The sequence below is a fragment of the Syntrophobacterales bacterium genome (assembly GCA_031274925.1).
Classification (GTDB): Bacteria; Desulfobacterota; Syntrophorhabdia; order Syntrophorhabdales; family Syntrophorhabdaceae; genus PNOM01.
Genome location: JAISPL010000028.1, coordinates 1 through 57,084 on the forward strand (window position 1 = coordinate 1; position 57,084 = coordinate 57,084).

Sequence of the window (57,084 nt, forward strand, 5' to 3'; positions counted from 1 at the left end):
GTTCTTGCATCTCATTCAACAAAGTTGAAGCCGCATTCTTTACAACGAAACCGCTGCTTACCCCTTACTATTCCATTTTTTATAGTTCGTTCTGAGTCGTAATTCTTACACTTCGGCATAATACACCTCCAATAAGAGGAGGTGTATTATAAATATATCGCTATGTAAATATTCTCGAAAATATTAGTATGGTTTCGTGTAGCCACTGTTTGAAAAGCCACCCTCCCCCATCTACAAATTCTCTTTTCTCCCGGCTTAAGCAAACCTAAGAGGTCCTCCACCCACCCGCTTAGTGGCATCTCCTGCAACGAGGAGACGATCGGCTTCTCAAGGACACACACAGGCTTCCACCCCCTGCAGGCAAGATTCCAGACTATGTTAAGACAACCCGCCAACGAAAGTGGCCTTCCGTGCATCCGGTTGGATTTTATCAGCGCAATTCGCTATAGTTAGGGCGGAGGTCACATTGGACAAAGAATCGGGGAAAGATTTGACGGTGGGGAGTGTTCCTAGACATCTCCTCCTCTTTTCCGTGCCTATGCTGATAGGCAACGTGATGCAAATCGGATATAGCATGGTCAACACCATATGGGTCGGTCATTTGGTGGGAGAAGATGCCGTTGGGGCCTCTGGAGTCAGCTTATTTATCCTTTTCGTACTCATGGGGCTCGTAATGGGTATGTCAATGGGCTCCACCATACTCGTCGCTCAATATTACGGTGCAAAAGACTACTCCATGGTCGGGAAAGTGGTAAATACGTCGTTTGTCCTCGCCCTCATACTCGGTGGAATCCTTACCATAGCGGCCATACTGTCGGCCGACCCCCTGTTGAAAGCCATGGATACACCCCCTGAGAATTTCGCCATGGCATCAAGTTACCTCAAGATAAGCATGCCCGGGTTTATTCTCATGTATTTGAGCTTTCTCATCAATTCCATTTTACGGGGGACAGGTGATACAGTGACCCCGCTCATATTCATGTCTGTGGGGATAGTGTTAAATGCGGTCCTTGACCCTTTCTTTATCGGCGGCTTCGGTCTTTTCCCGTTCCATGGCCTCGATGGGGCAGCTTATGCTACGCTTGTGTCGCAGACGGTAGCGTTGGGGATAAGTTTTCTGTATCTTAACCGGAGAAATCACCTGGTGGCGCTCCATCCCGGAAGACTAACCATGGACAGGCATGTTACATTTCTACTCTTCAAGATCGGTCTTCCCTCAATCATTCAGCAGTCCCTGGTTTCCATCAGCAGTCTTTTCATCACAACCTTCGTAAATGCCTTCGGCAGCGCTGCGACCAATGCCTTCGGTGCAGTGGTACGCGTCGACATGCTAGCATTTATGCCTTCCATTTCCATGAGCATGGCCGTTTCCGCCCTTACAGGCCAGAATCTCGGCGCCCTCAAGCCCGAAAGGGTAAGGGAAGCGTTCAGATGGGGAATTGTCATGACATCGGCCATAACAATCCTCATATCGTTCGTCGTTGTCTTCCTCGCGAGACCGATACTGACCATCTTCGGCCTTGGTGGCGATCCAAAAGTGATGGATATAGGAGTTACATATCTCCGTATGGTAGGCTCATGCTACCTGTTTTTCGGTATAATGTTCGTATCAACCGGTGTGATTAACGGGGCAGGTCATACTATGATTACCATGGTCTTTTCGCTTTTTTCCCTGTGGGTAGTACGGATACCCGTCTCATGGCTTCTCACGAAAACCATCCTCGGAATAAAAGGGATCTGGATAGCCGTGATGCTCAGCTTCGTGGTAACCATGGCTATAAACCTTGCATATTACCGCTCCGGAAGATGGAAAAGGACAGTAATAACCACACCTGCCGCCATAACTTTTATGGATTGACAAACGCTCAGGAGACAGACGCTAAGTGCGTTCTCATAAATCTCTTTCTGGAGGGCGGGTGAGGAGGTTCTTCAGGCATCCGTTATTGAGGCAATCTTTCAAAGTACAGTATCTTTACACCAAGCCAAAGGTTCGGGTTTTACAAGAGCCCTCTGGAGCACCCCCCGTCATCCCCCACCTTTCTAACTTATCTGCTGCTCTCCTATGTTCCCTCGGTGACTTCATCTTAAGCCCCTTGTGAGGATGATTCTCGTTGTAATCTTCAAACCAGGAAGAGAGTATTTCCATCACTCTTAAACGTCTTGGCTCGAGAAATACCTCCTTCTCTGCACTGACGTAATAACTTCTAGGCTCATCTTTTTTCTCCTGGTTATAGTACAAGTGCTAGGGCTATGACTACAACCTATTTTTGGATTTATGAGTGTCCTGTTAAAAAAAGGGGGGGGACTGCAGTACATGTCCCATAGTTTTTCCCTTCTTAAGTGAGGGTATGGTATACGCCATTACTCATAGGGGGGGGTAGACAGTCCGAGTAAAACAAGTATTTAAAATTACCTTTGGCATCCTTAATCGTAGCATTCCTTTGGATGAGCCTTCTTAAATCTGCGCCTACTCGCGTGCGGCCGGAGAGGAAACCTATTGAGTTACTGACGATATTCCTGTAAGAAATCAGCCATCCGTTTGGCTACGATACTTATTTCCTCTACAGTGGGCAGGAATACGATTCTGAAGTGGTCCGGCGCGTGCCAGTTGAACCCGGTTCCTTGGACCATAAGTACTTTCTTTTCGATAAGGAAATCAAGGAGGAATTTCTGGTCATCATGGATGGAATACATCTTGACATCAATTTTGGGAAATACATAAAGTGCGCCCATAGGTTTCACGCATGTGATCCCCGGAATGGAGGCGAAGCTGTTGCACGCTGCTTTCCTCTGCTCGTACAGTCTGCCGCCAGGTGAAACTAGGCGGTGTAGGCTCTGATACCCGCCCAGGGCTGTTTGAATGACAAGCTGGGCTGCCATATTACCGCACATCCTCATGCTTGACAGTATATCCAGACCGTCGGTCATGTAGTCTTTTGCGGCTGCCTTTTTTCCACTCACAATCATCCAGCCCGCACGCAGGCCGGGAATGCGGTGAGACTTGGACAGGCCGTTGAAAGTCACAAATACTATGTCTTTGGAAAGCGATGCGACCGGGACATGAGTCGCGCCGTCGTAGAGAATCTGATCATATATCTCATCGGCAAATATGATCAGTTCATGCCTTTCGGCTATGTTTACTATATTAAGTAGAGTATCTCTTGAATATACCGCCCCCGTGGGGTTGTTTGGGTTGATGAGAACTATACCTCTCGTTCTGGGAGTGATTTTTGATTCCATATCTTTGAGGTCCGGGTTCCAATCGGATGCCTCATCGCATACGTAATAAACGGGTTTTCCGCCGGACAGAGTTATCGCGGCGGTCCAGAGCGGATAATCAGGCGATGGAACAAGCATTTCGTCGCCATCGTTCAAGAGTCCCTGCATAGCCATCATTATCATCTCTGAAACTCCGTTGCCTACATAAATGTCCTCTATCTCGACCCCTTCGATTCCTTTAAGCTGACATTGTTGCATAATTGCCTTTCGTGCAGGGAAAAGGCCTTTCGAGTCGCCATATGCCTGGGCTGACTTTATATTTGCCGTTAAATCACGGATGATCTCGTCAGGAGCGCTTATTCCGAAAGCAGGTGGATTTCCGCTGTTCAATTTGATAATGGTGTACCCTTCTTCTTCAAGGCGTTTTGCCGCATTCAGAAGAGGGCCTCGAATTTCATAACATATGTTGTTCAATTTTGTGGATTTCGTGATCTTACGCATAGAATTATTCCTGTTTCCTCCAGCTTCTCTTATGTTCGTGAGACATCTCTGAATATTATTCAAGAAACAGTGCTCTTTGTCAATGGGTGCTTGGTCACCTTCAGACAAAAAGGAGCAAGTGTGTTGTTCAGTCTGTTTGTCTTTATAATTTTACAGACTTATTCTCAGGTTTTCTTGAGCAACGATTACACAACTCTTCCGCTTCTTCTCTGCTTGAGGTGTTTTTCTCGTACTACTGATACCGAAATTGGAAGTATTCACAAAAATTCGTGTAGTCACGCTTCTTTAGATAGTCCTCCTGCAGTTCACGGCAGCGATTCAATCTTCCCTTTGTCTCAAAACTCTAGAGTAGGCGCAGATATGAAGATCTTTTTTGCATGAAGGAGAATCGTTCTTGAAGGATACCTTGCAAGGATTGAGGAGAGTCGTGCGCTTGGGACATTTCATCGTAGCCTCTCGAGAAGGACTCTAAGATTGGGGATAACCCGGCTGTCGCCGTTGCCGTCGGCGCAGAGATGATAAGATTCAATGCCGAGCCGTGACGGTGCCTCAAAGTCAAAAATCCGGTGGTCGCCCACGTGGATGATCTCATGGGGGGAGACGCCAAGGTCATTGAGGAGTCTTGTATAGAACGAGTCCCCTTTTTTCACTATCTTGTAATCGCTCGTTGCCGACACGATGGTACTGAAGTGGCGGCCTATATCGGTGTGCGAGACTTCTTTCTCCACGAATATACGAGCCGCGTTTGAGGCGATAACCAGGATGTAGTTCTCCTGAAGTGTCTCAAGAACCTCCCGGACAAACGGAAGAAGGCTGATGTACGGTTCATACCGGTTTAGCAACTCCCCGGAGGATACAGGCAGATCAAAGCGTTCAAGCCAGTAATCTATGTCATACCATTCGAGTTTCCCGTCCCCTACAGTCCCGTACTCCTTCTGGGTAAGAGTCTTAGCCTCTTCAAGGGAGATGTCGTACCTGCGGGCGAAAACTTCGGGAAGCCCGTGATTCCAGACCATATCTCCATAAATACCGTCCACGAGTGTCCCATCAAGATCGAAAGAGAATATTTTTTTCATGGAGTCATTATACCACGACAGCAAATGGTTTTTAAAGAGGCTGCTATCGTTCAACAAGAGCAACGGTCTCCAGATGGCCGGTCTGGGGGAAGGCATCGAAAGGCACAACTTTTCGAAGAACGTAACCGTATTTTGTGAGATTATTAAGGTCACGGGCAAGGGTAGATGGGTTGCACGATACATAGACTATTTTCCCGGGCTCTATCCTAGCTATGAGATCACACCCCTTGTTGCTGATGCCGCCTCTCGGAGGGTCAATCACGAGAATCTCTGGTTTTGCGGGAAGACGACTGCCCACCCGTTCAACCATGCCTTCAATGAAAATGCAGTTTTCTATGCCGTTGATCCTCGCGTTCTCACGAGCATTGGCAATGTTGTCGGGATTAGAATCGACCCCGGTCACTTTGTTTGTTCTCCTTGAAAACATCATTTCGATCGGTCCCATCCCGCAATAGAGTCCCAGAACCCTATCCTGAGGACCGGGCTGGCCAAGTTCCATGGCGGCTTGATAAAGGGTCTCTGCAATCCTTGAATTTGGTTGGAAGAAAGATTGAGGATATATTCTGAACGTGAGACCGCCCAGCGATTCTTCGATGAAGCGCTTGCCAAAAAGGTGCTCCTTCTTTTCGTAGAGGCCTGCATCCGACCTGCGGGTGTTGATGGCCCGCCACAGACTTACAACCTCAGGGGCTTTATTACTCAACATACGCCACAGGTCTTGCATATTCGGCAATATACCTCGCGACGTTTCCAATATGACCATCACCTCATCCGTCGTTTTTGATTCTTTAAGTACCAGACGCCTGAGCAATCCCTTTTTTGTGGCCTGGTCATAAGAAAGAAAACGATGTCCATTGAAGAAGTCCAGAATCGGTGGAAGAATTTTCTCGACGCAATCACTGAAGGCGAGACATTTTCCAAGAGATATTACCTTGCCTTCGTAATCCATTTTCTGCCATGCCCCCTCTCGCAGTCCGGCAATGAGGCCGTATTCATCCTTTCCGAAAGCCATCTCCACTTTGTTTCGGCTGAAATAATGCTGTGGTGAGGGCACAATAGGGAGCATGGCAATTGACGCGGTGTCCATGTGGCCTATCCGGGCAAGTGTTTGTACAAGGTGGCGCTCTTTCACTTCCAGCTGTTTGCGATATGACATGTGCTGGAGAGTACAACCTCCGCAAAGGCCGAAATAAGGGCATGGTGGTTGCCGCCTGTCTGGAGAAGGTTCTTCAATCTCGAATATCTCGCCGTAAGAAAACCTTTTTTTCTGTCCGGTGACCTTGATTTTCAGCCTGTCGCCAGGAACGGCCCCGGGAACGAAGAAAACGAAGCCGTCTTTCCTTCCCACACCGTAACCGTCAGGAAGGGCCATATCGACAATTTCCAATGAGAGTTCCGTGAATTTCATCGGGTCAGGAACAACTACAATCGTCTGTCTTCGTCACTTCCAGACCGTATGTTCGGGCATTGTCATAGAAGGGCGAGATTTTTATATCAAACTCGCTTCCGGACCAGGTCTCAAAGGCCAGGAAGTCCTGATGTTTTTCAATGGGGACACCGTGTTCGTCGAAAATAACCACAGCAATATGGGCCAGTACCTCATAGGATCTGGTGTTGGAAATGTCACCCATAACTCTTGTCCAGAACGTGGAGGCGATCTGAGCGTGGTACGCAGGTAACAGTCTCGGAAAAGCGTGATTTCCCAGCTTCAGGTCTGGGACTGTTTTTACGAAAAAAAGTTCGGGCGGTCTCTGAATACCAGCCGGGCAGTTTTTATTCTTATCATACACTAAAGCGATTTCCTCTGCCAAATTTCTTTCCGAGGGGCAGATCTCGAAGTCCAAGGGTATGCTTCCTTATTTGTTTTGAGGGGAGGCATGGTTTATCTCAAATTAACGATTATCTTCGCTGAGATAATCGCCGAGCATGCCCCTGGTGTGTTCCTCGTCGTGGCAATATACGCAGAGGTTCTCCCAGTTGGAACCGTCGGAAGGGTTGTAGTTATGGTTCCCGTCTTTATGGTGGACAGTCAGGAGGTGCCTGTCTTTGTAATCAAACTCCCTCGCGCACTTCGCGCAGATGAGGCCATGAATTTTGAGAGACTGTTCCCTGTAATCATTTTTTGAAGCGCTCATGGCTTTAAGTTCTCGCACAATTTCGTCGACGGATTTACCGCCTTCCTTTCCAGGCTGCCCTGATTTGCATCTCACTGTGTATCGTTTATTCCTCATCTCTCAATCCCTTAAAGATCAGCCTTATTCCACAAGTATAACCCATAGCGAAGAAGATTGCCATACCGGGATAGAGGCATGGAAGGGCTTTTTTCCTTTAAAACAGTGGGTATTTATGTTAATAATGAGTTATCTTAGATTAGTTGTTACAGAGGAAGAAGATGGCAAAGATACAGACGTTAAGAGGGTTTAGGGATATATCGGGCGAAGAGATTGAGAGGTTTCGCATTATTGAACAGGTTTCGAGAAAATACTTTGATCTCCTGGGCTTGGCGGAAATAGAGGTTCCTGTCTTGGAGAGAACTGAACTCTTCGTTCGAAGCATAGGGGATACCACAGATATTGTGGAAAAAGAAATGTTCACCTTTACCGACTTAGGTGGAGACTCAGTGACGCTGAGGCCTGAGGCCACTGCGGGGGTGGTGAGGGCTTATCTGCAAGCTGGTTTGTATGCAAAGGAACGGGTCAGCAAGCTATTCACCATGGGACCTATGTTCAGACATGAAAAGCCTCAGAAAGGGAGATTTAGACAGTTCCGTCAGATTGATGTTGAAGTCTTCGGCAGCAGCGATTCGCTGATTGATGCGGACCTTCTCTGGATGATTTCTCTCATACTGGGAGATTTGAAAATAGCCAACTACAGCATTGAGGTGAACAGTGTGGGATGTCCCCGGTGCAGAGAGGACTTCAGAGGAAAAGTTATAAGCTACTTTGAGACAAAGAAAGATGAGTTGTGCGGCGATTGTTTGAGGCGTCTCTATCGGAACCCGCTCAGGATTTTTGACTGCAAACATGAACATTGCATTGAGGTAAGCCGGCAGTCCCCGTTTCTTTTCGACAGTCTCTGCGATTCGTGTAAAGACCATTTCGATGCTTTTCTCACGCACCTCAATGAGTTCGGTGTTGTGGTTACAGTAAACAAACGTCTTGTGAGGGGACTTGATTACTACACGAAAACCGTGTTCGAGTTTACTTCCGGTGATCTGGGCGCTCAGCGGGCTTTCATTGCAGGAGGCAGATACGACAATCTCGTTGAGGAAATGGGAGGGCCAAAGACGCCAGGTACAGGGTTTGCCATAGGAATGGAAAGACTGGCCATGCTTTCAGGGGCCACGATAGCGATGAGAGATCCTGTCTATTATTTTGCGTATGTCGGAGAGAAGGCGAAGAAGTTTGTGATCCCCGTACTCAGGGCCTTTGCGGACAATGGATTATCGCTCCGGTATGACTACGAGGGAAAATCACTTAAGTCTCAAATGAGATACGCAGACAGTCTGAAGGCTGATTTTGTTCTGATCCTCGGGGATGATGAGATTAACCGCGGAGTGGTGACACTGAGAAACATGAAGACTAAGGCCCAGCGGGAGATTCCTCTTGATCCTTCAAGAATGCCCGTCGAAGTTACGAAACTGGTTTGATCGTATACTTTGCCTCATGGAGTGTTCCGACCATCTTGTCCTACTTCTCCACCCAATCTATCATTTCCCCTCATACACACAATGCTATAGAGGAGGAATGATATTCAAAACCTGTAAGGCGTTTGCGCCCCTGCGCTGGTCTTTCCGGATACTATCCCCATAGGCAAGGAAAAGATAATCAGATACGAGAAGACGACGAAATTGTTGTAAATTATAACTCACATGCGACATTTTCTACACAAAGAAAAGATTTTGGTTAATTTTTGTGTAGCCATTTTACATTATATTTACTAAAATAATTCAGAACTCATGATATATACAAGTCCGTGCAATCCTTTGATTGATAACGCTATGTATGTTGAGGAACTGATTTATGACGATGTGAACCGAATTGCGATGGAAAAGTCAGAGCGGGCGATAAAGGCATGGATTATTTCCCGGGGATAAAAAATCTCTGAGACAGAAGTATTGAGTTGGATTCATGCAGGCATTGATGGATTGGAACTGGAGGGTGAGTTGATTAATGAAGATATGGTATACGATTTCGTGCCTATTGATGATCCCACTAAGGATGAACCTCATTTTATATCAAAAAAGATTCTAGGCGCTATTCAGCACCTTGACCCCGGAGGTGCGCTTGAAATTATGGTCTTGCCCAAGAAGATGAAAGAGATTCCTGACAACAGTTTTGTGGTGATGAACGGTAGCGCACTTACGGGCGTAAAGGACAATTTCTATGTCAAAGTCATGACGATCATGAAGGATAAGAGCGTGAAGGGCATGATCAACGCTGACGGGGACATGCCGAGAAATGAGTGTCGAGGCTGCCTGACTTTACCTAATAAAGCCCAACATTTACGGATTTGACAGGCTTACGGAAAAGAGCGTGATTGGAATTGAGGAAATAATCGAATATGCGAAACCGTATCAGGCGTACATTGAGTGCATAATTATCAATGAATCCCAGAAGGACTGCTTGGTTTTCCTGGAGGGTGTTTTTCCCCAAAGTGAAAGTACGTAAGTGTCGTGGGCCGGGAAATGCCCTTCTCGCGGATGCCATATCTAGATTGAGTTCCGACGGAGCTTCTTCTGGGGTGTCCTGTCTTGGCGTCACGTACGGATAGCATGAGTCGAGGTACCAGTTGTGTGTGCAGGAGGTGTAAAATATGAATAAAATTATGATTGTTAAAAAAATTTAATTTACTTATTTGAAATGATATATTATGTTTATCTAAATAAAGAAAGGAGGTGAAAGTAGATGAAGAAATTAGTGGTGTTATTTATAGCAATTTCCTTTTTTGCAAGTTTTTCTTTGATCGGGTGCGGCCAGTCATCGGAGCCTGCGAAGCCAGCTCCGCAAGAAGAGGCGAAACCGGCAGAACCAGCGGCAGAACCAGCGAAAGAAGCAGCACCGGCAACTCCGGCCCAGGACACAACAGCAACACCTGCCCCGGAAAAAGCAGAACCAGAATCGGCGAAAAAATAGTTATCAAATATCAGGGTATATCCTTGAGGGTATACCCTGAATGATGAAAGAAGGGGAGGACCATGAAAATTAGATCGTTTGGCATTATTGTGTTAGCTCTTGTTCTTGGTACGGTCTTGACCGGCTGTGGTTGTTTTATGCAGGCCCAGAAAGGTGAGGAAGCGCCTCCACCTCCTCCAGAGGTACAAGCGGTTGCGCCTGAGGAGGCAAAGGTGGAAACCCCGGTAGCATCAGAACCAGCCCCTGCACCGGAGGCTGTAATGTTGAAAAGTATAAATTTTGATTTCGATAGATATAATATCAGACCCGGTGACGAAGCAATACTAAAAGAAAACGAGGGTTGGTTTAAGGCAAATCCCGGGAAGAATGTGAAAATCGAAGGGCACTGCGATGAGCGGGGCACTGTAGAGTACAACTTGGTTCTCGGACAGAAGAGAGCCGATGCGACCAAGAATTACCTTGTGAATCTCGGTATAGACGATAAAATTCTTGAGACTGTGAGTTATGGCAAGGAAAGGCCCATTGATCCAAGACACAAAGAAGAAGCATGGGCAAAGAATAGAAGGGCCAATATCGTCCCAGTTCAGTAAGTTGTCGAGAAATGAGGAGGGTAATTCCGTTACCCTCCCCTTTATCGATAGTGGTGAAAAATTATCGGAACATCTATCGTTAGACCAATCGGTTAAAGCCGATATCAGTAGAGTCTCCAAATTATACCCTTTTAGAATTTCTAGGCATTATTTATCGCTTATAAAGAAAGAAGCGCCCCTGTCGTGTCCGATCGGGCGTCAGGCTATACCCTGCGTTGACGAACTTACCGGGGAAGGGGAAGTGGATCCCCTTAACGAAAAAGGCAGTCTTATTACGCCGGTCTTTATAAAACGATATCCCGGGAGAGGAGTATTTCTGGTGAGCGCCGAATGTGCCATGTATTGCAGGTATTGCAACAGGCGGCGTCTGGTCGGGAAGGAATGGAACCCGGTACTGTTCCGTGAGGAGACTCTCGATTATCTTGAAAAGGACAAGGAGATCAGGGAGGTAATCCTTTCGGGAGGAGATCCTTTGATGCTGGCGTCTGAAGAGTTGTCTTATATCCTTTCTAGACTGAAACGGATGGGTAAGGCGATTATACGCGTAAGCACGCGCCTCCCGGTAGTATGCCCCGAAAGGGTAACCGAAGCATACTATGATCTAATCAGAGATAACTCACCTTTATGGGTAGTCATCCATATAAACCATCCGAACGAGATATCTCCAGAGTTTACGGCTGTAGTACGACGATTGTTGAGGTCAGGAGCGGTTCTCGTGAGTCAAACCGTGCTGTTAAGGGGGGTGAACGATTGTCCTCACATCCTTGCCCGGCTTTTTGAAGAGCTTGTGAGTAACGGGATCAAGCCATATTATCTCTTCCAACTGGATGAAGTTGCAGGTGCGTACCATTTCAAGGTGAGGCTGGATAGAGGGATGGAGATAATGAGGACGCTCAGGAAAAATATTTCAGGCCTTGCCATGCCGTATTATGCCCTTGACATATCCGGAGGCTTTGGAAAGGTCCCACTGGATCACCAATATATAAAGGGAAAAAGACATGGTGTTGTCACAATAGAAAGTCCTTTGAGTGGATTTGGCATCTATGATGACAATGGAACGGAGAGCCATTGCATGAGTTGTCATATCTGTCGCCCTGTGGAACCGAAAATTTAGAAGAGAAAGCGTTCGACTACAGGAAGATATGCAGAAAGCATTGATGGAAACATCAATTTTTGGACTTTATGTCCTGTCTTTCTTATTGTCATGCGGCAGAGGCTTGAAAATTGCTTTCGTGTAGTTCACTGCTGAAAGTATGCTGAAAAAGAGAGCGATGTATATAATGATCAAACCTATTTGACGGATGGAACTGTTGAAGTCGACACATGAGATACCGATGTACTGGAGGTAGTCACACATGCTGTAATTGCTTTTTTCCGGAACATTAAATAATATACACGAGATCCCGATGATCTGAAAGGTTGTTTTTAGTTTCCCGGAAAAAGACGGATAAATGGCGATGCCCTCCATGGCGTAAAACGATCGGAGGCCGTTTATAAGGAATTCTCTACCAACGAGAATAATGGTGACCCACAGAGGTACGAGTCTGTAAAACGTCAAAGTAATAAGAACTGATGAGACAAGGAGCTTATCGGCAATAGGATCAAGGTAAAGACCGAGTTTGGTAGTGAGCCTCATTTTCCGAGCCATAAACCCGTCAAGGCCGTCTGTTATTCCCGCTACAATAAAGAGAAGGCATGCAGCGAAAAAAAATCTTTCATCCTCGGTAGAAATAAATACGATTATTACGGGGATGAAAAGGATTCGAACTACACTCAATCTGTTTGGCAGTGTCCAGACAGATGTCTTTTCATCCTTATCCTTCATATGGGTTTTTCAGCTTGTTATAATAGTATTTTACTCGCTTGATGAAATTCCGTGTCTCTTCTATGGGCGGAATGTTCATCTTGTGCTCTATAACTTTTTGAGGGCCTGCATTATATGCTGCGAGTGTGAGCTCCAAGTCTCCGAAAGTATCTTCCAAGTATCGCAGGTAGCGGGCACCGCCCTTTATATTCTCGTCCGGATCGAAAGGGTTACCTACCTTCATCAGTTTCGCAGTATTGGGCATAAGCTGCATCAAGCCCTGAGCTCCTTTTTGTGAGATGGCGTTGGGATTAAAATTGGACTCCGCCTTTACTACCGCTTTTACGAGCGACGGATCGACGCCATGAGTCTCGGAATGCCGGGCGATAAGAGAGTCGTAAAGACTATTATTGATCTTGCCGCCCTTGAAGTCGCCGGTCGACACCATCACCCCTTTTTTATCTGAAATTACTGTATGGTATTTTTTCCCGATCGGGGTTATATTGGTGAAATGAGAGACACCTTCTTCATCCACGTAACCATACACGGCACAATAGGCGGAGAAAGGGGAAAAAAGGATCATACCCAATATGAGCAGCTTCAATAACATCACCATGTATTTTCATCATTTTTTACCTTTTTGTCAAGTTTTTTAGAGACATTTGATGAATCGAAACAATAATTATGATGGGAGATCTGGTTGATAGTTCGCAATGAAGCCTTTGTAGTCTCGAAAGATGTGACAAGAGAGATAAAGATTAGGTCATCAAATTCATAAGGAGCTGAGATTGAGCGGAACGCTCTATGTAGTTGCCACACCGATAGGCAATCTGAAAGATATCACTCTGAGAGCCATTGAGGTTCTTGGGGCTGTGGATTTTATCGTAGCGGAAGATCGGGATCGCGCCCTTAAGCTTCTGAGTCATCTTGATATAAGAAAGCAGATTATTTCCATCAACAGTTACTCAGAAGAGAGAAAAGCAAAAGAAGTGTGTGAAAGGATCGAGGACGACAAATCGGCTGCACTCATAACAGCCGCCGGTACCCCATGCGTATCAGACCCTGGAAGGGCTGTGGTAAACCGGTGCCGCGAAGCAGGAATCGAAGTGACGGCTGTGCCCGGACCTTCAGCTGCAGTCGGGGCTCTCTCTATATCTGGCCTCTATACTGACAGATTCTTGTTCTACGGATTTCTTCCTTTGAAGAAAGGGAAGAAGAAGAAGGTTCTTAGAGAGATGGCTCAATTGCCTTATGCGATTATTCTTTACGAATCTCCCCGGAGGGTGAGAGAGACTCTTCTGGTTGCTTACGAGGAAATGGGAGATCGGGAGGCGGCAGTCTTCAAAGAACTCACCAAAGTCCACGAGGAGGTTTGGAGAGGCACGTTGGGAAACCTCCTCGTGGACTTTGGTGAAGCCGAGCTGAAAGGGGAGTATGTTCTTATTGTCGGCGGAGCTGCTACTGGGAATGGGAGATACAGTAAAGACGAGAATCGACATCCGTAAAGCTGGCCCAGGACATAAAGACGGTCGTTGCCTCTGAAGGAGAGGAAAAAGGCGGGGAAGATCGGGGCTTCCATCGCAATAAAATGGTGTAATCCAGGCAACTTTAAGTTAAGTTAAGTTTCCCGCACCAGCATGTGATTGGCAACGGTAAGAAGCGCTTTCTTGTAAGGGGAGTCTTCGAAAATTTTCAGGTGGTCTCTTGCGGTTGTAATATGTTTTATGATCATATCGGAGGTATATCCAATACCGCTGTGTTTCTCTATGATTCTGCGAACTACGTCGAAATCTCGTTGCGTCATGGTTGGTTTTTCGAGAACCTTCCTGGCATAGGCTTTGTCCTGGTCTCGTGCGGATTTCAAGGCATGAATGAGAGGGAGAGTGACCTTACCTTCTTTCAGGTCCGTGCCCACATTTTTCCCCAGTATGGCATCGTAAGAGGTATAATCAAGAATATCGTCCTTCAGTTGAAAGGCTATGCCCAGATTATAACCAAAACCTCTCAGGGCCGTCCTTTGAAGTTCCCCGGTACCGGCCAAGAGAGCCCCTATTTCACACGCCGCTGAAAACAGGACGGCAGTCTTGTTGCCCACAACCTCGAAATACTCTTCTTCCGTGGTTTCCACATCTGATGTCTTCAGCAATTCAAGAATCTCACCTTCGGAAAGGGCAGTGGTAGCCTTCGAGATCGTTTTCAGGATATCGTGGTTGCCGTCTTCGGCCATAAGTTCAAAAGACTTGGAATAGAGAAAATCACCGACGAGCACGCTCGACTCATTTCCCCATACGGTATTTACGGTTGAGTTGCCGCGCCTCGTCTTTGCATTGTCCACCACGTCGTCATGAAGGAGGGTAGCCGTATGGATGAATTCAACGATGGCGGCGTATGGGATATGGCGATTGCCCTCGTAACCCGAGAGTCTTGATGACAGGATGAGGAGGATCGGACGGATCCTCTTGCCACCGGAGCTGATTATATATGTCACGATCTGTTTGATAAAACTTACCCGTGTGGTTACCAGTTTCTGGATTGACTGCTCAAGTGTTTTGAGATCGCTTTCTATTAGTCTTGCAACGCTTTCCATGCCGGGCCCTTTAAAGAATAATAGGATTTAACCTCTTCCGTATAATTGCCATTATCATATATGCATAAAGGTTTTTCAACAATTGTGCCTACTCCTCCTTCTTTAAGCAGCTCCGCAAGAAAGAGGTTTGGTTTTTCTCCGCGCCTCGGCTGAACGAACCTCACGCGCTTCAGCTCAAGTCTCTGCGATTTTGCGCTGTATATTAGCTCGGCAAGCCTTTTCACGGGATATATTACGTAGAGTCTCCCCTTACGCTGAAGAAGCGACGAGGAGAACGAAAGGAGAAGGGGCAGATCAAGCTCGGTCTCATAGCGGGCAACATATCTTGAATCATCAGGGCTCTTTCTTCCGGAACCACGCTTTGTATACGGAGGGTTAGATACTATCACGTCAATACGGGCATCCCGAAGCACCTGTGCTTCCGTTCTGATGTCTCCCTGCAGAAACTGAATATTTCCACAGTTATTTATTTCTCTATTCTTGACGGCCGCCTGAAACAGCCCGAGCTGCAATTCAATGCCGATCATGCTGTTTTGGAGACCCATCCTCGTCATATAGACAGGTATAATACCACAACCAGTACCAATATCCAACAACCTTTCATTTTTTTTGAGAATAACGAAGTTTGCCAGAAGGATGGCATCAATGGAAAAACGGTACCCTCGTTTTTTTTGAACGATCCTCAGATCCTCACCGCACAAAAAATCCAGTGTTTCATCGGCCCATGCGGTTTCAGGCATATTTATAGTAGATCAGTCCTGTGGATATTTTGGGGTAAAAAAAGGTTGACTTTGGCGGCATGTACAAGCCATTGTCAGCTACTTCTTTTACTTCTTTCGTGGTAGTGGGGGGGAGAAGGAAAGCCAGATCAACTTTCTTTTCCCGCACGGACTGCAGTAATTCGTCAGCATCCTGCGTAAACGATATTTCTTCTTCCTTGAAACCGAGCACCCCCTTCAGCAAACCTGAATGAAGAATGTTGACTTTAAGGCGTTCGAGAGGACCTCCATCGCGTGGAAGTCTTGCGGAAAAAATATAGACATTGCCGGTATCCTCTGTCGAGTACAGTCCGAAAGCAGACTCGTAGGACGAGGCGATGATATGCAGAACGCGCTTAGCCGATTGGGGACCATCAAGAGGAATTCTCTGCACCTCCACATGGGCCTGCAAGAGATTTAAGGTCTGCTCCAAGGCTCTCGGAGTTTCAAAAGTGATCATGCGGTGATAAGGGAGAATTACCACTCCCTCCGAATACATGTTAGTCAGATATACTGGAATATCGGGAATATTGAGCCTGTAAGAGACATCCAGTCTGTGATGTCCATCGGCCACATAAATTTTTCTCTCATCCATCAGGGAGGTGAGCCGCCCGATTTCTTTCTGGTCCGACATCCGATAAAATCGGTTTTTTATGTGTTGTTCATCAATAAAATCGTAAAGCGTCTCTTTCTTGGACTTTTGAAGTACCTCTTCAATCTCAAAATTTCTGTCTTCGTAGAGCCCAAAAACAAGGCTGGTGAAGGTTTTTAATGATGCAATGAGTTTCTCTCGATCCTCCTTCGCTTTGCTTCTTGTTTGCTCATGGGTCAGAATACGTTCTTTATCCAGTTTATTGAGAGCGATGAATCCCCTTCTTAGATGTGGAACCCCGCCGATTACAAATTCCTGTTCATATATGTAGATTGTCTCCGTTGGGTCCGTCAGCAGCACCTTGCTTTGAAGCCATTCATCGAACGTAAGACGTGCATTGATATACTTATCAATTCCAGCCTCTGGGTCGGGGAGTTCCAGTCTGATGGCATTAAAGAGGTTTCTCTTGTAATAGACTTGGCTATCGGATATGACATCGTAAGGCGGGCATACGCAAGAAGCTATATCGCCTATTTTTTCTTTATTATAGAATATTCCTTTGAACGGTTTTGTATATGAGGATGCCATAATAGATACGTGTTAACATAGGAGGCTGCTTAATGTCAAAGTTTTTTGAACGTATATTGTAGTAAGACGCGAGAACGCGAAATTTCGAAATGGAGCCATGAATATCTTGACATACCATGAGAACTTATGGTTAAAATAAAGCGTTGCCGAGGTAGCTCAGTCGGTAGAGCAGGGGACTGAAAATCCCCGTGTCAGTGGTTCAATTCCGCTCCTCGGCACCATCTTCTTTTGAAGGGGTTTACAGAAAAACTGTAACCCCCCTTTGCGTTGTGTAAGTTGCATGTATCTATGATTAAACTCGGAATTTTTATGCCCGTGGTCATCTGTAACGATGGCTGATGCGGTCGTGTGTCATGGCAATCCTCTGTCTGGCGGGATATTATTTTCTTAGTCTCGGATAGTGTAGATACTTTTTGCATGTACCCGTGGAATGCAGTGGTATCTACGCGATTTTTGCTTGTCGGTCAAAGTTCTTTACGTTTCTCCCATATGAATGTCTGTCTCATTAAAACGTGAGATCACGCTTTGGTCAGGCCATCACCGATCTGGCAACGCTGGATATGAGGACCCGAACCTTGCCGGAGAAACGTTTGTCAAGCTCATATTATATATTAGAAGGGATATCGGTCCTGACGCAGAAGGATCGGACCGCATGGGAGATATATTCCGGAAGAGGTGACGAGAGGGATATGCGCTTTTCCCTTAATTTTTTGTATCAAGGTTTTGGAGGGCCTTCTCGGACAACATTTTAAGTATAGGAGAACCTTTCTTTGAAAGCCCCTGGTATACTTTTTTGGCATCGTCGGTTTGTCCTTTGACCGCATAAACGGTGCCGAGATATAATTGAGCCACCATGTAGCTTTTTCCCTTTCCTTCCTTCGCGACTTTCCCAAAGGCGGACTCAGCTTTTTCAATATCTTCTTTTTTGCCGGTGACGTAATAAGACTCAAGACTCTTTACACCATTGGCGATGAATATCTGGGCTTCCTCGTTTCTCTTTTCTTCATGTACGTAATAGCCGTAAGCGACTAACCCGGCTGCGCAGAATATGACGGCTGCTATGATAACGAGCCGGAGATTGACCTGAATAAACTCAAACGCTCTTTCAAACGCTATGATCAGCATATCAGGTTTCTTGATCGTCTCCTTGATAGTCTTTTTTACCATAATGTATATTTAATCACACAAGGAGTCATACTGTCAACGATATAAAAATCGAATGGGAGTGCCGTGTACTGCTTATCAGATGAAAGGCGGCGAGAGGCAAAGTTGACAGGATGTAAAGTTGGTCTTGAAACCTCCAATTCCTTTCCAGAAACAGACGAAGGTCATCATTTCTGCACCAGGCTGGAACCCTGCATACCCTGGCAAGGGTATCTCAAAGAGCTTGATTCCCTGATTTATGCAGAAGACCTCATGCTGGTCCTTGTGTGGTGAAGCGGGTGCCCGTGAGGAGGGTTTGTCCATTATCTGCTCGCAATGAATGTTCTTCATGAAGTAGGGGCATACCTTATCAGTATAAACGATAAATGTAACTATCGAAATACCAGAGCGAGAAATATCCAGGTAAAAGAAAACATGAAGAGGAGAGAGAATTAAAGCGAGACGAACGAGTTTGTATAATATCGCAGAAGAGGGTACCAGTTCCTTTGAACTGCTGGTTTGTCCCGCCAGGTTTTGCTAACGGGGAAGGAGAACTACAAGAAGTTCGTTTGTAACCAGTGTAGCCGCATTTTACCCTTATAAAGGAGAGAGAGGACATTCCGTATACTTGAGCGAGTTCCGAGGAGGGATGGGCGAACGCCAGTCCTAAAGCTTTACATATTACAGGGAAAGCAGACCTATTTATATTTACATATACGCTTAAGAGCTAAAGATATTGGTGAGTATCTCCCGGTCATTCATCGTTTCTGAATTTTCTTCGGGCGATTTTTTCACTCTCGTGGCACCGATATATGCTTTGTTATAGAAGTTGGTTTGGAGAGAGTCTATCTTTACCCCTATCCTAGCATGGCCCGAAGACGAGTGGATGAAATTTCCTTCACCGATGTAGATGCCGACATGAGTCGGGTATTTTACAAACCTTTTGGTTTTGAAGAATACCAGATCGCCTGGCGCCAGTTCATCCTGGGAAATCTTTGAACCAGTCTCGTACTGTTCTCGTGCACTCCTCGGAAGCTGAACATCAAATATATCGTAAATCTTTTTTACGAAAGCCGAACAATCAAGACCCCGCACGCTGTTACCGCCATACCGGTATGGAGTTCCCATAAAGCTTTTTGCCACTTTGACAAGCATATATTTCTCTTCGTGCGTTTTCCACGGTTTTAAAGGTTTTAAAGTTTTCATCGAAAGATCTACAACCTCCTCTCCCGTTTCCAACTCTGTTGTTCTTGGGATGAGAAGGACTTTTCCGGGGGAAAGCCTACGGTCCAGGTTACTGTTCGACTCAACGATGTCATCCTTCTCTATGCCGAATTTTTGTGCGACTTTTTCGACGGTATCGCCCCTCTTAACCTTATATTCTATGAACTCCCCATCGTCCTCCGCTTCTTCGGAAATCACGGCTTGGGATGCACTTCGCTGCCCTCTATTTTTTGCGCTGCCCTTGGCCTTTTGCATATGATCCTGTTTTAGAACGAGTTTTTGTCCGAGCTTCAGATCGTGATTATTTAAACTGTTGATGGTTTTCAGTTTATCTACTGAGATGTGGTATTTTTTTGCTACGGTCCAGAGGTTATCTCCTGGTTTTACCCTGTATGTGACCGCAGAAAAGGCAGGAACTGATATAATGACGGCAAGCCATAGGCCTGATATTAATATAAACAGACTCTTCTTCAACTGTTGTTTTCCTTAATTTTAAAAATACTTTTTTACAATTTTTTATATATTTAGAATATTTTTTATCAGAATAGACAAAATCATGTCAAGAAAAATTTTTGCCATAGCCACGAAGCGCGTGAAATAATCACAATATGGATATGGTTCTTGAATGATGTGCATTGCGCATTTCTACCGCACCCCTTAATGCTACGCGTAATGCTACGCGCGTAATGCGCAGATATAGCGCCCCTTAAAGTTTTCTGTCTCGTGGTACGTGGTACAATACCTACATGAAATATCAGGAAACAAAGTAACTGTGTATACTCTATGAATATCGCTTGGTATTTTCGACCAAATACCTTCGAAAAATCTTTAACGAAGGAATTTTTCAATACTTTAATATCAATATAGAAGAGCACTGCCTACAATCGAAATATATTGAAGCAAACTACTTATAGTAGACCATGTCCATCTGCTCATACTCAATCCTACCAAAGCGGTACCCATAATAAAATGAAACATCAGTGCAAAACTTAAAGAAAAATTCCCTTTTCTTAAAAAAGTATACTGAGGTATTTGGTTAGGAAGGTTACTTTGTTTCCACTATTGGAATAAACGAAATAAATAATATGTAACTATATCAAGTGTCAAAGGGCGGAATACTTAAGGGTAAGAGAGGCTTGAGCTGTGGGAATATCCTTAAGCGTGAACCAGGGGTTGTTTTATTTCTACAATAAACCTTTTGATCGAAATAGTTTTTGTGATAGTATATTATAAAATTACAGTTTAGGAGGCTGGATGATGGAGATTGGCAGAGAAATCCTGTGGAATGCAGGGGGAGCTGCGCGATGGATAACGTATGCGCTTATGATCCTAACCTTTATCGTTCTGATCATGGGGATTAAGCAGCGCTATGCAATGTGGAAGATCGGCAAGGCTGTCCCTATCAATTTCAAGGAGAAGTTAGGCGAGAGAATAGGGTATTTTATCAAAAGCGGTATATTTCATGCCACCATTCTGAGAGCAAGGGAAGGGTATCCCGGAACCATGCACTTGTTTATTTTCTGGGGGTTCCTGATTTTATCGATCGGAACGGCGCTGGTTGCACTTCAAGATGACGTGATCAAGCTTATCTTCGGCGTCGAATTCATCAAGGGGGACTTCTACATTGTCTTCTCGTTCCTCCTTGAAGTGGCAGGACTCATGGCAATTATCGGCATCATAATGGGCATATTGAGAAGGTATGGGACACAGCCATCGAGACTGGACAATAAGCCTGATGACGCGATTACGCTTGTATGGATTCTTGCGGTTCTCGTGACCGGTTTTCTGGTAGAGGGTGCTAGGATTGCAGCTACCCAGCAACCTTATGAGGTGTGGAGTTTTGTGGGCTGGGTTGTGTCATCGCTTTTCCCTGCTCCGGAGCAGGCCATTGATGTGGCTACTCATGAGATCGTCTACCTGCCTCACACGGTGCTTTGGTACATACACATGTTGCTGTCGTTCGGTCTTATTGCGTACATTGCATACTCACGACGGCTTCTTCACATCATCACCTCCTCGCTCAACATGCTTTTCAGAGGCGTTGAGGATGCACCGAGGGGGGCGGTAGCCGCAATTGAAGATTTCGAGAATGCAGAGGAATTTGGAGTAAATGCAATAGAAGGATTTACTTGGAGACAAATCATGGACCTTGATGCCTGCACAAGGTGCGGCAGGTGTCAGGATCGGTGCCCTGCTTTTAATACGGAGAAACCTCTCTCGCCGAAGAAATTTATTCAGGACCTCAAGGAGGAATGGGAAAAAACTGCGGTGGGTATAAAGAACGAAGAGGGCATAGTGGACAATGTGATTCCGGAAGAGACTCTCTGGTCTTGTACAGCCTGTCTAGCGTGTCAGGTGAATTGTCCGGTCTCCATCCCTACCTTTGACAAAAATCTGGAGATGAGACGGTATCTTACCATGACTTTGAGTCAGGTTAGTTCCGAGATGAAGCTTCTCTATAAAAACCTTCAGCAGAGGTCTGATCCGTACGGTATGGGTAAGAGCCAGAGACTTGAGTGGGTTGAAGGACTTGATGTCAAGAAAGCTACCGAGACAGAAGTTGAGTACCTTTACTGGGTCGGCTGCGTAGCATCCCTTGACGACAGAAACCGGAAGATAGCGAAGGCTGTTTCAACGATATTGGAGAAAGCTGGTGTCTCTTTTGGTGTCTTGGGTCCGGATGAAAAATGCTGTGGTGACCCGCTGAGAAGGACTGGAAATGAGTACCAGTATATGGAAATAGCGGAAGGCAATATCGGCCTCCTGAATGAGCTTGGAATCAAAAAGATAATAACCGCTTGCCCGCACTGTTATAACACGCTAAAGAACGATTATCCTCAACTGGGTGGCAATTTTGAGGTCTTCCATCATACGGAATTTATAGCCAAGCTGGCCCGGGAGGGAAAGATTTCTATTAGCCCGACTCTTGAGGGAATCACAACCTATCACGATCCATGCTACCTAGGAAGAGTGAATCAGATTTTTGACTCACCGAGAGATGTGGTAAACAAGGTCAACAAGGGGTCCTTTGTTGAATTGGACCGGAACCGAAATGAAGGGTTCTGCTGCGGCGGAGGCGGTGGAAGAATCTGGATGGAGGAACATCATAAACGGATAAATCACAATAGAATGGACGAAGCCATTGAAATTTCGGCTAATACGGTTATCACTGCGTGTCCTTACTGCCTTATCATGATGACGGACGCGATTAAAGACAAGGAAAAGAGCGAGACCATGACGGCCCTGGATATCGCGGAAATAGTTGTGAAAGGCTTGTAAAGAGAAAATTAGAATCTAGAAGGATATAAAAAGGATGGGCCAAGGCCCATCCTTTTTATATTGTAAAAGGCATGCTTATTCTTCCAGAGTTATGGCCTCTACGGGACATTCTTCCACGCAGGCCCCACACTCAGTGCAGAGTTCGGAGTCAATTTTAGCCGTATCGTCTACGGTTATCGCATCGGCAGGACAAACCTCGGCGCATGCTCCACATCCTGTACAACTCTCCACATCAATCTTGGTAGACATATTTTTTACCTCCTTTCTTTTTAGGGAAATTCCTAAACGAATATGGCATGAAAGTCAATAGAAAAGTGCAACACTGTGAAGAGTCCGCTTCCCGGTATAGAACCCCGGCCCTTGATCGCTTGGGCGTAGGCGGGTGTGGATCTGTCTTTGTCGGGCAGTTCCAGATGTGATTCCGCCCAGACGCAAACGGCCGTTCTTATGATCAACCTTCCGGCGTCGCCGTAACTTTTGAGTGATGAGAAGGGGAATGGGCCTGCTTATTTCCTAAATCAGTGCCCATGCACAAAGTCCCTCTCTGTCGGTTGGGTGACATTTTTCCGCTGTGTCCCTATCTAGGGTATCCCCACCAAATGAAATGGGGCAACGCGCATACTAGGCACACAGTGAGGATGTTCTATGATCGGCTCCACCGTCAGCGGGCAGCGCGGGTATCTCTTTAGAATTCATCGGAGCGACATTTGCCGACGGTGATAGACGAAGTAGAGGGAAACAAAGGAAAGAGCGGCAGCGCGGAGAGATGCAATTGGACGAGAGATTAAGGAAATTCCAGCATATTTTTGATTGACATGAAGTGTGAGTTCGAATAAGATTTGACCCATGAAAGAGTTTTTCGAAGACATGTTTATTGACCTGTACGAGAATTTTACGGAGATATTTCAGAGCATTATCGTCATGATTATCGTCATGATACTTGGGTTTATCATAAGTTGGTTTATAAAGCGGGTTCTCGTGAAACTCCTGATGCTCTTTAGGCTTGACAAATGGGCTCGCGAAGCGGGAATTACAACTTTTCTGGAGAAGGGCGGGGTGACAATCCCCCCATCGGTCATTATAGGAAAAATTGCCTATTGGATATTTATCGTAGCGTTTTTTTCATTCGGTCTCAATTTCATAGGCATTTCGCAGTTCGCCGAGTATACCTCAAAGATCTCAAGCACTCTCCCGAACATTGCGGTTTCGCTTGTGATTATTATTTTCGGATTCATATTCAGTAATTTTATAAACAAGGTCATATTCATGACTTGCGAGAACGCAAATATAAAATATGGCGATTTTATCGCAAAAGGGGTCCGTGTATTTCTCGTCATCATTACATTTGGAATTGTCTTTGAGTATATGGGGGTGGGAAATACGATCATCACGATAAGCTTTCTTATAATCTTCGGGGGTATAGTCATGACTTTGTCTCTTGCCCTTGGCATCGGTTTGAGCCATATGGTGGGTGATATGATTAAAGAGAAGGTCAAAGAGAGGAGCGAGAAGAAAAAATAAGGCTCCAGCGGTACCTTCCCCCGTTGATTATATCAGATGTATTTGCCAAACCATTTGAGGGCCATGCTGATTGCTTGTTCTCTGTGCGCCTGGTCTGAAAGAATGTGGTCTGCTCCTTTTATGATCTCCGACAGCTTGGGTTGCTGTAGATGTTCGTATATGGCTATGCCTTCGTGGCAGGGAACTATGTCGTCGGCATCTCCGTGGATTACCAAGGCATGTGAGACCTTGGTAGCCTCAGAGAGAATGTCATATCGTGCAAAATCCGTGTAAAGCGAATCTTTGAACTTGATACCTTCAGCATCTTCGCTTTCGTCTTGTTTCAATAGATGGGGTGTTGCCCACGGGGATACACACTTTATTCCTGCGTCTCGTGCCGCCTTGATAATGCTGGTGACTCCACCGAAGCTGCTCCCCAGAAGGCCGATTCTTTTCGGATCAATCTCCTTCCGGTTGCGGACATATTCAACAATCCTGTCGAGGTTGTCAAGCCTGATGGTAAGCGTTGTCTCTTGGATGTTTCCGCTGCTCTCTCCGCATCCATGGTAGTCGAACCTGCACGACGCTATGCCCATATCGGCGAAGCGCTGCGAAAGGACGACGTATTTAGAGCTCGTTTTTGAGCTGATCAATCCGTGGGAGAGTACGACGCAAGGATGTGGTCCACTCCCGGAACCAGGGGTTACCATGATGGCGCTTATCCGGCCTTGCACCGAATCGATAATAAATGGATGCATCATAACATCTCTCCTTTCAGTTCATCTAGTTTTTCCTCAAGGGGGATGAGATTCAGCACATCTTCCTTGTTATATTCGAGAAGAAGACTGAGGTCGGAGGGTTTTTTTCGTCGTATGTAGCGCTCCCAGAGTAACACGGCCTTATATCCGTTTATTCCTTCCGTTTTTCGCTTGATCCCAAACATTTTTTCTAATTCCTTGAGACCTCCTTTGATGCCCAGCCGTTTTTTCACTTTAAAAAGATCGCGGGAACTGCACATCTCTTTCAGGTCTATGTTCAGGTACTTCTTTATAGTTGGGAGGTCGAAACTATCCCCGTTGAAGGTCACTATGGTGCTGGCCATCTGCAGTTCTTTTTCGATATCGCCGGTATTAATATTCTCTCCGTGCCATTGCACGAATCCACTTGGTTCTGTATGGATACCTATGACGCATATGTTGCCGTTTCTGTCTGTTTCGATATCGAGATACGCTTTCACTTTAAAACACCTTTTTGACCTTTCTTTGCAGCGTTAGTTTATTTATGTCCTAAGCGTGACTATGCCAATAACACCGAAGGAAAAAAACATAAGATTGGAAAACCATGCAGCGAACAGCGGAGGAAAAATTTCCGAATACCCTAGAGATAGAGAAACGGAGTGAAGGAACCAATAAAAAATACCAATGGACATGCCCGCAAATATTCCCTTCGAGATATGTTTTGTCTTTGTATATCTCAGGCCGACCGAAAAGGCCGCAAGGACCATAATAAGATTGATAAAGGGAAAGGAGAGTTTGTTGTAAAGGTCTACAAGATATCTTTTCACGTCATGTCCATCAAGCCTGAGCCTTTTTATATACCTTGATAGCTCGCTGTAACCCATTTCCTCGGGATTTTTTTCCACGACTTTAAATACGGATGGTGGTTCCTGAATCAGATTGTTCAACTGCCGGTAGGTTTTCTTGGAAATGATGCTGTTTTCATCAAAAATTCTCTCGGATACATCGGAAAAGACCCAAGAGCCGTCTTTCCATATTCCCTCTTTCGCGTCGAATCTTTTCTTTATGGTGTAGTCCGGTGACAGTTCGATAACTGTAAGCCCCCGGATCATATCCTTCTTATTGTCGAAAAAACCTATGTTATTGATCATATTATTTCTTTTAAACCATATTTTATTATTCTTGAAAACGACATAGGATTCATCTTTCTTTATTTTGATCCTGTAAAGGTATTCGGAGGCGTTTGAGGACACAGGAATAACCCATTCTGAGAGGATAAAAGAAAAAACCGTCATTACAATGGAAAATGCTGCGAGAGGCTTCATTAGGGAAATTGTACTTATGCCCGATGTTCGGACGACTATCATTTCGTTGCTCCTGATCATGACCATGAGCAGTATGAGCATTGATATGAGAAATGCCAAGGGGAGTATAAGGTTGAAATAGAACGGCATTCTTAGAGCTAGATAGCCTATGCTGAGCAGGAAATTATTGAGAGAGTTGGTAAAGATGTCCATGTGTTCAAAGAACTCGATATTCATGAACATAATCATCCCGCCGAATTCCGTGATGGAGAGTATCTTTATTACATTCCAGACAAGATACTTATTTAGTCTTTTCAAAACAATGAATCCATAGTTGCCTCAGTCTCAGTGCAGCGCCAGTATGGCTTTCACGGTTAATGTCCCTCATGAGGTAAAGTCCTATAAGCATAATAGCGATGTTCGGTATGAAAGTTGTTATAAGGACAGGCATTTGGATGGACTTCCCCACATTCTCCGCAACGGCCATCAGGAGATAATAGAAGAGAAACAGGAGAAGACTGTAAAGGATGCCCGAGAATTTTCCTTCCACTCTCCGCTTGATACCCAGAGGGACTGTAAGAAACACAAAAGCGAGAGATGACACCGGTATGGAGACTTTTTTGTAAATCTCGAGAAGGAGGTCGTACTTGAGGCTTTCGGTTTTTGCCACTGCTATGTGCGCCCGCAATTCGTCATTGGTCATTTCAAAATGTCTCTTCCTTACAAAGGTATTTGAGGGTAGTACATTCGCGAGGTTCATTATGAAGGTATAATTCTTGAACGATACGTTCTTATAAGTATCTTCTTTTTTTTCCCATCGGTGCAAATTTCCGTTCTCCAGAAGGAACGTAAGATTGAGGGTTACGGGATCAAGGCTGATTATTCCCCTACTCGCGGAGATAGTCTGTTTGACGTCTTGGTCCCGGTCGTCTGCCACGAGAATGCCGGTGAGATGTTTGTCTTTGGTGTTCACTTTGTCTATGTACACGACGATATCTGGAAGCGTATCGTTGAACGCACCTTCCTTGTCGTCAAGGCTTATTCCCTTCTTGACTATATTGAGAAGTGTATCACGAAACAGATTGCCGGCCCTGGGGAGCAATGTTCCGGCGTTAAGAAAGCCGAAGACGGTGATGGCTACACCGACGGAAATGAGAGGTGTAAAAAGGTGCATGAGGTTCACCCCGCTTGTCTTTAGCGCGAGTATCTCGTTTTCCGTCGAGAGTCTTCCTAGGATGACAATTGTGGAAAGCAAAAAGGCCATCGGGAGCGTAAAAGTGAGATAGGGAGGCGATGAATAGACGATAAGCAGAACAATATCTTTGACCTCAACTCCCCGGTTGATAACCAGATCCGCCAGCTTTCCGATCCTGCTCAGAACGAGAATAAAGGTGAGTATTCCCAATGAGAGCAAAAAGACGTAGATCAGTTCTTTTAGAAGGTAGATGTAGAATCTTCTATGTAACGTCCTGATAAATTTCACGCGCAAGTTTACCATTCCTCCGCTGGCCCTGTCAATTTAACTCATTGACATGCAAAGTCATATTGAATAAAGTAATATATTGTGATTCGGATCGGCATTCTCTCGGATACTCATATTACTTCCATAAACGATGATTTCAAAAGAATACTGAAGAACATATTCCGTGACGTAGACATGATATTTCATGCGGGAGATATGACCTCAATGGTTGTGTATGATTATCTGTCAACATGGGATCTCAAGGCGGTGAGAGGGAATATGGACGATTTTACGCTCAGAACTATCTTGCCCGACAAGCGGATCGAAGAGATTGAAGGAATTAAAATTGGGATTATACATGGGAGGGGTGGGCCTGATGGAATCGAAGAGCTGGTTTTGTCCGAATTTCAAGATGTAGACGCAGTGGTGTTCGGTCATTCTCATGTTCCACTGAACATTGTAAAAAAAGGTATCCACCTTTTCAATCCAGGATCATTGAAAGGCAGATATTCGTACCCTGGAAGCGCGGGTATTCTGGAGTTAGATGGCGAGGTACGTTTTAAGCATCTTAGCGTTCATAACCCAACCTACCCACAAACCTGATCTGACCCCGATACGCACAATGTGACAGAGACAGAGAAGGAATAAAGAATCCCTAGCGTGAGCTAGGGATTCTTTATTTGGGTGCTGAGATAAATACCCGGTGAAGGTTGAGTTTGCGGACAATAACACCACACCTTTCTTACACATAACGCCAACCGCCGGAACAAGATCCGTAACCAATCGGCCATAAAAACCGGGAGGACTTTCAGTTACACGTGTGAGGTAACGGATCAGAGAGGCTGATTTGAACCTTGAATATAAGGCCTCATCTACGAGTTGGGTGATTTTGAAGATAAATTTTAGCGACTTGAAAATCAAAGCCGACGATGGGAATTGAACCCGCGACCTGCTCATTACGAGTGAGCTGCTCTGCCTCTGAGCTACGTCGGCGTATAAACCGTTGTCAGTGCTTGAATTCTTAAGCAGTACGGACCTGACAGTGTGCGCATTTACCACCACATGCCACATACGATAATTTTCTATCATTTTCGAACAGCGGTTGTCAACGTAATGAATGGAGAAAAATAGATGAGTATGATCATCCAATCGACCGATCAATGGCAAAAGATGGAGGACTTGAGATGAATGAAAAAACAAATAAGGGCTATCAGGTACAAGGGCAGACGCAAGCATTTATCCTCCTTGTGATTTTCTGACCGCCATTGGACGCAGAAACTGGTCACACGAGTGTACGAATATTCAACTTACGATAAAAACTCTTGCGTAAGGGGTAGACACCGTATAAAGTTATGTAGCGTAGCGTGAACTTCCTTTTGTCGAAGAGGTGTAATAATGCAGATTGAACAAACCTTCATGAATTTTCTGCTCCACCATCAGGAGCGGCATAACCGGACGTATCACTTTCTTGTTCTGATGGATGCCCTGATCAGCGCCGCGAAACACATAGAACATTACTATCTTACAGGAGCCCTGAAGGGGCGTCTCGGCCTTGCCAATACAGTCAATGTACAGGGAGAAAAAGTAATGCGGATGGACGAGATTGCCCATGAGATTGTCATCCATTATCTCAGGACTACCGAGAGGGTTATTCATGCCGTGAGCGAGGAAGCCGAAGGGATAATAGTTCTCAATGAAAATGGCGGTCGGTATTTTGTTTACTTCGACCCGCTGGATGGTTCCTCGAATGTGTCGCATGGTCTCCCCGTGGGGTTTATGTTTGCCATATCGAAAAGGAACCTTGAGGGCGCCGAGGACTGTCACCTGAGAGCGGGTACGGAATATATAGCCGCCGGGATGTTTGTTATCCCTACCGGTATGCTCACCATTGCATTCCGAGATGCCGGGACTTGGAGGTTTCATATGGATGAGACCATGAACTATGTTAAACCTGTCAGGATGATGCTTCCCGAGGAAGACAAAAGCTGGGAACTTTCATTCAATTCGGCAAATCGTGCAACCTATTCGCACAAGGTACGGGAATGGATTTCCAAAAACGAAAACAAGTATTCGTTTAGGTACTTGGGGGCCCTTGCGGGAGACTTTCATCGAATACTCTCCAACGGGGGAATGTTTATGTATCCGGCCATCGTGAACCATCCAAACCCTGCCAAGAACAGGCCTGAAGGAAAACTTCGCCTTCTGTACGAGGCTTCTGTTGTTTCGTTTATGTGCAGGGAAGCAGGGGGTTCTGCAATAGATGAAACCGGCACGCCGATTCTTGGCATTGAGCCGAAGACACATCACCAGCGCACCGCCCTGTACGTGGGGACTAAGCGTCTCATTGACGACATAGGACAAGCTCTGAAGCAGTAATAATACCCGGCTGTGTTACGGGGACAGAGAGTTTTTCTTGATAAAAGTAGACGTATCATTAATAAAGTTCCCCAATGGATCACGTCGGTCCGGTAATACAAAGGAGAGTCCCATGAAGAGAATCTGTGCGATCCTTACCCTTGTCGTTGTCTTGACGGTTGCCACCTCGGCCTTTGCAGGCCCGGCCTTAGATAAAATTATGAAAAAAGGTGAGCTTGTAGTTGGTACCTCCGGTGATTATCCTCCTTTCAGCGCGAAATCCAAAGACGGTAAGCTGATGGGATTTGATGTTGATCTCGCTGGAATGATAGCAGATGCCATGAATTTGAAGGTGAAGGTGATCCAGATTCCTTTTGTCGATCTTCTCACGAGTCTCGAAACGGGAAAGATCGACATGGTTGTTTCAGCTATGACCATAACCACGAAGCGAAACCTGAAATTCGCTTTTGTGGGTCCTTATTTTGTCTCAGGGCAGGCGCTTCTCACCACGGAGGAGACGGCCATTAGGGTCGGCAACATCAAAGAGATTAATAAAGCTGATTTTGTTCTCGCAGTTCCGGCGGGTACTACGAGCGAACTTATCGCCAAGAAATATCTTAAGAGCACTCAACTTATAGTTACAAACGATATGGACAGCGCTGCTAAGCTCTTGCTGGATGGGAAGGTGAATGCTGTGTTGACCGACAACGCAACAGCGACTGTGGTAAGTTTTAGGTTTAACTCCAAGGGGATAATTTCGACCGGGCCCATTACCTTTGAGCTCATAGGCATTGCGATACCAGGGGATGATTCACTTTTCATAAACTTTCTCGAAAATCTGATCGGTACCCTGAAAGCCGGAGGTGAGCTTGACGAACTTACGGAAAAGTGGTTCAAGAACTCTTCGTGGGTAAGAGATCTGCCCTAAACGCCTAAATTACCCCCGGTCGCCTGTTAGGATGAGACCCTTCCTGGTTCCAGTGATTTGGATTTTTTGGGGCTAGGATGACGGTTTGCTATCATCAAAGAGTCGGGGGGAGATTTTTATCGCGAGAAAAAGTAGTGCTTTCATGAGATACCTAATGAGAGTTGCCCGGCGTAAGTTTGGAGGACGAGACGCTCTTAAAAGGTCGCTGAAAGCGGGATGGGTATAGAGTAGAAGCCGGCCTCAAGCTTTGGCGGTTACGTAATGAACTGTGAGATCTCCTTATAAGTCTTAATTATATGATATGCGTTGTTTCGGCTGTCATAGCACTTCATGTTAAAAATTCACAAAAAAGCGCGGTAGGCGGTTGTATAAGGAGCTCAAACGGCATGGCTTTTCGGAGCCGGACTGTTGTAACACGATTCCCCATGAGGAAGATGACCACGAGATCTCCTGCTACATATAATAAGTAAAATTAATGAGTTTCACCACCGTACTACCGTCTTCATAGACATCAAGGATGCTAATTCCACCGTAATCCTGCGCTAGCCTGAACAGATGGGAAAACTTCAGGCCAAGTTTTGAGCACAGGACCAGCCTCAGTACACCTCCGTGCGCCACGACAGCTATGGTCTGACTGCGGTGTTCGGCCAGTATCCCATCAATCGCAAGGTTTATTCTCTTTTCCGCATCTCTTAGGGTCTCGCCTCCAGGGGGAGAGTGGGTTTCAGGATCGGCAAGCCATAATCGAAAATGGTCAGTATATGCCTTGGCGATTTCCTCGAAACTCAGACCCTCCCATGCCCCGAAGCTGATCTCATTGAGGCCCGTCAAGGCCCTTAGGCTAATACTGTGAGGTCTAGAGATGATGGACCCGCTTTCGGTGCAGCGGGAAAGAGCTGAACTGTATATGTGGTCAAGGTGAAAGCGTGAAAGGAAAGCGCTCGCCATCTTCATACGTGATCGCCCCTTTTCGGACAAGGGAATATCCAGAGCGCCTTTATATATCTTCTTTGTTTCTTCATCCGCCGTGTCGCCATGACGAATGAGGAAAAGCCTGGTCACACCGCTCATGAGTTTTACCTCCACTTTGTCGGTCTTAGAGCCATAGAAAACCTATGGCAGGGAGGAGTACCTCCGCTAATTCACTAACAGCGCCTATTGTATCCCCCGTTAAACCTCCGAACTTCTTTTTGCAAAAGGCTACCCAAAGAAGACCTAATATATAAAGGGATACCGAGAAGAGAAAGAAAAGCATGGTTATATTGCGCCACGTCACCTCCGGGAGGGAACAAGATGTGATAAAGTAGATAACCGCCAGTAATAATGTCGATTCAACAAGAACAGCGGAATTGACGTGACGGATGAATATATTGCCCAGCCCGGTATCTCTGACAGACCTGCCGTGGTATATTATGGGTACCATAATCCATTTCGAAAAGACAGGCATGAGGAATAATACATATAACACATCCCAGGTCAGTCCTTTCTGAAGTAATCCGCTCACAAAGAGGTACTTGAGCAAAAGCACCGATATTATCGCCACGACCCCGATCGCCCCAATCGTGCTGTCTTTCATCACCGAAAGCCTTTGTTCTGTATCTCGCATGGGGTCTCCGGTTGTTTTCACGGATACTGCATCCGCCGTATCGGCAAGACCGTCAATATGGAATCCCCAGTTTGTGATAAGAAGAATGATGATGACGAGTCCGCTTGCTATGTCCGCTGAGAACATCAGGCTGAAGAAAAAGGCCGCACATACTGCGGATAATCCTTGAAGAACGCCTACGGCAGGAAAAAAGACCGCCGACTGGCCTATCTCCTTTTCGGAGAGATTGCCTTTGATCTTGACCGGGATTCGGGTGAGGAACTGAAGAGCGACAAGGAACTCTTTCACCTGCCGTCCTTATCTTTCCGGTCCATCTCCACCGGAGAGACCTGTGTCCGGGGAGATTTTCAAGCCTGTTTCACCCTTTATTGTGACAGGGATACCCGCGGTCATCAGGATGACTCTGTCAGCCACGGAGGCAATCATTTTATTTAGGAGTCCAAGCTGGTCCCTGTAGACTCTTCCAAGAGGATATTCAGGCACAACGCCCATCCCAACTTCGTTGGAGACAAGGTATACGTCTGCGTCAGAACATCTGAGAAGTGCTTTCACTAGCGACTCAAACTCCTCTTTTAGGCTTAGCTCCTTGTGAAGAAGGTTAGAAACCCACAGGGTAATACAGTCGATCAGTATAACAGGATATTTGTTGCCTATACCCTTGAGCACGCTCTTAATATCAATCGGCTCCTCGAATGTATCCCACTCTGGCCCCCGTTCCGCTTTGTGACGGGCTATCCGTCTTTCCATTTCCCGGTCAAGGGCTTCTGCTGTGGCGATAAAAGCTTTCCTTCCCTTGAGTAAGTTTGCTTCGCCGAGCGCATAGGTACTCTTTCCGCTTCTTGCGCCGCCAAGAATGAAAGTGATCTTCCCCATCTGATCCTCCGAGTTATATCGCATATACTCGTTCCATTTCAACTGTTTTGCCGCCAATGACCTACTACAGCGAGAAAAACGAAAAGCCGACGCAGTTGCGGCACAGTTGAGATTTTTCCATGCACTTTCATTGAAAACTGACTCATGATAATTTGTGTAACATGGTAGCGGTAAGAATGCAATGTAAGGCGGTTCGGTTGTGCTCAATTTAATTTCCCATACCACGAGGGACCATGTTGCGACAGAAACTGGTGGGTCTGAAAGAGGGGATAGCAGGTGCAGGAGAATGGCCGAATAGAAAGAGCTGCATGACAGTAAGACGGAAAAGGGATAGTGATCTCTGTGTAGCAAAATGATATTTGCAATACGGGTTGAGGCGAGTTACTTTCTAGGCACTGTTAACCCTAATTGAGCCAAACAACTGCAAAGCAAAAATACACAAAGCCCAAATAGATAACATCCAGTTTGTCATAGCGTGTATATATCCTGCGAAACTCCTTTATACGTCGAAACTAATCGCTCGACAACATTTCTGCGTTATCATATTGCCATGGCTTTTTGCGGTTTCTCTTTGACGGAACAACGGGCAGGTAACCCAAGGATTTAGCCTGATACCGCATTTCGCCACCTTCATACGCCCGATCCATCAAGGATTAGCTATTTTCCCTTTGGTCAACAAGAGCTTGCGCCTTGAGAGCATCACTGCCGTGACGATCTTATCATCTGCGGATACCACATGAAGCTTGGTGTTCCAACCCCCTCGAGTCTTTCCAATTGCTTTTTAATGCGCCACAGCCGTTCTACATTGATAAGGGCAATTTGCTCTTTTTGGAGTGCTAAAAATAAGCGTTCTGCGGTTAACACGTTTATATACCGTATACCACTTCCCGTAGGATTCCGGCAATGCCCTCCACTTGCAGCCATTTTCCGCGATATACAGTATGGCATTGATTAATCTTTGATTTTCAATGCTCACATTGCCCCGCTGTGTTGGCAAATACTGTTCTATACACTTGTATTGCTTTTCAGTTATAATCATTCTTTGATTCTATCGCTATAATTATTTAGTGGTAGCAGTTCCTACAACAAAAAAGCATGTCCCGGCGTCGGATGTGCCACGTCAGCAGGAAAGGTGAGCCTTCTGGATCCGGAATCCGGTAAGGAAAACTCCTTGACCTATGGTGAAAGACGAGATACTTAGAGGCGAAAAGGAAGCACCGTCGGGGTAATAACTGGCGAATGCAAAAGGATTGACTTGCAATGGAAAAGATGCGCAAATATGTGCCATGAATAGTCTGCATGCGGTCATTTTCGGTATAGTAGAAGGTATTACCGAGTTTTTGCCTATATCATCCACAGGTCATCTCATGCTTACGGCACACGCGATGGGACTCGCCCAGACACCATTCCTCAAATCGTTCGAAATCGTGATACAGTTCGGGGCCATTCTGTCGGTGGTGGTACTATATCGGCGGCCTCTTCTCGTCGACTTTGAGGTAATGAAAAGAGTGGCCGTGGCTTTCATCCCCACAGGAGTTCTTGGCCTCACAGTCTATAAGCTTATCAAGAAGTATCTCCTTTCGAGCAACACCGTGGTCCTCTGGGCTTTATTGCTTGGAGGGGTTTTTCTCATCGTTTTTGAGCTTCTGCACAAGGAAGATGAGGATGGGATAGAAGACCTCTCCAGGATCCCATATGGTACTTCCATTCTTATCGGACTTTTTCAGTCGATTGCCATGATACCGGGGGTTTCGAGGTCAGCTGCCACAATTGTGGGGGGGCTGGTACTCGGCCTCAAGAGAAGAACGATAGTGGAATTCTCCTTTCTCCTTGCCGTACCTACCATGCTGGCCGCCACCGGTCTCGATCTTGTCAAGAATGTGGGACAATTCGATGTCGGACAGATCCATTTTCTCTCGATCGGGTTTGTGATCTCTTTTTTTGCTGCTCTGGCGGGAGTGAAGTATCTGCTGAGCTTCATAAAAAATCATACCTTTATCCCGTTCGGTGTTTACAGGATTGCGCTTGTAGCTGTATTCTGGTACATCATGTACAGGTGACGGGAGATTTCAGGTTCGAATCAATCTATGCGGCCGGCAGGTAAGGAGGGTCAGATGCGAGAAGACCTTATAAAAGATATGTTTAACGAATGCGGTGTGGCGGCACTCTTGGGCATAGAGGTGACGGAGGCGACCGACGGGATTGCCCGGGGCAGGCTTTCTATAAGAAAGGAGTATCTCAATGTGTTCGGTGATCTGCATGGAGGTATTACCTTTGCTTTTGCAGACCATATCGGCGGTGCATGCTCGAACACGCTCCCCCACAAAACGGTTTTGCTGGAATCCTCCATACATTATACGAGAGGGACAAGAGGAAGGGAGGTTTTTGCCGAGGCCGTCCTTACGCACTGCGGAAAGAAAATAGGCAGGGTGGATACGAAGGTATATGATGATAGCGGAGCGATTGTGGCCTTTATTCACCAGATTTTCTACATAATGAAAGATGAGCACGCAGGAACGGCTTCTCAAAATATTTAGCATCCTCCTCGGTGCCTTCGGGGAACGGCATTGGTGGCCCGGAGATACACCTCTTGAGATTATAGTGGGAGCTGTGCTTACCCAGAATACATCTTGGAAGAACGTGGCAAAGGCCATAGGAAACATGAAAGCAAATGGCATCATGGACATCACGAAGCTTTACGAAATTGACCCGAGAGACCTTGCGGATACCATAAGGCCCTCAGGTTTTTTCAATATAAAATCAAAGAGATTGAAGAATGTTATTAATTTTATATATGATCAATTTGATGGAACTATAGAGAATTTAAGAACTATTGATACGGAAAGGCTGAGAAAACTATTGCTCGGTATTAATGGAATGGGTCCAGAAACAGTGGACAGCATTCTTCTTTATGCCTTGGACCGGCCGATATTCGTGATTGATGCATACACGAAGAGGTTTCTCAAGAACCACAGGTTGTATGCGGACAGGGAAAGTTATAATGACCTGCAGGACTACTTTCAGGGGAACCTTCCGTGTGATACGTATCTTTATAACGAATACCATGCACTCATTGTCGTGCTATGCCAGACATATTGCAAAAAAGACCCGCTATGTGGAGACTGTCCCCTGAAGGACGACCTTGACCTGCATGATAATTTGGTGATCAATAGCTGACGAGAACTTTCTGTTTGTTCTTGGATTTCTGGACGCGGCCTATGATTGAAGCGTTTTCACCTGATCTGGAGAGGGCGTCGAGGATACGGCTCTCGCTATCCTTCCCTGCAATCAATACATAGCCGATTCCCATGTTGAAAGTGGAATACATCTCCTCAAAGGGTACGTTACCTAGGTCCATAATGTGGTTGAATATGGGGGGAACCTTTTCTTTGGAAAGGCAGATATGGACGGCAAGACCGTCGGGGATTATCCTCTCAATGTTGCCAGGAAGACCGCCTCCGGTAATGTGAGCCATTCCATGAACCGTAAAATTTTCGAGGATACCAAGCATTGGCCTTACATAAATCCTCGTCGGTTTCAGTAACTCTTCCCCAAGTGTGCTTTCGATGCCATCAAGGTGATCCTTGACCGTCAACCGGCCTACTTCAAAAAGGACCTTTCTTGCCAGGGAAAACCCGTTACTATGCAGGCCGCTGGATGCAAGGCCGATTACAATGTCATCCTCGCGTATCTCTGAACCGTTGATGATGCCGTCTTTTTCCACAAACCCCATAGCAAATCCGGCAAGGTCATACTCTCCGTCCTTGTAAAAGGAAGGCATTTCGGCGGTTTCCCCGCCGATAAGCGCACACCCTGATGTTTCGCAGCCGCTGCAAACACCGGCAATGACATCTTTATAGACGGCATCTTCTATCCGCCCACATGCAAAATAGTCAAGGAAAAAGTATGGTTTTGCGCCCATCGTGAGGACATCGTTTACACTCATGGCAACGAGGTCAATTCCCACTGTATCGTGTTTCCCGGCGTCGAAAGCGACTTTGAGCTTTGTCCCTACACCGTCCGTCGAGCTCACCAGAACAGGTTTGTCATACCCTGAAGGGACCTCCGTAAGGGCCGCAAAGCCCCCGATGGAATTCATGACGAAAGGATTGAAGGTACCCTGTATCCTGCTTCGTATGTCGCTAAGGAGATTGTCAGCTTTTTTTATGTCAACGCCTGCGTCCTTATAAGTGATACCGGGCATGGATGTAATCTAAAATGAATGAAGGTGGGATGTCAACGATTTATTCATCCCCAAGTCAAGGTGGAGAAGGGCCGCCTTCAAGGGATATGATGCGAAGACAGAGTAAGGTAGGGGCTTTGCGCCCCTCCTATTTATGCCGTGTTTTTATGTCATTTTCCCTATAAATTCCTCAATCGTAATGGCAGGGAGCGTCATAATTTCTACGGTACCCCTGGAGCCGAACTCAATAGAAACTTTTGCGATGGCTTCGTTGTTCGGAGCTTCCAGAATATTAAGGAAGTCGTAAGGGCCGAGAAGTGCATATTGAGCCAGGACTTTTGCACCCATCTTCTCCATCTCCACATCAACTTCTTCTATGCGTTCCGGGTGTTTCTTGATCGTCTTTCTGCCCTCGTGAGTCAGTTTGCTTAGCATTATGTATATTGGCATCTGGTGACCTCCTATCGTTGATCTTAGTCTAATTGTATTACAGTTGGCGAAGTTGTCAATATTTATTTTTGGTGTACGCCAAAAAATCCATGAAACAAATCCAAGCAAGATCAAGGGAATTATCCGCAAAACAATTTAATCTCTACGGGTCTAATTCCCAGCCCCTTAGGACGCGCTTCCTAATAGTCAGTCGTAAACCACGGGATACCCCGCCGTTTGCGGCGGGGAGGTTCATTGAAACGCGTTGGCGTGTATAAGGTGCGGATTTTGTTTGTAGAAGATTTCAACGAGCTTGTCAAATTACTATTTATTTTGGGACTCAAATTATTTATACTACGGAACAATTAATGGCGAAGTAAAGTGTTTGCCAGAAAGAGGTTGAATTCAATATTTCACATGGTACGGATTTGATAGTATATGGAAAGATTTAATATATATATTTTGTGCTACGAAATTCTATTCAGGGAGACATCGCATGGCGAAACCGATGGACAAATATAAATGGCATGAACTGAACGTAGGTTGTGTCATAGAAGAAGTAGGCAACGCATCCGAGTACAAGACCGGAGACTGGCGGTCCCAGAAGCCTGTCTGGAGCGATTCAAAATGTATAAAGTGCGGTGTTTGCTGGCTGTTCTGTCCTGATGCGGCCATATATCGGACAGAGGACGAGCTTTATAGGACGAATCTCAACTATTGCAAAGGTTGTGGCATTTGTGCCCGGGAATGCAAGCCGGCGGCGATCACGATGGTGGAGGATGAGAGATGAAAGCCATAAAGGGTGTTGAAGTATCTATCGCGGCATCAGTGGCGGCAAAACTGGCGAAGGTTGAGGTGATTGCCGCATATCCGATTACGCCCCAGACTCACATTGTCGAGCATCTTGCCGATCTGGTTGCAGATGGTGAGCTTGACGCGGTTTACATAAATGTGGAGTCGGAACACTCGGCCATGTCAGCGTGCTGTGGTTCTTCCGCTGCGGGTGCTCGGACTTTCACATCAACAAGTGCCCAGGGAATGGAACTTATGCACGAAATCCTCTTCATTGCATCGGGCATGAGACTGCCCATAGTGATGGCGTCAGTCAACCGGGCCCTATCGGCTCCTCTTTCTATCTGGGGTGACCACTCCGATGTGATGGCGGCGAGAGATACCGGGTGGATCATGCTTTTTTGCGAAAACGGTCAGGAAGTAGTTGATGCTATTATTATGGCCTTCAAGATAGCCGAAGACAAGCGGGTGTTCCTTCCCCTGATGGTCAACCTGGATGGATTTTCTTTGAGCCATGTTATAGAACCCATTGATTTTCCCTCACAGGAAGAGGTCGACGCCTTTTTACCCCCCTATGATCCTATTTACACGCTACATCCTGATAAGCCCGTGACAATGGGAGCCTATGCCATGCCGGAGCTTTATACGGAGGCCAAATACGCCCAGGAGATGGCCATAAGGAATTCTAAGGTGGTGGTCAAAGAGGTGATGGAGGAATACGGCAAGAAGTTTGGCAGGCATTACAACATCGTGGAGACATATAATATTGACAAGGCCGATGTGATCTTTGTAGCTCTAGGTTCAGTGGGTGAGAACATCAAAACAGCCATAGACTCTCTGAAAGACCAGGGGAAAGAAGCCGGTCTTGTCCAATTGAGACTGTTTAGGCCTTTTCCCGCGGAAGAGATCCTCGCAGCTGTCAAAGGAGTGAAGAATATCGCAGTAATTGAGCGGGTCATGCCGGCAGGTGCGCCGAACGGTCCGTTGTTTCAGGAGATATCTACTGTTGTTCACATGAGCGGAGCAGAGGTAAGCATGACGAATTATATAGTCGGCCTCGGGGGAAGAGATGTGCTTCCCGAGGACTTTGAGGACATCTATAACGACATTGTCAGCGGAAAAAACTCCGAGCTTCAGGACGAGAAGAATTTTACGGTTATAGGAGTAAGGGCATGAGATTAAAAAGTCTTCAACTGTACACGGATAACCCCGAAGAGGAGTTTGCGGTAAGCGGACACAGGGCATGTCAGGGATGTGCTGAAATCCTTGCATTGAGACTGGCTCTTAAGATTTTCGGAAAAGATACGATACTTTGCATGGCAACAGGGTGTATGGAGATTATTTCTACGCCGTTGCCCACCACTTCCTGGAAATTACCTTGGATACACGTTGCCTTTGAAAACGCCGCGTCCGTAGCGGCAGGCGTGGAAGCAGGAGTCAAAATATTGATGGACAAAGGCAAGATCGCACGTAAAGATATTCATGTCGTGGCAATCGCAGGTGATGGCGGAACGAGCGATATTGGATTTCAGGCTTTGTCTGGGGCTATGGAGCGGGGGCACAAATTTACCTATATTTGTGTAGACAATGAAGCGTATATGAACACTGGGATTCAACGTTCGTCCTCTACCCCTTATGGAGCTATGACCACGACGAGCCCTCCAGGCAAGAAAGGTATAGGGCAGAGCACATGGAAGAAGAATATGCCCGAAATCATAGCCGCTCACAACGTTCCTTACGTGGCCACAGCGTGCCCGTCTTATCCTTTTGACCTTTTTGCAAAGGTGAAGAAGGCAAGGTTAACACAGGGCCCTTCGTATTTGCATATTCTTTCGGTCTGCCCTACCGGCTGGAGAATACCTTCAAGTGAGGCTGTGGCATACGGAAGACTTGCCGTGAGGACGGGGATGTTTCCTCTGTATGAGATCGAAGATGGAAGATGGAGAGTCACATACAGCCCTGAACCTTTGAGGCCTGTCAAGGATTATCTGAAAGGACAGGGCAGGTACAGGCACCTTTCGGAGGAATCGGTTGCAATTATCCAAGAGCGGATTACATCAGAATGGGAGCTGCTCAAATACCAGTGCACCATTAAATAAAGGTAATAGGCATTCTTAACCTCATAGTGCCCCGCTTTTCTGAAACGAGAAGATGCGGTGGCACCACAGAACCCCACCGATTTTACGACTGGGAGGGCTTCAGTGTTGAAGTGTATTACTGGCTCGCTGTACTGTAGTCCACGACGTCGTATTTCGTAATAATTTTCATGGCAATCGCATAAGTAGCAATACGTTGAAGCTGGACGATGATGGGCGGGTTCCGTCTGTTTGGTTTTAAGAGAACTGTCGTGGATTCCCGTTTTTTCGGGGTTGCTGAAATTCTATCAGACCCAACGGATAAAAAAATTCGGAAGATCGGCGTCCGGTGAGAGTCTTGAGTTTCAACCAAGGTACGATTATTACGTAATTCATATGTGAGCGTAATAGTAAAAGTGAAAAAATATTCCTTGTATACAATTAAGAGTATTGGCTTTTTTTGTCTGATGGAGTAGACTAAATAATGTTATATTGTCGGTTGTCGAAACTCCTACGGATCGGCGCGGAAAGATGGTCGTTTGCGAACTGGAAGATTGTGTGCAATATCGCGAAGGAATGTCGGGAATAGCAGTGACGAGAATTTAACGCGGGAGGAGGTCCATGATAATCCCCGAGATTGATATATATGCGGCAAATATAATTCCAAGGGAGGAATTTGCTGTTCCTGGTCACAGGGCATGTCAGGGTTGTGCTGAAATTCTTGCTCTAAGAATGGCCCTCAAAGTGTTTGGTAAGAACACGATCGTGGCAATGGCAACGGGATGTATGGAGATAATCTCCACGCCTTTGCCGTTCACGGATTGGAAACTTCCGTGGATACATGTGGCGTTCGAAAATGCGGCCGCAGTGGCTTCAGGTATTGAGGCTGGCCTTACGATTTTGGCAAAGAAGGAAAAGATCTCGCGAAAACATATACAGATAGTGGCAATAGGAGGCGACGGTGGTACGAGCGATATCGGTATTCAGGCCCTTTCCGGAGCCTTGGAAAGAGGGACTAATTTTACCTATATCTGTGTTGATAATGAAGCTTATATGAATACGGGCATACAAAGGTCGTCATCCACGCCTTTTGGCGCTACAACGACGACAAGCCCTGCGGGCAAAAGAAGTATCGGGCAGGCCACATGGAAAAAGAATATGCCCAAGATTGCCGCCGCCCATAACATCCCGTATGTGGCTACCGCATGTCCTTCTTATCCTTTTGACCTTTTCGAGAAAGTGAAGAAGGCGAAGATGGCAGAGGGGCCGTCGTATCTTCATATCCTTTCCGTCTGCCCCACGGGATGGCTAATACCTTCTGATCTTGCGATACGGTACGGAAGACTGGCGGTTGAGACAGGGATCTTCCCACTCTATGAGATTGAAAAAGGCCGTTACAGGCTCTCGTACAACCAAGAACCGTTGAAGCATGTAGTGGACTACATGAACGGCCAGGGCCGATACAAACATCTTACTGTCGAAGATGTGTCGGGTATTCAGAAAAGGGTTACGGAAGACTGGGAAAGACTTAAGTTCATGTGCGGACTAAAATGACCTATAATCCATAATCAGGCGAGGGTTTTATGGAGGCAGATGAAGGGAAACTTAGTGTAATAATTGACAAGTATGATGGCGACAGATCGTATCTGCTTGCCATGCTTCAGGATATCCAAAGGGAATACAGGTATGTGCCTGAAGAAGCTGTGAGATACCTTTGCGGGCAACTGCGTATCCCTCTTGCAAAAGCGTATGAAGTTGTCACATTTTACAAGACCTTATCGCTGAAACCGAGAGGCAGGCATACGATACATGTCTGTCTCGGTACTGCGTGCCATCTGAGAGGAGGCCCCGGGATTCTGGAGACTTTTGAACGGGAATTGAACGTACAAACGGGTGATACTACGGAAAACGGACTTTTTACATTAGAGACCGTCAATTGCCTTGGCGCATGTGCGCTCGCACCCCTTGTGAGGGTAGAAGAGAAGGACTTCGGCAAGACAACCCCGGCGAATGCGAAGAAAATAATCCGTGAATTTCATGATGGAGAAGAACTATGATGGCCTCTCGTGAGCGCCTCTATGCCATAGGAGCAGATTATAGGAAAGCAATCTCGGGCTATGACAAAATAGTAAAGATCTGTTGCGGAACCGGTTGCATTTCCTCGGGAGCCCTCACCGTATATGATGAACTGCAGAGAGTGCTGTCAAAAAGAGGCCTTTCGTCAAAACAAATACTTGTCAAAAAAACAGGATGCCACGGACTTTGCGAGAGAGGACCGATTGTGGTTTTCGGTGATGATGAGATACTGTACCAGAACGTGGGGAAAAGAAATATCGAGAGGGACATCGCCGCTCTGCTAGCCACAATCAATGAAGATAAAATCGAGGATGAGTTGCTTTACAAAGGTGATGACAAAACAAAGAGGTACATGTCGTCCTTTGACATCCCGTTCTATTCCGGTCAGACAAGAATTGTCCTGAGTCTTAATGGGGTAATTGATCCAGAAAACATTGAAGAGTATGTGGGATATGGCGGCTACAAGTCGCTTCATAAAGCGCTTCAGATGAATCCCATGGAGATTGTGGACTTGATTGAAAAATCAGGTTTGCGGGGAAGAGGAGGAGGCGGTTTTTTGACAGGCTTTAAATGGCGTTCCTGCAGGCAGGCTCAGGGATTGCCCAAATACGTGGTTGCCAATGGTGATGAGGGTGATCCTGGGGCTTTTATGGATAGGTCTCTCATGGAAGGAAATCCCCATGGAATCCTTGAAGGGATGATCATAGGCGGTTTCGCGATAGGCTCCAACCATGGCTTCATCTATGTGAGGGATGAATATCCTCTCGCAGTCTACAGGTTGTCAAAAGCAATTGATGAGGCGAGGCACCACGGTTTTTTGGGAAGAAGTATTATGAATTCTGGATTTGATTTCGATATCAGCATATTCAGAGGCGGCGGAGCGTTTGTCTGCGGCGAATCGACGGCCCTTATATCTTCGATTGAAGGGAAATCAGGGGAACCGCGTGCAAAATATATCCATACGACCGAGAAAGGGCTGTGGGGTAAACCGACAAACATCAACAACGTGGAAACATGGTCGAATGTACCTTACATAATTGATAGAGGATGGGAATGGTTTCAATCCATAGGCTCTGATAGAAGCAAGGGAACAAAAGTGTTCTCCCTCGTGGGCAAGGTGAAAAATACCGGCCTCATAGAAGTTCCCATGGGGGTAAGTCTCCGAGAGATCATTTTTAATCTGGGAGGGGGGATACAAGGGGACAAGAAGTTCAAGGCTGTCCAGACAGGGGGACCGTCCGGAGGGTGCATCCCCGAGGAATTTCTCGAAATACCGGTGGACTTTGATTCGCTTACGAAACTGGGTTCCATGATGGGGTCCGGTGGAATGATCGTCATGGATGAGAGGAATTGTATGGTAGATGTGGCTCGCTACTTTCTGAAATTCCTTATTGAGGAGTCATGCGGGAAATGTACGCCTTGCCGGGAGGGGGTCAGAAGGATGCATGAAATTGTGGACCGTATCTGTCGCGGTGATGGTTCTATGGGTGATATTGAGCACCTTGAAGAGCTGGGAAAGGCGATTCAGCTCAGCTCTCTATGTGGTCTTGGGCAGAGCGCTCCTAATCCTGTCCTTTCCACCATCAAATTTTTCCGAGAGGAATACAGGACCCACGTACAGGAAAAGAAATGTCCGGCCGGTGTATGTAAGAATCTCATAACCGTGAGTATTCTCCCTGAAAGATGTACGGGTTGTATGAGATGTGCAGTCGAATGTCCTGTGGATTGTATTTCCAGCGAAAAAAAAGAGATACACGGTATTGATCAGTCACTATGTACAAAATGCGGCACCTGTTTTGATGTGTGCCGTTTTGGTGCTGTAAAAATTTCATAAGGGTGGTCCAGTGATTGAATTTAAAATAAACGGCCGTCATACAAGGGCAAACGATGGAGAGACTATCCTTGACGTGGCGCGGCGGGAAGGTTTTGTTATTCCGACCTTATGCCACCATGAGATCCTTGGCTCAGACGGTAGGTGCAGGCTTTGCATGGTTGAAGTAAAAAAGAGGAAACGGAAGAGAATTATCGCTTCGTGCCTCTATATGGCTGAAAGCGGTATTGAAGTGTCGACGGAGACGCCTGAGATTCAACTCATACGACGAACCGTGCTTGAACTTTTTCTCGCTAGGAACCCCGCATCGGAGGTGATCCGCTATTTCGCGCGGGAATACGGAGTAATCGATACGCGGTATACGAGGGACAATGATAAAGGGAAATGTATATTGTGCAATTCCTGTGTGAAAACGTGTGAAACAGTGGTGGGAGTAACCGCGATCAGTCTCAGTGGAAAGGGACCGCATAAAAAAGTGACGACACCTTTTGATGGGCCGTCCAATGTATGCATCGGATGCGGGGCATGCATGGCCGTGTGTCCCACGGGCCATATCTATATGGAGGACCGAAACGGAATAAGGACAATATGGAACAGACGGTTTGAACTGACCAAGTGCCCGAGATGCGGAAGATATCATGCGCCACTGGCGCAACTGGAGTTTATTGCGCAAAAATCCGGGACGGCTCTGGATCGTCTCACGGTTTGTCAGGACTGCAGGTAGGTGTCGGGTTTTTATTGAAAAGGTTTTTTATGAGGGGTAAAATATATTTCGGAATAGATGATGAACATCACGGACTGGTCATATAGCTTTGTAATTATATATATTGTGTGTGGCGCATTCTTTCAGCGCGAATGTCAATTTAAGACAATAGACGGTTGGCAGTTGATGAAGGACGGAACAAACACGCGAGTGACTGCCGTCTGCCGTAAAACGGAGGGACATTATGAGTATTGACCTTGCAAAGATCGGAGGGATTCTACGGACACGAAGAGAGGAGAAAGGTCTTTCCGTGGCGCAGATTTCCGATATTCTCTGCCTCAGGAGGACTCTCATAAAGGCTATTGAAACCGGTGATTGGGGACCGCTCCCTCACGAAGTCTACGTAAGAGGATTTATAAAAAAGTATGGGAGTATTCTCAATACATACGACGACATAGCGTTCCTTCTCGAAGATCCAGTGGAAGAAGAGAAGGTCATTGATATCGTAGAGCTGTCTGCCAGGAGCCAGAAAACCAGTCCTCTTTCCAAGAGGTCAAGAGTGAAGACCGCCTGTCTTATCTCCTTGGCCATTGTTGTGCTCTGTTTCTTTGTATACGGTAGGCTGGAAAAAGAAAAGACCGTTGTCTCAAAAACCGAGGTAGTCGAGCAGATTACTGAAACTGTCCATACCCAAAAAGAAATGTCTACGGTCCGCCCCGTATCCGAAGTGAGCACTGTTTCGGAAAAAGGGAACTTGGAAGAGAATAGCAGTTTGTCTGCCATGTCGGAGGCAAAGAGGCTCATGATAACCTGCCATGAAAGAACATGGATAAGTGCAGTGATTGACAGAGCCGAGAAGAAGGAGTTTATGCTCAGCCCTCACGAGATTGTTGTGTTGAATGCCAAGGAGCAGTTCGGTTTGCTTATTGGCAATGCGGGAGGGGTAAGACTTATTCTTAATGGTAAAGATGTAGAATTTACAGGAAAAAGCGGTGAAGTCAAGAGAATAGATCTTTCCTGAATGATGATCACTTCACGTTTGTTTGATAGTATTATAGGAGCGAGGTGAGCCGTCCGTCGGTTGCCTCGCTCCTTCCTTTTTATCGGCTTACTTTTTTATGTTATCCCAGTCCTTCAAAAACCTCTCAAGCCCTATGTCCGTCAGAGGGTGATTAATGAGCTGCTTCATGACATTGAATGGTATTGTTGCCACATCTGCGCCTATCGTGGCAGCCTGCAACACGTGGAGAGGGCTTCTGACGCTCGCCACGATAATTTCCGTTTCGAATCCGTAGTTTGAAAATATATTGAGAGTGTCTTCCACGATCTCCATTCCTCGGGACGATATATCGTCTAGCCTCCCAATAAAAGGACTTACGTAGTCCGCACCGGCCTTTGCCGCAATCAGCGACTGAACCGGCTGAAATATGAGGGTTACGTTCGTCCTGATGCCTTCATGAGAGAGAACATGGACCGCTTTAATTCCCTCCTGAGTCATGGGAATCTTTATGACCACGTTTTGTCCAAGCTGGGCGAGCCGCCGCGCCTCCTCACACATTCCTTGCGAATCCGTTGATATTACCTCAAGACTCACCGGACCCTGTACCAGGGACAATATCTCCTTGATGGTCTCTTCCGGGCTCTGCTTCTCCTTAGAGAGCAGAGACGGATTGGTTGTGACGCCATTCACAAGGCCCATCTCTATCCCTTTTTTAATCTCTTCCGTGCTAGCAGTGTCAATAAAGAATTTCATGTATTCCTCCTAATGTTTTTCGTATTTGTCAGTGTGCCTTCTATCTTTTTCCTTTCCCCAGCGTGGCACAGATAGATATACCTCAAATATGTCACCATGAGTGAGGTTGCTGTGACCCCTCATAAGGACGATCTTAATAATCCATCATGTGCTCACTTCGCCGTCCGTGCTGCCTCTCCTCCGAGTCGATGGTTCTTTCAAGGCCTAACCATGGATACCTTTTGAAAAGATACAACCTTGGCCCCCTGGAATCCATGGGTATAGGCTTTTTTGATGTCCATATTGATTATGTCCGTCCGTTCAAGCCGTCCAGAACGGAAGCCTTTCTAGTTAAACATTCTGTCGCTCTGTCTTCATGCTCATGTTTTCGAAGTAGAGAGCTTATGAGGCCTCGCAAAATACATCCCGGTCATATTAATGAACGACAGAACGGCTGATTCTTCGAACAGTGACACCATTCGAACCCGTTTGTTATTATGCAGACCCCAATTTGTTCAGTCTTTTAGGCTTCGGTTCCTGACTCATCTAAGTCCTCAACAGGGCAATACCCGGCGAGGAGGTCGCTGAAGATGATTTCAGTAAAACAGCCTCGGGAGTCTGTCTTTTTTCGGCCCTTTTCCCAGATTCGCTTATCCATAGCTATGGATAAGCGCACCCAGTATCTCGTTCCCAAAAAATAGCCCTTATGCATGTAATCGCCTCTGTTTGATGTTGCATAGCCGAGGGCATTTCCATATACATATGTCTCTGTAGGAGGTCATACACCGGATGCTCCAAGTTTTTTATCTGTGCGGTAACGTCCGCTGAATTGAACATCTCGTCGAATCCATTAGTGTCGATGGAAAGCACAGATGTTTCTCTGTCTAGGGCCAGTGCTCTGCCTTTTTCGTTTGCTGTAGCAGCTTTTATGAATTTAGTTCCTGTTACTGCGCCAAAGCCGTCTCTTCCAGGATAGTGCCCGTCATTCTCAATGTTGGCGAAAGGCGTACTTGTTTCCCTTGTTTTGCCAATAAGAGGCATGGAATAGGTGCTTCCATATCTAGCCCTGAGATATTCCTCCGTGTATATCTTTCTTTTGCCTAAACATTCTCCCGCTTTTGGGTCAAACCACAGCATGGCAATTACATCCGGCGGCGTTACTTTCATCTCTTTATCGTCAGGATCCGGGTTGTTTATATTTTTTGTTAAAATTATATTTATCGTCAGGATCGGTCTGCCTGGAGTCAAGCTCGGAGCAAACATGAATAGCATCATCTTCGATCATATATTTTTCTTCCATTTTTCGAAAATCCTGGGACCTATATACGCTTGCAGTGCAACTATAATGGTTTTCCATCGATCCTCCGGCGATTGGAATACTGTGTGATCAGTCTGTTTACCTGCACCGCCGGCAGGTAAGGGGATATCTTCTGAGTTTTGTCGATCTCTTTCAGAAAAGAGGAAAGAGGTTTTTTGTATAGCGGGTGCACTAGTGATGGATTTATCTCAAGGCACGGCAGAAGGGCAAACTTTCTCTTCAGGAGTTGAGGATGAGGTATAGTCAGTGCAGGGGTTGAAAAGACCAGATCCCCGAACAGGAGAATATCAAGGTCTATCACCCTCGGACCCTTTGCGACCAGTCGGACTCTTCCCATGTCATGCTCTATGCCGTTCAGGAATGAAAGAAGACCCTTAGGCGAACCGTTCCATCCAAGCTCAAGGGCACAATTGACGAAGTCTTCTTGCGGTACCGGAGATACCGGCGATGTGACGTACAAAGATGAGACGGCGAGGAACTTGGTTCTTCCGTCATCCTGGATCCGCCTGATGCTTTCCGCGCAATACTGAACCCGATTGTCCATGTTGGATCCGATCCCTATAAATACACCGTTTATTTTTATGTTGTTTGACACGCTATCGCGTATTTCTTTTTCTAACTTAATTTTGTCGTTATCCACGGTACTTAAGGAGGGTTGTTCTTTGTTTTTGCCGATATTTTTCGGTGGAAAGATATCTTTTTCTTCCGGCTCCCGCGTGATTTTCCTGAAGCCTTTGATCATCTTGCCGGGAGTCTCTCATATCTCCTAGACTTTATCGGCATCGAATATAAGGGAAACATTGACAAATATCATGACAAACTTATAGAATTCAAGGCCTGACATAAGTATAAAGTATCATGTACAAATTGAAATAGTCAATCACTAAAACATCTGAAAATTCGCGTGATTACTATCTCTTGATAAGGTATATTTTTTTAACTTAATCCCCCATTGATCGGTTGACGGGAAGTGGAATTTCTTTTAAAATATAGGAAGTATGGCGCTGAAAGAAATCAAAATCTATCCTGATCCGGCTCTTAGGGAGGTTGCGGTCCTGGTAGATGGAATTACCGATGAGATCGTCCGGTTGTCCGAGGACATGATAGAGACAATGCAACTGGCCAACGGGATTGGCCTTGCGGCCAACCAAGTGGGTGTGAGCATGAGAATGATCACAGTAGATCGAATCATGAATAAAAAGCACGACCCTATCGCATTAATTAATCCGGAAATCCTTCTCACAGAGTCGGAGGATGCTGTTGAAGAGGGATGCCTCAGTCTGCCCAAATTCTACGAATTTGTAAAAAGAGCAAAAAAAGTCCGGGTCAGGGCCCTCAATGTTAAAGGCAAAATGATTGAGATTGACTGCGAAGATCAACTGGCAAGAGCCCTGCAGCACGAAATTGATCATTTAAATGGAATCCTGTTTATCGATCATTTGAGCCCATTAAAGAAGGAGTTCTTCAAAAAAAAGTACATGAGAATCAAGAAGTGAAAATAATCTACTTCGGTTCATCTGCTTTCTCCGTGCCTCCGCTCAAATCAATTCTTCCTGTTGTCTCTTGTATAGTGACCCGTAAGGCAAAACCAAAGGGAAGAGGATACCGGATCGAAGGTAACGAAGTGAAGGCGGTAGCCGCAGAAATGGATATTCCCGTCATAGAACTTGATTCCTTCAGGGATGAGGCGGCTCACCAACTCGAACGGTATAGACCAGATTTTTTGGTGGTCGCATCATTTGGTCTTATTATACCGAGATGGGCGCTAAAAATACCTTCTATAGGTCCGGTGAATATTCATCCATCCTTGCTTCCCAAATACCGTGGTCCTTCTCCGATCCAGTGGGTGCTATGGAACGGAGAAGGAGAGACGGGGATTACCTTCATCCGGATGAACGAAAAGATGGACCAGGGCGACCTACTGTATCAGGAACCCATGACTATCCATGCAGAGGATAACATGGTTACGCTCTCAGAAAGACTCGCTTCAAGGTCTGGCGAGATACTGCCTCGTTTCATAGAAAATCTGAGCGAGGACAAAATCGGAAAAGGTACAGCACAGGATGAACGGGAGGCCACCTATACACCCATTATCACAAAGGAGATGGGGAAGATAGACTGGAGCATCGGAGCGCTTGAAGTAAGCAGGCAGGTAAAGGCTCTCGTGTTTTGGCCAACGGCATACACCTATCTCGACGAGGTAGTGCTCAAAGTATTCAGCTCAACGGTATGCGACCAGGAAAAAAGCGGGGAGGCGGGTCTCATTTCAGGGGTCACAAAAGAGGGTATCGTGGTGGATACACCCAATGGGACCTTGTTGATCACCGAGGTTCAGCTTGAAAGCAGAAAGCGGATCAAGGCGTACCAGTTTGCGCAAGGCTATAGGTCGCTTGTCGGAAAAAGACTGGGATAGGAACAATGTCTGTTGTTTTTATTGACAATGCAAGAGATTAGCTTTATTATCAATTCAAGATGGTACAATTTTTGCTATAATAAAAGGAAAAATGAAAACAATCGCAGCGGCTTTCACGATCCTATTTATTCTTATTTCATGTTCCAGTACCGATAAGGTAGGCCATGGTGCGAGGTCTCTCTCTGTGCCGAGCCACGAAGCTTATCAACCTAAAGATAAGAAGAATCCTGCAAATACAGAAGCGGCGCCATCGCCAGTAGTTCCGGAGGTAAATAAAGAAGAGAAGATAGAAGCCGGGATTACCGATGACGACGATATCGTTTCCCTTCTCGAAAATGATGGTTTTAAGGATTTTGACTTGCCCATCGTGTTTAATGATGCAGTCAGGTATTATGTAGGCTATTTTACTACGGAAAAAAAGAAAGTTTTTGCGAACTGGCTTAGAAGATCGCGCCGTTATGTCCCGATGATTAAAATGATATTAAAAGAGCATGGGTTGCCGGAAGATCTAGTGTATCTTGCCATGATAGAAAGCGGTTTTAACCCTAAAGCGTATTCTTCCGCAAAGGCTTGTGGACCTTGGCAGTTCATATATGAGACTGGCGGGAGATATGGCCTCAAGGCGAACTTCTGGATAGATGAAAGAAGAGACCCAGAGAAATCGACCATCGCCGCCGCCAAATATTTGACGGACCTCTTTAATCAATTCGGCTGCTGGTATCTTGCCGCCGCAGGCTACAATGCAGGTGAAAAAAGAGTTGAGAGGGCCATAGAAAAACACAACACCAGCGATTTCTGGGAACTGGCAAAATATAACGCCCTCCCGAGAGAAACACGAGAGTACATCCCTAAACTGATAGCAGCTTCGATTATTGCTAAAGACCCTGAGCGATTCGGTTTTGGAGGAATTACTTACGAGGAACCCGTGAGATTCGTGGAGATAAAGGTCCCTAGGGCTACGCCTCTCAGTATGATTGCCAAGGCAAGCTCTATGGAACTGACGGAACTGAAATCGTTGAACCCCGAGATATTGAGAGGAATAACCCCTCCTTATACCGATGATTATACGATCAAACTGCGAGCGTCGGCAAATGTTGCCTTGGTTTCCAAAGCCGTTGAGGACAGATCAGACAGAGAGAGGAAGATAAGGGATGTAGTTGTATACAAAGTCAAGAAAAAAGATACCATTGCAAAGATAATGAAGAGATATGGTGTACAGGAAGATGAGATATGTATGGTCAATAACTGTGACGGCAAGCCAATGGTGAAAACAGGGATGGCCTTGAATATTCCGAAATTTTTGGACTCCGCGAGCACTCATAATGTTATGGTTGCATCTACAACGATAGCTAAGGAACGCTCCGAGACCGAGATGGTAAAGGTTTTGAAAGCAACCGTCCGACTCAAGAAAAACGCCAAGCCGGAAAAGACAAGGAATCGCGGCGAGCTGGTTCAGGCAAAAACAAAAATATATCACATCGTCAAGAAAGGGGAGACCCTCTCCGGGATCTCATCCAAATACGGGGTTGAGATGGCCAGCTTGAAATCGGTTAACAAGCTAAGAGACGAGACAGTCTATCCCAATATGAAGCTCATGCTTGCAGGCCACCAAAGTTATAAAAAAATCGAAGCGCCGAGGTCGGTAAGGGTTCATACCGTCAAGAAAGGAGAAACTCTTGCCCAAATCGCCAATAAGTATCGGGTTAGTGTGGCCACCCTTAGGTCCACGAATAACCTCAAGACCAGCAAAGTCCATCCGAAAATGCGCCTCAGGATCGTTGCCGAAGGGTAATCTCCCCTGCCTGTGTCCGATTTGTTTTTGGTTAGACACACTTTGTCATATTTCAACTGAAGTTCGGTCAGACCGCTACCCGCGGGTAACGGACAGTCGTAGTCTATCTGTCGCAAGGAATGCCACAACCATCCTCCCCGAACGGTATTGCTCGCCGTATAGAGAATGGGAAAGAATCTGAGGCATCGGCGTCATTCGGTCCTGTCCGGAATCAAGTATTTGCGAAATCTTACAAGAAATCGGGCTCGTGGTGTCCGGCTTGGAAAGAACATTTTTCTTGGATTCGCCGGGGTAGCGAAAAAGATCCAATTTATCCAAATACGAGAATGTCGGCGCAGACCAAGTATCGGTAGACTTACGAGTGTCTGTCTGGGAAAATAGAAAGAGGATGAGGGTGTATTAAACCTTCAGCACCAAGTTGATCATGTCGCCCCTGGAGAATCCCATGGCATGGAAAAATTGGAGCAGGTCCCAGTCGTTCCAGTTAACAAGTGTGTAAAGTGTATCCACACCGTAGCTCTTGATATTGGTTATCAGCAAGTTCGCAAGTACTTTTGCGATGCCTCTGTTCTGGTAGTCCGGGTCGATACCTATGGTATCAATCCATCCGATATTATTGGGGACTTTAAATTCCCAGCCGCTTACTTCCCCAAGTATGAAGCCGACTACTTTCCCGTCAATCTCAGAGACAAGAGATGCGTCGTAGGGTCTTGACTCTGCCTGTTGGATAATCTTCGTGATCCAGTAATCGCGACGAGTCTCCCCAAGGACTTTGGTATCTAACTCGACAATGGCGTCGAGGTCATCTTTTGTCATATAACGTACACTAAATTTTTCAGAAAAACTGCTCATATCCATCCCACCTCAATTGTTCTTTTTAACATACTATACGGCATGCAGCAAGTCAAAGCGTTGAAAGCTAAAGAAATTTTTCAATAACGCTCTGATTTTAAACGGAAACTATCCTCGATAAATCACGATAATTAACGAACTCGCGTCAAAAGACGACGCCCCCGGACTTACCTCGCCACGCTCATTGATGTGTGCTCCCCCACAGTCTATCTTCTAAACTCATTATCTTTGTACACAACTGCACCGTCCACGATAGTTAGGAGATTTTTCCCCTTCAGTTTCCAGCCGCCAAAGGGAGTATTCTTCCCTTTAGAAATAAAGCTGGCAGGGTCGACGGTCCATTCTTTGTCCGGGTCAAAGACAATCAGGTCCGCGTGCTTACCAGGGGAAATTTCGCCGTAGGGGAGGCGGAGCATCTTTGCAGGGTTTACCGTGAGCTTGCAGAGAAGCTCTTTCATTGAAAGGATACCCTCATGGACAAGCGACAGGGACAAAGAAAATGCGGTCTCCAGGCCAGATATACCCGAAGAGGCGAGATTATACTCCACATCCTTTGAGGTCAGCTCATGGGGTGCGTGGTCTGTAGCGATGATATCAATGCTTCCGTTTCTCAGCCCTTCTTTAATAGCTTCCATATCAGCACGGGACCTCAGAGGAGGATTAACTTTCGTGTTTGTGTCAAAAGTAAGAGTCGCCTCATCGGTGAGCGAAAAGTAATGAGGACAGGTATCACATGTGATCTTCCCGTACAACTTTTTGAAGTGGCTGATCGCCTTCACGCTCCCTGCAGTCGATATGTGGGTCAGGTGAATATGTGAACCGGTGTACGCACCTATGGCTATATCTCTCTGAACGATAATTTCTTCGGCGATTGACGGCACCGCATCAATTCCCGACAAAAGAGATGCGATTCCTTCGTGTACAAACCCTCTGGAGAGGTCTTCATCTTCACAGTGAGATATTACTGGTATGCCGAAGAGCTTTATATACTCCATTGCCTTCCTGAGTAATGCCGCATTCCTGACGGATCTGCCGTCATCCGATATGGCGACAATACCTGCGGCGTACATGTCTCCGATCTCGGAAAGCTCTTCCCCCTTGAGGTCTTTGGTAATAGACCCGCACGAGAAGACCCTGCAGACGCCCTCAGATTTTGCTTTTTCCACTATCGCTTCGGTAACGCTTCTGTTGTCGTTCACCGGGTTTGTATTTGCCATGCACACTATGGTGGTGTAGCCGCCCTTTATTGCCGCTGCAGTACCGGTTTTTATTGTCTCTTTGTACTCATAACCTGGTTCCCTAAGATGGGCATGGACATCAATAAGCCCAGGAGCAACAATGTAATTGCTTGCGTCTATGACCTGAATATCATCCTTGGCTGCGGAAATCTTGCGGTCGATCTTTTCGATTACATTTCCGTTAATGAAGACATCCATTACTGAATCCAGGTCCTGAGCCGGATCAATAACTCTGCCTTGCTTTAGGAGGATTTTCATGTTTCGCCTCCCGTAAGAAGATAGAGGATTGCCATCCTTACGGCTACGCCGTTCTCGACCTGCTCAAAGATCACAGAGTAAGGACCGTCGGCCACTTCATCGGTAATTTCCACTCCTCTATTCATGGGACCGGGGTGCATAATAATTACATCTTTTTTTGCCTTTTTGAGATAGGACTGCTTAAGACCGAAGAGGGTGGAATATTCCTTGATGGACGGAATATAAGAGATGCCGCCTCGTTCTTTTTGTATACGCAACATCATGATTACATCTGCATTCTTTACGGCTTTTTCCAAATCGTATTCAACGTTGACGCCCAAGGTCTCAATATGGGGCGGAATCATTGTGGGTGGACCCGAGCAGGTAATATTTGTGTCGAAATACTTTAAGGCAAATATGTTGGAGCGCGCCACCCTGCTGTGGGCTATGTCTCCGACAATTGTTACATTGAGCCCGTCCAGCCGACGTTTTTTCTCCCTAATAGTGAAAAGATCAAGGAGGGCCTGAGTGGGGTGTTCATGGGAGCCGTCGCCCCCATTTATCACCGAAGACTCGACTATTCTTGACAGCATATGAGGTGCGCCGGGCATATTGTGCCGGATAATGATCACATCCGGCTTCATGGACTCCAGATTTTTAGCCGTATCCTTAAGAGTCTCACCCTTGACGTAGCTGCTGGTGCTGGCCGTAATATTGATTGTATCCGCGCTGAGTCTCTTTGCTGCGATCTCAAAGGAAGTGCGGGTTCTCGTGCTTGCCTCATAGAAAAGTGTTATGACCGTCTTGCCGCGAAGGGTAGGCACTTTCTTTATCTCTCTTCTCGATACGTCCTTGAACGACTCGGCTGTGTCGAGAATAGCCATGATCTCATCTTTTGTGAGGCTATTAATTCCTAGGAGATCTTTTTTCCTCAAATTCACTACGACCTCACCAGCACTACTTCATCTTTGCTGTCCACCTCACGAAGCCTGACGAGGACCTCTTCGCCGGGGCCAACGGCGTAAAAGACCCCCACGTAATCAGGGTGAATGGGGAGCTCTCTTTGACCCCGGTCCACAAGAACAGCGAGATGGATCTTATTGGGTCTCCCAAGGTCCATAATGGCGTCTATGGCCGCTCTTATAGTTCGCCCGGTATGAATAACGTCGTCCACCAAGACGAGTGTCATGTCGTTCACGTTGAAAGGTATCTCGGTCTTCTTCAGGATTGGCGTCTTAAGCTTGAAGATGTCGTCCCTGTACATGGTTATATCAAGCACACCGACTGGAAGGGATGTCTTTTCCACTTCAAGCACTTTATCTCTGATCCTGCTCGCCAGATGAACCCCCCTTGTCCGTATTCCTATAAGGCTCAGCGATCCGCATCCCTGGTTCTTTTCAATTATTTCATGAGTAATCCTGTTGATGGTTCTTTCAAGAGCTTTCTTGTCAAGCAGGGCTTTGGTCTTCATCAGTCATCCATCCTGATTGCATTATCAGGACACATATCCACACATGACGCACACTCTATACAGTCCTCGGAGTTTGCCGCCACGACATCTTCATCCTGGAAAACAAATACTTCGTAAGGACAAATTTCAACACATTCCAGACATTTTTTACATAACTCTTGGGAAATGTAGGGTCTCATTTACCTTGTTACTATAATAATGGGTACAAGAAAAAAAATCAATCAAGAAAAATGGAAGAGCCATGCTGTATCACGATTTACACGAGGTTCTTTGTAGTTTACAAGGAGCGGCTATTCCTGATATGATGATGAATAAAATTCGGGCAAGATAGTGAGCGAAACAAACAAACCGAATATGATTTATGGACCGTTGCCATGGTGATACTTGGCATTGATCCTGGGCTAGCCAGTACGGGTTTTGGCGCGATTGCCTGCAATGGTCCGGAACCGCGTCTTTTGAGGTGTGGCTACATAAAGACATCAACCGCGGATGCCATGTCGCAGAGGCTGTTCAGTATCTATTCCGATCTCAATCACTTGGTGAAAGCGGTGCGGCCTGATCTTGTAGCGGTTGAAAATGTATTCTCCTTGGTGAAGTATCCGAGGGCGGGCATTGTGCTGGGTGGTGTTGTTGGTATCATATATCTTTGCGTGGTTCAGAACAACCTGACAATGAAAGAGA

58 protein-coding genes, 2 tRNA genes and 2 pseudogenes (1 of these 62 only partly in view) are annotated in these 57,084 nt (G+C 46.1%); 28 read left to right on the forward strand and 34 right to left on the reverse strand.

Annotation, left to right across the window (positions count from 1 at the left end; translation table 11 throughout):
• Positions 1–14: 14 nt before the first annotated feature.
• Positions 15–119, reverse strand: a pseudogene (locus tag LBQ00_04800) (IS1 family transposase).
• 347 nt (positions 120–466) lie between these two features.
• Here LBQ00_04800 and LBQ00_04805 point away from each other — a divergent pair.
• Positions 467–1,858 (forward strand): MATE family efflux transporter, encoded by a 1,392-nt coding sequence (locus LBQ00_04805; protein ID MDR2018178.1) that lies wholly within the window; start codon positions 467–469, stop codon positions 1,856–1,858.
• Positions 1,859–1,972: 114 nt separating this feature from the next.
• On the opposite strand, the pseudogene LBQ00_04810 reads toward LBQ00_04805, so the two are convergent.
• The 6 genes and pseudogenes from LBQ00_04810 to LBQ00_04835 all read right to left on the reverse strand — a co-directional run bounded on the left by LBQ00_04810 (position 1,973) and on the right by LBQ00_04835 (position 7,027).
• Positions 1,973–2,149, reverse strand: a pseudogene (locus tag LBQ00_04810) (integrase core domain-containing protein).
• A gap of 353 nt (positions 2,150–2,502) precedes the next feature.
• Complete coding sequence (locus LBQ00_04815) at positions 2,503–3,720, reverse strand: pyridoxal phosphate-dependent aminotransferase (GenBank protein ID MDR2018179.1); 1,218 nt, start codon at positions 3,718–3,720, stop codon at positions 2,503–2,505.
• A gap of 443 nt (positions 3,721–4,163) precedes the next feature.
• Positions 4,164–4,796 carry an HAD family hydrolase gene (locus LBQ00_04820; GenBank protein ID MDR2018180.1) on the reverse strand — a complete coding sequence of 211 codons (633 nt, stop codon included), beginning with the start codon at positions 4,794–4,796 and terminating at the stop codon, positions 4,164–4,166.
• 43 nt (positions 4,797–4,839) lie between these two features.
• Positions 4,840–6,204: a 23S rRNA (uracil(1939)-C(5))-methyltransferase RlmD gene (gene rlmD / locus LBQ00_04825; GenBank protein MDR2018181.1), complete on the reverse strand. Its 1,365-nt coding sequence runs from the start codon at positions 6,202–6,204 to the stop codon at positions 4,840–4,842.
• A 4-nt stretch (positions 6,205–6,208) separates the two neighbouring features.
• Positions 6,209–6,640 (reverse strand): hypothetical protein, encoded by a 432-nt coding sequence (locus LBQ00_04830; protein MDR2018182.1) that lies wholly within the window; start codon positions 6,638–6,640, stop codon positions 6,209–6,211.
• Between the two features lie 48 nt (positions 6,641–6,688).
• Positions 6,689–7,027, reverse strand: a complete 339-nt coding sequence (locus tag LBQ00_04835; GenBank protein MDR2018183.1) for a YajD family HNH nuclease — start codon at positions 7,025–7,027, stop codon at positions 6,689–6,691.
• A gap of 161 nt (positions 7,028–7,188) precedes the next feature.
• On the opposite strand from LBQ00_04835, the gene hisS reads away from it, so the two are divergent.
• From hisS to LBQ00_04860, 5 genes are all read left to right on the forward strand, one after another.
• Positions 7,189–8,445 (forward strand): histidine--tRNA ligase, encoded by a 1,257-nt coding sequence (gene hisS / locus LBQ00_04840; GenBank protein ID MDR2018184.1) that lies wholly within the window; start codon positions 7,189–7,191, stop codon positions 8,443–8,445.
• Between the two features lie 468 nt (positions 8,446–8,913).
• Positions 8,914–9,312, forward strand: coding sequence for a hypothetical protein (locus tag LBQ00_04845; protein MDR2018185.1), 399 nt, complete (start codon positions 8,914–8,916; stop codon positions 9,310–9,312).
• Positions 9,313–9,703: 391 nt separating this feature from the next.
• Positions 9,704–9,931 (forward strand): hypothetical protein, encoded by a 228-nt coding sequence (locus LBQ00_04850; GenBank protein ID MDR2018186.1) that lies wholly within the window; start codon positions 9,704–9,706, stop codon positions 9,929–9,931.
• Between the two features lie 62 nt (positions 9,932–9,993).
• Complete coding sequence (gene pal, locus LBQ00_04855; protein MDR2018187.1) at positions 9,994–10,521, forward strand: peptidoglycan-associated lipoprotein Pal; 528 nt, start codon at positions 9,994–9,996, stop codon at positions 10,519–10,521.
• Positions 10,436–11,635, forward strand: coding sequence for a KamA family radical SAM protein (locus LBQ00_04860; protein ID MDR2018188.1), 1,200 nt, complete (start codon positions 10,436–10,438; stop codon positions 11,633–11,635). Before pal ends, LBQ00_04860 begins: the two co-directional genes overlap by 86 nt.
• 66 nt (positions 11,636–11,701) lie before the next feature.
• On the opposite strand, the gene pgsA is transcribed toward LBQ00_04860, so the two are convergent.
• On the reverse strand, positions 11,702–12,346 hold the full coding sequence (gene pgsA, locus LBQ00_04865; GenBank protein MDR2018189.1) for a CDP-diacylglycerol--glycerol-3-phosphate 3-phosphatidyltransferase: 645 nt from the start codon (positions 12,344–12,346) through the stop codon (positions 11,702–11,704).
• Positions 12,336–12,941 carry a lytic transglycosylase domain-containing protein gene (locus tag LBQ00_04870; protein ID MDR2018190.1) on the reverse strand — a complete coding sequence of 202 codons (606 nt, stop codon included), beginning with the start codon at positions 12,939–12,941 and terminating at the stop codon, positions 12,336–12,338. Before LBQ00_04870 ends, pgsA begins: the two co-directional genes overlap by 11 nt.
• Positions 12,942–13,113: 172 nt before the next feature.
• Between LBQ00_04870 and rsmI the strand changes: the two genes are divergently transcribed.
• Complete coding sequence (gene rsmI / locus LBQ00_04875) at positions 13,114–13,830, forward strand: 16S rRNA (cytidine(1402)-2'-O)-methyltransferase (protein MDR2018191.1); 717 nt, start codon at positions 13,114–13,116, stop codon at positions 13,828–13,830.
• Between the two features lie 113 nt (positions 13,831–13,943).
• On the opposite strand, the gene LBQ00_04880 is transcribed toward rsmI, so the two are convergent.
• From LBQ00_04880 to LBQ00_04890, 3 genes are read right to left on the reverse strand one after another with little or no spacing between them, the layout of a single operon-like run.
• Positions 13,944–14,912, reverse strand: coding sequence for a polyprenyl synthetase family protein (locus LBQ00_04880; protein MDR2018192.1), 969 nt, complete (start codon positions 14,910–14,912; stop codon positions 13,944–13,946).
• On the reverse strand, positions 14,891–15,652 hold the full coding sequence (locus LBQ00_04885) for a methyltransferase domain-containing protein (GenBank protein MDR2018193.1): 762 nt from the start codon (positions 15,650–15,652) through the stop codon (positions 14,891–14,893). Before LBQ00_04885 ends, LBQ00_04880 begins: the two co-directional genes overlap by 22 nt.
• Positions 15,645–16,850: a DUF1015 domain-containing protein gene (locus LBQ00_04890; GenBank protein MDR2018194.1), complete on the reverse strand. Its 1,206-nt coding sequence runs from the start codon at positions 16,848–16,850 to the stop codon at positions 15,645–15,647. Before LBQ00_04890 ends, LBQ00_04885 begins: the two co-directional genes overlap by 8 nt.
• A 145-nt stretch (positions 16,851–16,995) precedes the next feature.
• Between LBQ00_04890 and LBQ00_04895 the strand changes: the two genes are divergently transcribed.
• Positions 16,996–17,071: transfer RNA gene (locus LBQ00_04895), tRNA-Phe, on the forward strand.
• Between the two features lie 481 nt (positions 17,072–17,552).
• On the opposite strand, the gene LBQ00_04900 is transcribed toward LBQ00_04895, so the two are convergent.
• Together LBQ00_04900 and LBQ00_04905 are read right to left on the reverse strand one after the other, a co-directional pair.
• Positions 17,553–18,017, reverse strand: a complete 465-nt coding sequence (locus tag LBQ00_04900) for a hypothetical protein (protein MDR2018195.1) — start codon at positions 18,015–18,017, stop codon at positions 17,553–17,555.
• 696 nt (positions 18,018–18,713) lie between these two features.
• Positions 18,714–19,691: a C40 family peptidase gene (locus LBQ00_04905; protein ID MDR2018196.1), complete on the reverse strand. Its 978-nt coding sequence runs from the start codon at positions 19,689–19,691 to the stop codon at positions 18,714–18,716.
• Between the two features lie 780 nt (positions 19,692–20,471).
• Between LBQ00_04905 and LBQ00_04910 the strand changes: the two genes are divergently transcribed.
• Positions 20,472–22,496: a 4Fe-4S dicluster domain-containing protein gene (locus LBQ00_04910; GenBank protein MDR2018197.1), complete on the forward strand. Its 2,025-nt coding sequence runs from the start codon at positions 20,472–20,474 to the stop codon at positions 22,494–22,496.
• 75 nt (positions 22,497–22,571) lie between these two features.
• Here the strand turns inward: LBQ00_04910 and LBQ00_04915 are convergent, their stop codons facing one another.
• Positions 22,572–22,745 carry a 4Fe-4S binding protein gene (locus LBQ00_04915; protein ID MDR2018198.1) on the reverse strand — a complete coding sequence of 58 codons (174 nt, stop codon included), beginning with the start codon at positions 22,743–22,745 and terminating at the stop codon, positions 22,572–22,574.
• Positions 22,746–23,342: 597 nt separating this feature from the next.
• Between LBQ00_04915 and LBQ00_04920 the strand changes: the two genes are divergently transcribed.
• Complete coding sequence (locus tag LBQ00_04920) at positions 23,343–24,017, forward strand: hypothetical protein (protein ID MDR2018199.1); 675 nt, start codon at positions 23,343–23,345, stop codon at positions 24,015–24,017.
• Positions 24,018–24,049: 32 nt separating this feature from the next.
• On the opposite strand, the gene LBQ00_04925 is transcribed toward LBQ00_04920, so the two are convergent.
• Genes LBQ00_04925 through LBQ00_04940 form a run of 4 tightly spaced genes read right to left on the reverse strand, consistent with a single transcriptional unit; the run spans position 24,050 to position 27,535 of the window.
• Complete coding sequence (locus LBQ00_04925) at positions 24,050–24,757, reverse strand: alpha/beta hydrolase (GenBank protein MDR2018200.1); 708 nt, start codon at positions 24,755–24,757, stop codon at positions 24,050–24,052.
• Positions 24,754–25,233, reverse strand: a complete 480-nt coding sequence (locus LBQ00_04930; protein ID MDR2018201.1) for a ribonuclease H-like domain-containing protein — start codon at positions 25,231–25,233, stop codon at positions 24,754–24,756. The genes LBQ00_04925 and LBQ00_04930 overlap by 4 nt, the downstream gene beginning before the upstream one ends.
• Before the next feature lie 42 nt (positions 25,234–25,275).
• Complete coding sequence (gene lptG / locus LBQ00_04935; GenBank protein ID MDR2018202.1) at positions 25,276–26,355, reverse strand: LPS export ABC transporter permease LptG; 1,080 nt, start codon at positions 26,353–26,355, stop codon at positions 25,276–25,278.
• On the reverse strand, positions 26,339–27,535 hold the full coding sequence (locus tag LBQ00_04940; GenBank protein ID MDR2018203.1) for an LptF/LptG family permease: 1,197 nt from the start codon (positions 27,533–27,535) through the stop codon (positions 26,339–26,341). The genes lptG and LBQ00_04940 overlap by 17 nt, the downstream gene beginning before the upstream one ends.
• A 66-nt stretch (positions 27,536–27,601) precedes the next feature.
• On the opposite strand from LBQ00_04940, the gene LBQ00_04945 reads away from it, so the two are divergent.
• The gene (locus LBQ00_04945) at positions 27,602–28,102 is read left to right on the forward strand and encodes a YfcE family phosphodiesterase (GenBank protein MDR2018204.1); all 501 of its coding nucleotides are present in this window, start codon (positions 27,602–27,604) and stop codon (positions 28,100–28,102) included.
• Positions 28,103–28,420: 318 nt separating this feature from the next.
• Here the strand turns inward: LBQ00_04945 and LBQ00_04950 are convergent.
• Positions 28,421–28,492: transfer RNA gene (locus LBQ00_04950), tRNA-Thr, on the reverse strand.
• A 402-nt stretch (positions 28,493–28,894) separates the two neighbouring features.
• On the opposite strand from LBQ00_04950, the gene LBQ00_04955 reads away from it, so the two are divergent.
• Both LBQ00_04955 and LBQ00_04960 read left to right on the forward strand, forming a co-directional pair.
• Positions 28,895–29,875, forward strand: coding sequence for a hypothetical protein (locus LBQ00_04955; GenBank protein MDR2018205.1), 981 nt, complete (start codon positions 28,895–28,897; stop codon positions 29,873–29,875).
• 112 nt (positions 29,876–29,987) lie between these two features.
• Positions 29,988–30,782 carry a transporter substrate-binding domain-containing protein gene (locus LBQ00_04960; GenBank protein MDR2018206.1) on the forward strand — a complete coding sequence of 265 codons (795 nt, stop codon included), beginning with the start codon at positions 29,988–29,990 and terminating at the stop codon, positions 30,780–30,782.
• A gap of 453 nt (positions 30,783–31,235) precedes the next feature.
• Here LBQ00_04960 and LBQ00_04965 read toward each other — a convergent pair whose 3' ends face one another.
• The 4 genes from LBQ00_04965 to LBQ00_04980 all read right to left on the reverse strand — a co-directional run bounded on the left by LBQ00_04965 (position 31,236) and on the right by LBQ00_04980 (position 34,300).
• Positions 31,236–31,853, reverse strand: a complete 618-nt coding sequence (locus LBQ00_04965) for a histidine phosphatase family protein (GenBank protein ID MDR2018207.1) — start codon at positions 31,851–31,853, stop codon at positions 31,236–31,238.
• 25 nt (positions 31,854–31,878) lie between these two features.
• Positions 31,879–32,676, reverse strand: a complete 798-nt coding sequence (gene cobS / locus LBQ00_04970) for an adenosylcobinamide-GDP ribazoletransferase (GenBank protein MDR2018208.1) — start codon at positions 32,674–32,676, stop codon at positions 31,879–31,881.
• 9 nt (positions 32,677–32,685) lie between these two features.
• Positions 32,686–33,261 (reverse strand): bifunctional adenosylcobinamide kinase/adenosylcobinamide-phosphate guanylyltransferase, encoded by a 576-nt coding sequence (cobU, locus tag LBQ00_04975; GenBank protein ID MDR2018209.1) that lies wholly within the window; start codon positions 33,259–33,261, stop codon positions 32,686–32,688.
• Between the two features lie 781 nt (positions 33,262–34,042).
• The gene (locus LBQ00_04980) at positions 34,043–34,300 is read right to left on the reverse strand and encodes a transposase (protein MDR2018210.1); all 258 of its coding nucleotides are present in this window, start codon (positions 34,298–34,300) and stop codon (positions 34,043–34,045) included.
• 247 nt (positions 34,301–34,547) lie between these two features.
• On the opposite strand from LBQ00_04980, the gene LBQ00_04985 reads away from it, so the two are divergent.
• Genes LBQ00_04985 through LBQ00_04995 form a run of 3 tightly spaced genes read left to right on the forward strand, consistent with a single transcriptional unit; the run spans position 34,548 to position 36,438 of the window.
• A complete protein-coding gene (locus LBQ00_04985; protein ID MDR2018211.1) occupies positions 34,548–35,321 on the forward strand; it encodes an undecaprenyl-diphosphate phosphatase in 774 nt (257 codons plus the stop codon).
• 54 nt (positions 35,322–35,375) lie between these two features.
• Entirely contained in the window at positions 35,376–35,798 is a 423-nt protein-coding gene (locus tag LBQ00_04990; protein MDR2018212.1) for a PaaI family thioesterase, read from the forward strand.
• Positions 35,764–36,438: an endonuclease III domain-containing protein gene (locus tag LBQ00_04995; GenBank protein ID MDR2018213.1), complete on the forward strand. Its 675-nt coding sequence runs from the start codon at positions 35,764–35,766 to the stop codon at positions 36,436–36,438. Before LBQ00_04990 ends, LBQ00_04995 begins: the two co-directional genes overlap by 35 nt.
• Here the strand turns inward: LBQ00_04995 and purM are convergent.
• Positions 36,428–37,465 carry a phosphoribosylformylglycinamidine cyclo-ligase gene (gene purM / locus LBQ00_05000; protein ID MDR2018214.1) on the reverse strand — a complete coding sequence of 346 codons (1,038 nt, stop codon included), beginning with the start codon at positions 37,463–37,465 and terminating at the stop codon, positions 36,428–36,430. The two genes, LBQ00_04995 and purM, sit on opposite strands and share 11 nt — an antisense overlap.
• Positions 37,466–37,609: 144 nt before the next feature.
• Entirely contained in the window at positions 37,610–37,894 is a 285-nt protein-coding gene (locus LBQ00_05005; GenBank protein ID MDR2018215.1) for a GYD domain-containing protein, read from the reverse strand.
• Between the two features lie 475 nt (positions 37,895–38,369).
• Between LBQ00_05005 and LBQ00_05010 the strand changes: the two genes are divergently transcribed.
• The 8 genes from LBQ00_05010 (at position 38,370) to LBQ00_05045 (ending at position 46,371) form a co-directional block, all read left to right on the forward strand.
• Complete coding sequence (locus tag LBQ00_05010; GenBank protein ID MDR2018216.1) at positions 38,370–38,663, forward strand: 4Fe-4S binding protein; 294 nt, start codon at positions 38,370–38,372, stop codon at positions 38,661–38,663.
• Positions 38,660–39,841, forward strand: a complete 1,182-nt coding sequence (gene porA / locus LBQ00_05015; protein ID MDR2018217.1) for a pyruvate ferredoxin oxidoreductase — start codon at positions 38,660–38,662, stop codon at positions 39,839–39,841. Before LBQ00_05010 ends, porA begins: the two co-directional genes overlap by 4 nt.
• Entirely contained in the window at positions 39,838–40,764 is a 927-nt protein-coding gene (locus LBQ00_05020) for a pyruvate synthase subunit beta (GenBank protein MDR2018218.1), read from the forward strand. Before porA ends, LBQ00_05020 begins: the two co-directional genes overlap by 4 nt.
• Positions 40,765–41,361: 597 nt before the next feature.
• On the forward strand, positions 41,362–42,294 hold the full coding sequence (locus tag LBQ00_05025) for a pyruvate synthase subunit beta (GenBank protein MDR2018219.1): 933 nt from the start codon (positions 41,362–41,364) through the stop codon (positions 42,292–42,294).
• A gap of 29 nt (positions 42,295–42,323) precedes the next feature.
• Positions 42,324–42,797, forward strand: coding sequence for an NAD(P)H-dependent oxidoreductase subunit E (locus LBQ00_05030; protein ID MDR2018220.1), 474 nt, complete (start codon positions 42,324–42,326; stop codon positions 42,795–42,797).
• Positions 42,794–44,650: a 4Fe-4S binding protein gene (locus LBQ00_05035; GenBank protein MDR2018221.1), complete on the forward strand. Its 1,857-nt coding sequence runs from the start codon at positions 42,794–42,796 to the stop codon at positions 44,648–44,650. Before LBQ00_05030 ends, LBQ00_05035 begins: the two co-directional genes overlap by 4 nt.
• A 10-nt stretch (positions 44,651–44,660) precedes the next feature.
• Positions 44,661–45,371, forward strand: a complete 711-nt coding sequence (locus LBQ00_05040) for a (2Fe-2S)-binding protein (GenBank protein ID MDR2018222.1) — start codon at positions 44,661–44,663, stop codon at positions 45,369–45,371.
• Between the two features lie 223 nt (positions 45,372–45,594).
• Positions 45,595–46,371, forward strand: coding sequence for a DUF4115 domain-containing protein (locus LBQ00_05045; protein MDR2018223.1), 777 nt, complete (start codon positions 45,595–45,597; stop codon positions 46,369–46,371).
• Between the two features lie 87 nt (positions 46,372–46,458).
• Here the strand turns inward: LBQ00_05045 and fsa are convergent, their stop codons facing one another.
• The 3 genes from fsa to folK form a co-directional block, all read right to left on the reverse strand.
• Positions 46,459–47,103, reverse strand: a complete 645-nt coding sequence (fsa, locus tag LBQ00_05050) for a fructose-6-phosphate aldolase (protein ID MDR2018224.1) — start codon at positions 47,101–47,103, stop codon at positions 46,459–46,461.
• 639 nt (positions 47,104–47,742) lie between these two features.
• On the reverse strand, positions 47,743–48,357 hold the full coding sequence (locus tag LBQ00_05055) for a hypothetical protein (protein ID MDR2018225.1): 615 nt from the start codon (positions 48,355–48,357) through the stop codon (positions 47,743–47,745).
• Between the two features lie 65 nt (positions 48,358–48,422).
• Positions 48,423–49,142: a 2-amino-4-hydroxy-6-hydroxymethyldihydropteridine diphosphokinase gene (gene folK, locus LBQ00_05060; protein ID MDR2018226.1), complete on the reverse strand. Its 720-nt coding sequence runs from the start codon at positions 49,140–49,142 to the stop codon at positions 48,423–48,425.
• Positions 49,143–49,398: 256 nt separating this feature from the next.
• Between folK and def the strand changes: the two genes are divergently transcribed.
• The 3 genes from def to LBQ00_05075 all read left to right on the forward strand — a co-directional run bounded on the left by def (position 49,399) and on the right by LBQ00_05075 (position 52,605).
• A complete protein-coding gene (gene def / locus LBQ00_05065; GenBank protein MDR2018227.1) occupies positions 49,399–49,896 on the forward strand; it encodes a peptide deformylase in 498 nt (165 codons plus the stop codon).
• Positions 49,893–50,813, forward strand: coding sequence for a methionyl-tRNA formyltransferase (gene fmt, locus LBQ00_05070; GenBank protein MDR2018228.1), 921 nt, complete (start codon positions 49,893–49,895; stop codon positions 50,811–50,813). Before def ends, fmt begins: the two co-directional genes overlap by 4 nt.
• Positions 50,814–50,904: 91 nt before the next feature.
• The gene (locus tag LBQ00_05075; protein MDR2018229.1) at positions 50,905–52,605 is read left to right on the forward strand and encodes a LysM peptidoglycan-binding domain-containing protein; all 1,701 of its coding nucleotides are present in this window, start codon (positions 50,905–50,907) and stop codon (positions 52,603–52,605) included.
• 399 nt (positions 52,606–53,004) lie between these two features.
• On the opposite strand, the gene LBQ00_05080 is transcribed toward LBQ00_05075, so the two are convergent.
• The 5 genes from LBQ00_05080 to LBQ00_05100 all read right to left on the reverse strand — a co-directional run bounded on the left by LBQ00_05080 (position 53,005) and on the right by LBQ00_05100 (position 56,582).
• Positions 53,005–53,457: a GNAT family N-acetyltransferase gene (locus LBQ00_05080; protein ID MDR2018230.1), complete on the reverse strand. Its 453-nt coding sequence runs from the start codon at positions 53,455–53,457 to the stop codon at positions 53,005–53,007.
• Between the two features lie 206 nt (positions 53,458–53,663).
• On the reverse strand, positions 53,664–54,953 hold the full coding sequence (locus LBQ00_05085; protein ID MDR2018231.1) for a dihydroorotase: 1,290 nt from the start codon (positions 54,951–54,953) through the stop codon (positions 53,664–53,666).
• Positions 54,950–55,873 (reverse strand): aspartate carbamoyltransferase catalytic subunit, encoded by a 924-nt coding sequence (locus tag LBQ00_05090; GenBank protein MDR2018232.1) that lies wholly within the window; start codon positions 55,871–55,873, stop codon positions 54,950–54,952. Before LBQ00_05090 ends, LBQ00_05085 begins: the two co-directional genes overlap by 4 nt.
• Positions 55,873–56,403, reverse strand: coding sequence for a bifunctional pyr operon transcriptional regulator/uracil phosphoribosyltransferase PyrR (gene pyrR, locus LBQ00_05095; GenBank protein MDR2018233.1), 531 nt, complete (start codon positions 56,401–56,403; stop codon positions 55,873–55,875). The genes LBQ00_05090 and pyrR overlap by 1 nt, the downstream gene beginning before the upstream one ends.
• Complete coding sequence (locus LBQ00_05100) at positions 56,403–56,582, reverse strand: 4Fe-4S binding protein (protein MDR2018234.1); 180 nt, start codon at positions 56,580–56,582, stop codon at positions 56,403–56,405. Before LBQ00_05100 ends, pyrR begins: the two co-directional genes overlap by 1 nt.
• A 195-nt stretch (positions 56,583–56,777) precedes the next feature.
• Here LBQ00_05100 and LBQ00_05105 point away from each other — a divergent pair, with 195 nt between their 5' ends.
• A protein-coding gene (locus LBQ00_05105; GenBank protein MDR2018235.1) for a crossover junction endodeoxyribonuclease RuvC crosses the window boundary here: on the forward strand, positions 56,778–57,084 show its 5' portion. The gene runs 179 nt beyond the window's last position; 307 of the gene's 486 nt are visible here — the first part of the coding sequence; its start codon is at positions 56,778–56,780; its stop codon lies off the right edge, out of view.

Bases quoted from the DNA above. Each gene is read 5' to 3' on its own strand.
- LBQ00_04815 (MDR2018179.1), bottom strand. From the start codon at position 3,720: ATGCGTAAGATCACGAAATCCACAAAATTGAACAACATATGTTATGAA.
- LBQ00_04820 (MDR2018180.1), bottom strand. From the start codon at position 4,796: ATGAAAAAAATATTCTCTTTCGATCTTGATGGGACACTCGTGGACGGT.
- rlmD (MDR2018181.1), bottom strand. From the start codon at position 6,204: ATGAAATTCACGGAACTCTCATTGGAAATTGTCGATATGGCCCTTCCT.
- LBQ00_04835 (MDR2018183.1), bottom strand. From the start codon at position 7,027: ATGAGGAATAAACGATACACAGTGAGATGCAAATCAGGGCAGCCTGGA.
- hisS (MDR2018184.1), top strand. From the start codon at position 7,189: ATGGCAAAGATACAGACGTTAAGAGGGTTTAGGGATATATCGGGCGAA.
- LBQ00_04850 (MDR2018186.1), top strand. From the start codon at position 9,704: ATGAAGAAATTAGTGGTGTTATTTATAGCAATTTCCTTTTTTGCAAGT.
- pal (MDR2018187.1), top strand. From the start codon at position 9,994: ATGAAAATTAGATCGTTTGGCATTATTGTGTTAGCTCTTGTTCTTGGT.
- LBQ00_04860 (MDR2018188.1), top strand. From the start codon at position 10,436: ATGGCAAGGAAAGGCCCATTGATCCAAGACACAAAGAAGAAGCATGGG.
- pgsA (MDR2018189.1), bottom strand. From the start codon at position 12,346: ATGAAGGATAAGGATGAAAAGACATCTGTCTGGACACTGCCAAACAGA.
- LBQ00_04870 (MDR2018190.1), bottom strand. From the start codon at position 12,941: ATGGTGATGTTATTGAAGCTGCTCATATTGGGTATGATCCTTTTTTCC.
- LBQ00_04880 (MDR2018192.1), bottom strand. From the start codon at position 14,912: ATGGAAAGCGTTGCAAGACTAATAGAAAGCGATCTCAAAACACTTGAG.
- LBQ00_04885 (MDR2018193.1), bottom strand. From the start codon at position 15,652: ATGCCTGAAACCGCATGGGCCGATGAAACACTGGATTTTTTGTGCGGT.
- LBQ00_04890 (MDR2018194.1), bottom strand. From the start codon at position 16,850: ATGGCATCCTCATATACAAAACCGTTCAAAGGAATATTCTATAATAAA.
- LBQ00_04900 (MDR2018195.1), bottom strand. From the start codon at position 18,017: ATGGTAAAAAAGACTATCAAGGAGACGATCAAGAAACCTGATATGCTG.
- LBQ00_04910 (MDR2018197.1), top strand. From the start codon at position 20,472: ATGATGGAGATTGGCAGAGAAATCCTGTGGAATGCAGGGGGAGCTGCG.
- LBQ00_04915 (MDR2018198.1), bottom strand. From the start codon at position 22,745: ATGTCTACCAAGATTGATGTGGAGAGTTGTACAGGATGTGGAGCATGC.
- LBQ00_04920 (MDR2018199.1), top strand. From the start codon at position 23,343: ATGAAAGAGTTTTTCGAAGACATGTTTATTGACCTGTACGAGAATTTT.
- LBQ00_04925 (MDR2018200.1), bottom strand. From the start codon at position 24,757: ATGATGCATCCATTTATTATCGATTCGGTGCAAGGCCGGATAAGCGCC.
- LBQ00_04940 (MDR2018203.1), bottom strand. From the start codon at position 27,535: ATGGTAAACTTGCGCGTGAAATTTATCAGGACGTTACATAGAAGATTC.
- LBQ00_04955 (MDR2018205.1), top strand. From the start codon at position 28,895: ATGCAGATTGAACAAACCTTCATGAATTTTCTGCTCCACCATCAGGAG.
- LBQ00_04960 (MDR2018206.1), top strand. From the start codon at position 29,988: ATGAAGAGAATCTGTGCGATCCTTACCCTTGTCGTTGTCTTGACGGTT.
- LBQ00_04965 (MDR2018207.1), bottom strand. From the start codon at position 31,853: ATGAGCGGTGTGACCAGGCTTTTCCTCATTCGTCATGGCGACACGGCG.
- cobU (MDR2018209.1), bottom strand. From the start codon at position 33,261: ATGGGGAAGATCACTTTCATTCTTGGCGGCGCAAGAAGCGGAAAGAGT.
- LBQ00_04980 (MDR2018210.1), bottom strand. From the start codon at position 34,300: ATGATTATAACTGAAAAGCAATACAAGTGTATAGAACAGTATTTGCCA.
- LBQ00_04985 (MDR2018211.1), top strand. From the start codon at position 34,548: ATGAATAGTCTGCATGCGGTCATTTTCGGTATAGTAGAAGGTATTACC.
- LBQ00_04990 (MDR2018212.1), top strand. From the start codon at position 35,376: ATGCGAGAAGACCTTATAAAAGATATGTTTAACGAATGCGGTGTGGCG.
- LBQ00_04995 (MDR2018213.1), top strand. From the start codon at position 35,764: ATGAGCACGCAGGAACGGCTTCTCAAAATATTTAGCATCCTCCTCGGT.
- purM (MDR2018214.1), bottom strand. From the start codon at position 37,465: ATGCCCGGTATCACTTATAAGGACGCAGGCGTTGACATAAAAAAAGCT.
- LBQ00_05005 (MDR2018215.1), bottom strand. From the start codon at position 37,894: ATGCCAATATACATAATGCTAAGCAAACTGACTCACGAGGGCAGAAAG.
- LBQ00_05010 (MDR2018216.1), top strand. From the start codon at position 38,370: ATGGCGAAACCGATGGACAAATATAAATGGCATGAACTGAACGTAGGT.
- porA (MDR2018217.1), top strand. From the start codon at position 38,660: ATGAAAGCCATAAAGGGTGTTGAAGTATCTATCGCGGCATCAGTGGCG.
- LBQ00_05020 (MDR2018218.1), top strand. From the start codon at position 39,838: ATGAGATTAAAAAGTCTTCAACTGTACACGGATAACCCCGAAGAGGAG.
- LBQ00_05025 (MDR2018219.1), top strand. From the start codon at position 41,362: ATGATAATCCCCGAGATTGATATATATGCGGCAAATATAATTCCAAGG.
- LBQ00_05030 (MDR2018220.1), top strand. From the start codon at position 42,324: ATGGAGGCAGATGAAGGGAAACTTAGTGTAATAATTGACAAGTATGAT.
- LBQ00_05035 (MDR2018221.1), top strand. From the start codon at position 42,794: ATGATGGCCTCTCGTGAGCGCCTCTATGCCATAGGAGCAGATTATAGG.
- LBQ00_05045 (MDR2018223.1), top strand. From the start codon at position 45,595: ATGAGTATTGACCTTGCAAAGATCGGAGGGATTCTACGGACACGAAGA.
- fsa (MDR2018224.1), bottom strand. From the start codon at position 47,103: ATGAAATTCTTTATTGACACTGCTAGCACGGAAGAGATTAAAAAAGGG.
- LBQ00_05055 (MDR2018225.1), bottom strand. From the start codon at position 48,357: ATGATGCTATTCATGTTTGCTCCGAGCTTGACTCCAGGCAGACCGATC.
- folK (MDR2018226.1), bottom strand. From the start codon at position 49,142: ATGATCAAAGGCTTCAGGAAAATCACGCGGGAGCCGGAAGAAAAAGAT.
- def (MDR2018227.1), top strand. From the start codon at position 49,399: ATGGCGCTGAAAGAAATCAAAATCTATCCTGATCCGGCTCTTAGGGAG.
- LBQ00_05075 (MDR2018229.1), top strand. From the start codon at position 50,905: ATGAAAACAATCGCAGCGGCTTTCACGATCCTATTTATTCTTATTTCA.
- LBQ00_05080 (MDR2018230.1), bottom strand. From the start codon at position 53,457: ATGAGCAGTTTTTCTGAAAAATTTAGTGTACGTTATATGACAAAAGAT.
- LBQ00_05085 (MDR2018231.1), bottom strand. From the start codon at position 54,953: ATGAAAATCCTCCTAAAGCAAGGCAGAGTTATTGATCCGGCTCAGGAC.
- pyrR (MDR2018233.1), bottom strand. From the start codon at position 56,403: ATGAAGACCAAAGCCCTGCTTGACAAGAAAGCTCTTGAAAGAACCATC.
- LBQ00_05100 (MDR2018234.1), bottom strand. From the start codon at position 56,582: ATGAGACCCTACATTTCCCAAGAGTTATGTAAAAAATGTCTGGAATGT.